Annotated in this window: 37 protein-coding genes and 4 pseudogenes; 19 read left to right on the top strand and 22 right to left on the bottom strand. The window is 59.8% G+C overall.

Annotated elements, in window-relative coordinates:
• The 6 genes and pseudogenes from CQW31_RS26655 to CQW31_RS31395 all read right to left on the bottom strand — a co-directional run.
• A pseudogene (locus CQW31_RS26655) lies at positions 1-314 on the bottom strand (transposase); the annotation flags it as partial.
• Positions 315-623: 309 nt separating this feature from the next.
• On the bottom strand, positions 624-3401 hold the full coding sequence (locus CQW31_RS26650; protein ID WP_256587441.1) for a hypothetical protein: 2778 nt from the start codon (positions 3399-3401) through the stop codon (positions 624-626).
• 48 nt (positions 3402-3449) lie between these two features.
• Positions 3450-4145, bottom strand: coding sequence for an SIR2 family protein (locus CQW31_RS31820; RefSeq protein WP_249341980.1), 696 nt, complete (start codon positions 4143-4145; stop codon positions 3450-3452).
• A 431-nt stretch (positions 4146-4576) separates the two neighbouring features.
• The gene (locus tag CQW31_RS26645) at positions 4577-5722 is read right to left on the bottom strand and encodes a hypothetical protein (protein WP_256587440.1); all 1146 of its coding nucleotides are present in this window, start codon (positions 5720-5722) and stop codon (positions 4577-4579) included.
• 312 nt (positions 5723-6034) lie between these two features.
• Complete coding sequence (prpR, locus tag CQW31_RS26640) at positions 6035-7987, bottom strand: propionate catabolism operon regulatory protein PrpR (RefSeq protein ID WP_054884452.1); 1953 nt, start codon at positions 7985-7987, stop codon at positions 6035-6037.
• A gap of 12 nt (positions 7988-7999) precedes the next feature.
• Positions 8000-8239, bottom strand: coding sequence for a hypothetical protein (locus CQW31_RS31395; RefSeq protein ID WP_178075591.1), 240 nt, complete (start codon positions 8237-8239; stop codon positions 8000-8002).
• Here CQW31_RS31395 and CQW31_RS26635 point away from each other — a divergent pair.
• From CQW31_RS26635 to CQW31_RS26605, 7 genes are all read left to right on the top strand, one after another.
• Complete coding sequence (locus tag CQW31_RS26635; protein WP_054884453.1) at positions 8190-9248, top strand: phosphotransferase family protein; 1059 nt, start codon at positions 8190-8192, stop codon at positions 9246-9248. The two genes, CQW31_RS31395 and CQW31_RS26635, sit on opposite strands and share 50 nt — an antisense overlap.
• Positions 9245-9601, top strand: coding sequence for a DUF6285 domain-containing protein (locus CQW31_RS26630; RefSeq protein ID WP_099815801.1), 357 nt, complete (start codon positions 9245-9247; stop codon positions 9599-9601). The genes CQW31_RS26635 and CQW31_RS26630 overlap by 4 nt, the downstream gene beginning before the upstream one ends.
• Positions 9602-9652: 51 nt before the next feature.
• A complete protein-coding gene (locus CQW31_RS26625; protein WP_054884455.1) occupies positions 9653-10825 on the top strand; it encodes an acyl-CoA dehydrogenase family protein in 1173 nt (390 codons plus the stop codon).
• Positions 10825-11592, top strand: a complete 768-nt coding sequence (locus CQW31_RS26620) for an SDR family NAD(P)-dependent oxidoreductase (RefSeq protein ID WP_099815800.1) — start codon at positions 10825-10827, stop codon at positions 11590-11592. Before CQW31_RS26625 ends, CQW31_RS26620 begins: the two co-directional genes overlap by 1 nt.
• 83 nt (positions 11593-11675) lie before the next feature.
• On the top strand, positions 11676-13322 hold the full coding sequence (locus tag CQW31_RS26615) for an acyl-CoA synthetase (RefSeq protein ID WP_054884457.1): 1647 nt from the start codon (positions 11676-11678) through the stop codon (positions 13320-13322).
• A 56-nt stretch (positions 13323-13378) separates the two neighbouring features.
• Positions 13379-13702 carry a DUF485 domain-containing protein gene (locus tag CQW31_RS26610; protein ID WP_054884458.1) on the top strand — a complete coding sequence of 108 codons (324 nt, stop codon included), beginning with the start codon at positions 13379-13381 and terminating at the stop codon, positions 13700-13702.
• Positions 13699-15357 carry a cation acetate symporter gene (locus tag CQW31_RS26605; RefSeq protein WP_054884459.1) on the top strand — a complete coding sequence of 553 codons (1659 nt, stop codon included), beginning with the start codon at positions 13699-13701 and terminating at the stop codon, positions 15355-15357. Before CQW31_RS26610 ends, CQW31_RS26605 begins: the two co-directional genes overlap by 4 nt.
• Before the next feature lie 265 nt (positions 15358-15622).
• Here the strand turns inward: CQW31_RS26605 and CQW31_RS26595 are convergent.
• A pseudogene (locus CQW31_RS26595) lies at positions 15623-16459 on the bottom strand (NAD(P)-binding domain-containing protein); the annotation flags it as partial.
• On the opposite strand from CQW31_RS26595, the gene CQW31_RS32275 reads away from it, so the two are divergent.
• Positions 16450-16644, top strand: a complete 195-nt coding sequence (locus tag CQW31_RS32275) for a hypothetical protein (RefSeq protein ID WP_349306168.1) — start codon at positions 16450-16452, stop codon at positions 16642-16644. The pseudogene CQW31_RS26595 and the gene CQW31_RS32275 overlap by 10 nt on opposite strands.
• A 135-nt stretch (positions 16645-16779) precedes the next feature.
• Here CQW31_RS32275 and CQW31_RS26585 read toward each other — a convergent pair whose 3' ends face one another.
• The 7 genes from CQW31_RS26585 to CQW31_RS26555 form a co-directional block, all read right to left on the bottom strand.
• Positions 16780-18033: an aspartate aminotransferase family protein gene (locus CQW31_RS26585; protein ID WP_054884462.1), complete on the bottom strand. Its 1254-nt coding sequence runs from the start codon at positions 18031-18033 to the stop codon at positions 16780-16782.
• Positions 18034-18079: 46 nt separating this feature from the next.
• On the bottom strand, positions 18080-19504 hold the full coding sequence (locus CQW31_RS26580) for a gamma-aminobutyraldehyde dehydrogenase (protein ID WP_099815799.1): 1425 nt from the start codon (positions 19502-19504) through the stop codon (positions 18080-18082).
• Positions 19505-19583: 79 nt separating this feature from the next.
• The gene (locus CQW31_RS26575) at positions 19584-20915 is read right to left on the bottom strand and encodes an APC family permease (RefSeq protein ID WP_054884464.1); all 1332 of its coding nucleotides are present in this window, start codon (positions 20913-20915) and stop codon (positions 19584-19586) included.
• Between the two features lie 12 nt (positions 20916-20927).
• Positions 20928-22085, bottom strand: coding sequence for an iron-containing alcohol dehydrogenase (locus tag CQW31_RS26570; RefSeq protein WP_099815798.1), 1158 nt, complete (start codon positions 22083-22085; stop codon positions 20928-20930).
• 219 nt (positions 22086-22304) lie between these two features.
• A complete protein-coding gene (locus tag CQW31_RS26565) occupies positions 22305-23180 on the bottom strand; it encodes an alpha/beta fold hydrolase (RefSeq protein WP_099815797.1) in 876 nt (291 codons plus the stop codon).
• A complete protein-coding gene (locus tag CQW31_RS26560) occupies positions 23177-24703 on the bottom strand; it encodes an NAD(P)/FAD-dependent oxidoreductase (RefSeq protein ID WP_054884467.1) in 1527 nt (508 codons plus the stop codon). The genes CQW31_RS26565 and CQW31_RS26560 overlap by 4 nt, the downstream gene beginning before the upstream one ends.
• Before the next feature lie 274 nt (positions 24704-24977).
• Positions 24978-25559: a TetR/AcrR family transcriptional regulator gene (locus CQW31_RS26555; RefSeq protein ID WP_054884468.1), complete on the bottom strand. Its 582-nt coding sequence runs from the start codon at positions 25557-25559 to the stop codon at positions 24978-24980.
• A gap of 249 nt (positions 25560-25808) precedes the next feature.
• Between CQW31_RS26555 and CQW31_RS26550 the strand changes: the two genes are divergently transcribed.
• The 7 genes from CQW31_RS26550 to CQW31_RS26520 all read left to right on the top strand — a co-directional run bounded on the left by CQW31_RS26550 (position 25809) and on the right by CQW31_RS26520 (position 35783).
• Positions 25809-26696: a phytanoyl-CoA dioxygenase family protein gene (locus tag CQW31_RS26550; RefSeq protein ID WP_099815796.1), complete on the top strand. Its 888-nt coding sequence runs from the start codon at positions 25809-25811 to the stop codon at positions 26694-26696.
• Between the two features lie 20 nt (positions 26697-26716).
• On the top strand, positions 26717-28084 hold the full coding sequence (locus tag CQW31_RS26545) for an FAD-binding oxidoreductase (protein ID WP_099815795.1): 1368 nt from the start codon (positions 26717-26719) through the stop codon (positions 28082-28084).
• 89 nt (positions 28085-28173) lie between these two features.
• A complete protein-coding gene (locus tag CQW31_RS26540; RefSeq protein ID WP_099815804.1) occupies positions 28174-28821 on the top strand; it encodes a hypothetical protein in 648 nt (215 codons plus the stop codon).
• Between the two features lie 473 nt (positions 28822-29294).
• Positions 29295-30716, top strand: coding sequence for a DUF1329 domain-containing protein (locus CQW31_RS26535; RefSeq protein ID WP_099815794.1), 1422 nt, complete (start codon positions 29295-29297; stop codon positions 30714-30716).
• Between the two features lie 24 nt (positions 30717-30740).
• Positions 30741-32387: a DUF1302 domain-containing protein gene (locus CQW31_RS26530; RefSeq protein WP_349306169.1), complete on the top strand. Its 1647-nt coding sequence runs from the start codon at positions 30741-30743 to the stop codon at positions 32385-32387.
• Between the two features lie 8 nt (positions 32388-32395).
• Positions 32396-34810 (top strand): RND family transporter, encoded by a 2415-nt coding sequence (locus CQW31_RS26525; RefSeq protein WP_099815793.1) that lies wholly within the window; start codon positions 32396-32398, stop codon positions 34808-34810.
• 10 nt (positions 34811-34820) lie between these two features.
• The gene (locus CQW31_RS26520) at positions 34821-35783 is read left to right on the top strand and encodes a YCF48-related protein (protein ID WP_054884473.1); all 963 of its coding nucleotides are present in this window, start codon (positions 34821-34823) and stop codon (positions 35781-35783) included.
• Positions 35784-35795: 12 nt separating this feature from the next.
• On the opposite strand, the gene CQW31_RS31205 is transcribed toward CQW31_RS26520, so the two are convergent.
• The gene (locus CQW31_RS31205) at positions 35796-35972 is read right to left on the bottom strand and encodes a hypothetical protein (RefSeq protein WP_158238186.1); all 177 of its coding nucleotides are present in this window, start codon (positions 35970-35972) and stop codon (positions 35796-35798) included.
• Positions 35973-36050: 78 nt separating this feature from the next.
• Between CQW31_RS31205 and CQW31_RS26515 the strand changes: the two genes are divergently transcribed.
• The gene (locus CQW31_RS26515) at positions 36051-37304 is read left to right on the top strand and encodes a CdaR family transcriptional regulator (protein WP_212632546.1); all 1254 of its coding nucleotides are present in this window, start codon (positions 36051-36053) and stop codon (positions 37302-37304) included.
• 56 nt (positions 37305-37360) lie between these two features.
• Here the strand turns inward: CQW31_RS26515 and CQW31_RS26510 are convergent, their stop codons facing one another.
• On the bottom strand, positions 37361-37837 hold the full coding sequence (locus CQW31_RS26510; protein WP_099815791.1) for a TetR/AcrR family transcriptional regulator: 477 nt from the start codon (positions 37835-37837) through the stop codon (positions 37361-37363).
• A 119-nt stretch (positions 37838-37956) separates the two neighbouring features.
• Between CQW31_RS26510 and CQW31_RS26505 the strand changes: the two are divergent.
• Positions 37957-38118 (top strand): annotated as a pseudogene (locus CQW31_RS26505) (SDR family oxidoreductase); the annotation flags it as partial.
• Between the two features lie 261 nt (positions 38119-38379).
• On the opposite strand, the gene CQW31_RS26500 reads toward CQW31_RS26505, so the two are convergent.
• From CQW31_RS26500 to CQW31_RS26485, 4 genes are all read right to left on the bottom strand, one after another.
• Entirely contained in the window at positions 38380-39039 is a 660-nt protein-coding gene (locus CQW31_RS26500) for a hypothetical protein (RefSeq protein ID WP_099815790.1), read from the bottom strand.
• Entirely contained in the window at positions 39039-39791 is a 753-nt protein-coding gene (locus CQW31_RS26495) for a hypothetical protein (protein ID WP_099815789.1), read from the bottom strand. The genes CQW31_RS26500 and CQW31_RS26495 overlap by 1 nt, the downstream gene beginning before the upstream one ends.
• Before the next feature lie 67 nt (positions 39792-39858).
• Entirely contained in the window at positions 39859-40314 is a 456-nt protein-coding gene (locus tag CQW31_RS26490; protein WP_099815788.1) for a hypothetical protein, read from the bottom strand.
• Positions 40315-40753: 439 nt separating this feature from the next.
• On the bottom strand, positions 40754-40948 hold the full coding sequence (locus CQW31_RS26485) for a hypothetical protein (RefSeq protein ID WP_099815787.1): 195 nt from the start codon (positions 40946-40948) through the stop codon (positions 40754-40756).
• Between the two features lie 301 nt (positions 40949-41249).
• On the opposite strand from CQW31_RS26485, the gene CQW31_RS26480 reads away from it, so the two are divergent.
• On the top strand, positions 41250-41954 hold the full coding sequence (locus CQW31_RS26480; protein ID WP_099815786.1) for a hypothetical protein: 705 nt from the start codon (positions 41250-41252) through the stop codon (positions 41952-41954).
• A complete protein-coding gene (locus CQW31_RS26475; RefSeq protein WP_099815785.1) occupies positions 41945-42913 on the top strand; it encodes a hypothetical protein in 969 nt (322 codons plus the stop codon). Before CQW31_RS26480 ends, CQW31_RS26475 begins: the two co-directional genes overlap by 10 nt.
• Positions 42914-43855: 942 nt before the next feature.
• Here the strand turns inward: CQW31_RS26475 and CQW31_RS26460 are convergent.
• Positions 43856-44395 (bottom strand): hypothetical protein, encoded by a 540-nt coding sequence (locus CQW31_RS26460; protein WP_143524258.1) that lies wholly within the window; start codon positions 44393-44395, stop codon positions 43856-43858.
• A 1265-nt stretch (positions 44396-45660) separates the two neighbouring features.
• Positions 45661-46223 (bottom strand): annotated as a pseudogene (locus CQW31_RS26455) (IS5 family transposase); the annotation flags it as partial.

Raw genomic sequence — 46223 nt, 5'->3', positions numbered from 1 at the left:
TGAAGTCGGGAGCCAACCGGCCCGTTAGCCACATCAGCTCGACATTGCGCTCTGCCTCGCGCTCAAGCCGGCGGCTGGACTGAATCCGGTTGAGGTAGCCATAGATGTAGATTTTCAGCAGGACTGCAGGATGGTAGGCCGGACGACCCGTTGCAGCCGGATCGACACCCTCGAAGCCGAGTGCTCCGAGGTCGAGTTTCATCGACGAAAACGTCGACCACCCGAACTGGATTTTCTTCGGTGATGTAATCGTCCAGGCACTCCGGCAGCAGCGTGACTTGCGTCCGGGCTTCACCTTCAATGAACCGTTTCATGATCGTCCCCGCCACGATCTCGACGATCAGAAGGTTAGACAATCACGTGCGTTTTCACACAGCCTGGACCCATAGCGGTCGTTCAAGATGGGCAGCTTACGGCCACAAGTGGTTGAGCAACTACGCTTCACACCTCACTAGCCAAAGGGATTGCCCGACCATAAAGTGTTGAAGGAATGGAAAGCTGACTACGGGATCAATGCAGTAGAGTCCTGATTGGCGCAGAAGTGCAGATCGGTTGAAACTGGAGCCTAACCCCCAGGGTCGAAAGCCCCCTTGCTTCCGACCCATGGTTATTTATCTGGTTTCTCAGCTTGCCTCTACAAGTTCAACTAGGCGCAAATAGCGTGTGTCCGATTGAAGGCTGGGCGCACTCTCAACTACCAATGCAAGTATGTTTGGTAATTCGTAAGGAGGTCGGGTCAGCACGGATGGAGTAACTGTGTCCATCAGGTCGAGCGTAACTTCAGGGTGAAGAACGGAAATCGGTTTTTCATTACCGATATCCTGGGTAAATCGGTAAAACGGATGGTCACTTATCTCCACCGGCACCAAAAATTTCTTAACCGCCTCATACACCTTTGGAAAATATTCGCCCGTGTCATCGAGTAGGCCGATCCATGCTTTTATCGAAGCGGAGGTCCTATATCGGCGTTCCCTTGGCCAATCCATATTAATGAAAGGAATCACGTGCTCCACCCAACCGTTTTCATTCTGCTTCCCAACTAGCCCCAACCAGAAAATGAACTGATTTCGCTCATCATCGGACATATCCCGAATCACCGAGCGCATCTCGCTTCGTGTAAGCCCGCTTGGGCTATCCGGATGAAATATCCTCATCAACCCCAACCATTGAGTGGCTACCTGAGAAAGATCGCGCTCCCAAGACAAACCGTTAATCCAAGGAATTAAATTAAGCAATAGCGGCTTAATGACCTCTGCCAACGCAGGTGCGGGCATATCTTCATGAAGAAATCCATTCCAAGCAGGCTCTGAGAATGGATGATCGAAGGACAACATCGGGACAAGTTTATGCTTAGTCCAAACCGGATCGACAAACATAAGCCAATTCAATTCACGCGCCACGATAGAAACAGCGTGATCTGCGCCTTCTCCCTGGACAGAAAAGAGCCTTTCAACACGAGATTTTATGTTGACTGGAATTAACGAATTCGCGCCCTGCCGACTACCTGGAACTGCATGAAGAAGAGCGGCTGCGCACATGCCAACGGGACCATTGATCGCATAGTTGTAAGTTCGACGTGATCGCTCGACAACCTTTCCACCGCGGCGAACTTCACCCACCCCGCTCTCGGTAGCACCAGCATCACCACTAAAAATTCCGTCAACAACATTATCATACACAGCCCAAGCGAGGGCACTATCAAAATCCAAGGCAGCCCTAATATTTTGCTCTAGCCATCTTGTCAATACGTATCGCAGCTCTACAACGGCCACGTTCGGAAGGCGCGCCAGCCTATTTATAAATAACCGCTTCATTCTGGGGGGAATATCCGCTGGTATATCGCTGATCATGGAGTTCCAAAACGCAGTTGGGTATTCGCCTCTCTTACCTTCAAGTGTTAATGCAGAAAGCGCCTTCCTAGGATTAGTCTTCACCAACCCTGCAAAAGGTCGCTTATCAGTAAAGCTGTCGAAGTCTCGCTGATGGTCTTCTTTAGCCTTGGAGATCACTTCGTTAACGGGAGCACTCATAAGTTTGTCGGGAGTTTCGTCAGTACCCACCCAACCTACCCTCGAACCATGTATGGTTACTGTAGAGGTTGCCCACCCGTCGCTCCACTCAGGAATCCCGCCAATGATTTCCTTAAGCCGCTGACTTAGGTCGCAATCCAAATTGCAGCCCTGAATTTCGAGATATCGAGCATACTTGGCCGCAATCCTATCTCTGGTCTCATGAAACTCTTCATCAGACCAGTGAGGTTGCTGGTCAGGACCGGCGATAATCCGCTCCGCAATTCTTCTCTGGTCATCATTTGAAAACTGTGCCCACCGATCAGTAAGCAAAAAAAGCAATTCCCGAACCACGTCAGTGTCCCACAATGCCTCCTGACTCAAGCCTAAAACCGTCTGCGCCACATGATCCGCATCAAAGACATCAACCTTACTAAATGCGTATAACTTTAACTTCCTAAAGAAAAATTGATCATCCATAGACCAGATAGTTGCGTGCGCTCTTGCAATCTCTGGCCATATGGAAGCCATTCTATCAAAAAGCTGAACGAACCAAATCATAGGCTCAGCTGTACTTGTGACCCGCTCGCGCCCACCTATATCACGCCCTGGATAACAGGTGGGTGTATCGAAAAATTTAACATCGACATCTTCCAGCAAACTGGAGACAACAGTCAACTGCTGTTCCAAAATCCCAAATACCTGGCTTAACTGACTATCTGGAACCTGTAGCTCTTCATTATGTCGATCAAGGAACGCGACCTCAAACCGTCCTAAGTCGTCATAATCTATTTCCTCCCAAGATGCTGATGGAGGCATTGACTTCCCTAAGCCAGACGGGAGGCTAATCTGCAATTTCGGCGTAGCGAACCTTCGAAACTCTCGTAGAGCATTAGGAGTCCAACCTTCTGCGTCAATCAACTTTTTAAAGTCAAACCACTCACCATTCCATCGATGATTGCGAGGATCTTGATGATGCTCAACAATTAGCCGCCATAAATGACGAGCACGTTCGGTGAGGTGTTTGGAATGCCTCAGATGCCACTGAATTTGGTGAAGCAACCTAGGATGCAGTCCATTCTGGCGAACTGCCCACCAAGCCAAAACAGGACTATTGATAGACTTGCAAATCCAAGATATAAGGTGACCAAGCCTTTTTGGCGTACTCTCTAAGCCCTCTACCTGCCGCCCGCCTAAACGATGGGAGTCGTGTGGGTTATCATCCTCCTCTCGCCACACAAGAATATTGTCATTATTGACCCCTTGCCTGCGCTCATTTTCAGAGATGTCTATCAGATCATCATCAATCCCATAATGGATAACAGGATCAAATATTTCTCTTTCACTCCCATAACCGCTACTCTTCTCGGCTGATCGGACATTAGCATCCATCACGCATATCCACTCTGGATGTGGTACAGGCTCAGCCTCTGAAAACGCTCACGCACCCTGTACAGTGCGAAGCACATGAGCAACTTGACCTCGCTCATGTGGCATCAACTCCTTTGGGTCCCTCTGACTCATAGCAATCGTGGATAAACGCCACTTGCGCGGATCATCGGACCTCTCAGCCCAAGCCTCCATGCTTCTCCACAAGTCTGAATGATCGGCATAAGCGATACCAGTAACACCCCGATCACGCCATTTGACTTCGACGTCTTCAACTGCCCCCCGGTCAAAGGCATAGAGCTTGGATCGATCATATTGGCCATCATGATTCAGCCCCTGAAGCAGATACTTTATCGGCGGATCTTCGGCCTTGTAACCAACCAGAACAACCGTATAACGTTCAAGGAGATGCCTAATGAAGTTTGTCGCCCACCCCTCGGAAAGATAGGCTCGCCCGAAATCGGCGCTACTTAAAATATAAGGGTGACTTTCTGTGGCTGTATCCACTAGCCTTCCGTGTAGATAGGTAATACCTTCTATATTCAAACCAAAATTCAGATTTGGGAAAGCAGGAGGAACATGCAACTTAAGTTGTCCAGCGCTCCCTGGCAACTCAAACAACCTATCAAAATTTGTCGTTACAATCTGTGGCATTCCACCCTGGCTAGAAGAAATGCGTTTTATAAGGTTGTGTTCCCGCCCAAAATTATGACCTTCCAAAGAAACACTTAACCGCTCTGTGACCAAGGCATTAACCTAATCCTTGCCATACTCTAAATGAAGAAGGTTAAAAATCTGGTCCAGTGGCACGTTCGAATCGGACTCACTAATCAACCACGGTAGAAACGAAGTCATAATTTCCGAATCGTCAGGCGGGCCGAAGAAATCGATGACGTATTGAGTCAACCCGATAAATGTGGGCATTCCAGACGGAATTGATACTCCTGCACCACACAGAAACACCACGCGACCGGCATCGCAACGTTCTAGTAAAACATCTGGTATTGAGGGACCACTGGCGTAAAATCTCATAAGTCAACACACCACTGAAATATATAGCGCCTCTTAGGAAGGGCTGCTAGGGATCGTTAGCGGTCATTCATGACCGCCGCTCCCGCCCCAGAAATTCCTTTCGTGGAGTCTGTCGGACGGGCATAAGCTAAAATTTTGACTCTGCTTCAGAGCGAATTAGTTCGAGTCAAACCGAGACTCAACCCGTTCGGAAGATTTTCAATCGCAATAAGTGCGAGATTGTCAGTAATGATCCTATCGTCATTTAGCAGAACAAACGAAGGCACCCAAAGAGTTGCTTCTTTGTCGAACTCATAGACCATTTGCCGGCTTACCTTTCCTTGAGCTTTGAGCCGCGAAATTAATCGGGCTGCTTGAGCCCCCGCACCAGCTAAAGCATCCATGGCCTCATGAAGTTTTTTCTTATCTTTCCCCCTAAACAAAAATGAAACCTGACAACCATTCTGATATGAATGGAAATCGAGTATAGGATTCCGTCTGTCGGCCATTCGACTGAGTAATTTCCGGAGCCACGCATGAATTTCAGCGTAGGAAGCTTTACCCGCCTCAGAAGCAACCGCAGTCACAAAGGGGTTCCAAACAATGAGTACGTACGGGAGCCCAATCCTAATCAGGTCTATGAATGAGTCGGCTGCATTGTGGGACAGTTCAGAGCGCTCGACTATGATAGGTGAGTCAATCGTCACCTCATCCACCCAATCTTCAGCCACCTCTTTTGCATCCGTCGCAATTTCGATCCACACATCATCAGGCAAACTCGGAAGCTCCAAAGGTGACGGAGCGGGCGTACTTATATCCACACCCAGGTCAAGAAAGTTCAAAACCTCGCCACCTGCATAGTATCCAATGACTGCGACGACAAATTTTCTGCCTTCCCTGCTTTCGAATAGTGCGCTTTCTAGCAGTTGCCCCTTTGGCCGCCCAGGATCATGGTTCTCAAGAAGAGTAAAAGGTTCGCTGTTTATTCTAGAAACTAGTCTTACTGGATCGACAGCAACTATTATCTGACCATTTTCATCGCACTCATCCGTCCAAATAACGGCGCGGACAATTTTTCCGAATTTCCCTCCTTGGTATCGCTGCTCAGCCTCTGCTGTCCACTTGAGTGCAGCAGGTGTTTCTCGGAAAAAATCAGACATGGATTTCTCGCTTCCTGATGTAATGCACAAAACGGCAATATAGGCTATTTCATCATCAATCACCTCTTCGCGGTCTCCGCTGGGCGTCTGCTTTGGGTCGAAAGCGGTCAGTCGCGTCCAGACCGGCTGAACATGCACATCGCGAAAACGCACCTCCGGGCGCCGTACTGTCCTAATCCGACTGCTCCGACTGCTCCGACTGCATCAGCATGGTCCTGAGGCGACTGAGCAAGAATGCCGGACGATACAGTACACCGCGCATAGTCGTCGGATCTGATAGAGGGCAAGCGCTCGCAGAATGAGTATCTCCAGGTAACTAAACAGGTTGAGCGCCCCCCACAACAAAATCGCTAGCAACCCGGCGATGTACGTCGAGCCAGTCAGTTGGCGGATGATTAGACGGTATCGGGCCTTGAGACTGTCCAACCAGACGTCATGGATTGAACATGGGATTGGGGCTTTCATTCAATTGGCAGATCGCAAGCGCCGCCACAAGGTTGTGCGGCTGATGCCGAGACGGCGGGCGGCTTCGTCGAGGTTGCCGTGGCAGCTTTCCAACGTTTCCTTTACATGGCGCAGTTGCGCGACCTTGCCGATGGTGTGCAGGTCCGTTTCGCCTGACGACTTTTTCCGGGCGGGTGAAGGGGGAGGGCCTTCGCACAGTTCAGGTAGCACGCGTGCCAGGTACTGCTCGTTCACGCGGTATTCCTCAAGCAGTTCGCGTGCCGAGAGCATCGCGCGCTCGATCACATTCTCCAGTTCCCGGACATTGCCCGGCCAGGCATAGCGTTCAAGGTACGGCAGCAGCGCGGCGGGGATGTCTGCAGCTCCCGGTGGTTGCCCCTGAACGAGCAGGCGCTGGCTGATGCCCCGGCAGATCAGGGCAATGTCCTCAGGGCGCTCTCGCAGCGGGGTGGTCTGCAGACGCAGGATGTTGAGCCGGTAATACAGGTCGGTACGGAAATCGCCGTCGTCCATGGCGCTGCGCAGGTCCTGGTGGGTGGCGGCAATGATGCGCACGTCGATGGCAATCGGTTCGGTGCTGCCCAGGCGCAGGACTTCGCGCTCTTGCAGCACGCGCAGCAGGCGTGTTTGAAGCGACACCGGCATGTCGCCGATCTCGTCGAGAAACAGCGTGCCGCGGTGCGCCGCTTCGAACAGGCCTGGCTTGCCACCTTTGCGCGAGCCGCTGAAGGCGCCTTCCTCGTAGCCGAACAATTCACTTTCCAGCAGCGACTCGGGAAACGCCGCGCAGTTGATGGCGACGAAGGGGCCTTGCCGGCGCGGGCTTTCGTTGTGGATGCCTTGGGCCAGCAACTCCTTGCCAGTGCCGCTTTCGCCGGTGATCAAGATGGTCGAATGGCTGGCGGCGAAGCGCTTGGCCAGTTGCAGCATGTCGCGGTTGGCTTTGCTGTTGCCATCGAGCTGTTCGAGCCGGTAGCGCGCGTTGAAGGCGCCGGGGCGGCGGGTGGAGCGGATGCGTTGGTCTGCGCGCTGCACGGCGGTGATGTCCTGGCAGGTGAGCACCAGGCCGGTGCGCTCGCCGTTCTCCAGGATGGGCAACAGGTTGCTGACCACGGCGTGCGAACCCAGCCGGATCACTCGGTTTTCCTCGCCGACGCCTTCCTGCAGCGCTTGCTGCAGGTCCAGTTCCGGGCACAGCTGTTGCAACGGCCGGCCCAGTGCGGCGCTGGCCGGCAACTCAAGTAGTTGGGCAAGGGCCGGGTTGAGCGATTGCACCACGCCCTGGTTGTCGACCGCCGCCACGCCGGCGGGAATATGTTGCAGCACGGCATTCAGATGCCGCCGCTTGGCGATCTCGATGCGCTGGCTGTCGAGAATGCCCAGGGCTTCTTCCAGCGCCTTGCGCGCGGTGTCCTCGCTCAGCGATAAAACGCCATGCAGCCCTGCCTGCTCTGCCAGTTCCACCACCGTCGACGAGCCGATGATGCTGCGACAGCCCAGCCGGACCGCCTGATCGACGGCCTGGCGAGCCTCTTCAAGGGAGGTGTAGGCGGCCTGGTGGACCTGGACGGTGAAAAGCGCGGCCATGGCTTGCAAGTCGTGGTTGATGTGGTTGTAGCTGAGCACGGCCACCTGGGAGGAGCGCTCGCGGGCCTGCCCCAGCGCCCGCAGCAGGTCGCCGCTGCCAACTCGCATCGCCAGCACCGGGCGCGCGAGGTGTTTACGCAGGTAGGCGGCGGTGGCGCCGGCGCAGACGAACACATCCACCTTGCCAGCCTGTTCCAGTTCGCGGGCGGTCTGCAGTGCCTCGGCCACCGAGGTGTCGAGGACTTTGATGTGGGTGTCGGGGTAATCCGCCGTGAGCCCGCCCACCACGTGGGCGAGCCGGCTGAGTTGCTGGGGGCGCTGCAAGTGGCTGATCAGCACGACAACCTGGGAGGCGAGAGCGTCCATGGGCAGACCTGTTCATGGTTGAAATGTTTCGATACTGAATGAATAGGTTGCAAATATGCAATGAGATACATGCCCTTTGCCCCTCAAGAAGTTGTCGAAACCCAGGCTGCATGCGGCCTGCAGATGATCATTGAAGAGTTGGCCCACGCCTTGCTCCTGGAGTTCTGCCACCCCAGAAACCAAAGGCAGGGCCCACAGACCCATGAGCAGTTCATCAACGATTTCCCAGGCCAGCGATACGTTCGCGGCCATGACTGACGATCACCGCCTGGCCGAGTTCATCCGGGAGCAGGCCTCGGCAATGCGGGTGGTCATCCAGGCGCGCAAGCGCCTGAGCGGCGGCGCCATCCAGGAGAACTGGCTGCTGGACCTGCTGATCGAAGGCGGCCCGTGGGCTGGCGACCGGCGTTGGGTGCTGCGCAGCGATGCGCTTTCCGCGCTACCCGCCAGCCTCGACCGCGCGCAGGAGTTCGCCGTGTTGCAGGTGGCGCATCAGGCAGGCGTGAAAGTGCCGCGGCCGCTTTGGCTATGTCGCGATACCCAGGTCAACGGGCGGGTGTTCTTCCTGATGGAGTATGTGCCGGGTGTTGCTGCCGGTCGGCGGCTCAGTTCAGCGGCGGGAGCCTTGGGCCAGGCCCGGCTCGCGGAGCAGCTCGGCGCCAACCTGGCGCGCCTGCATCAGATCCGTCCGCCGAGCGCGGCGCTGGCCTTCCTGCCCCTGCCCAAACGCTCGCCGGCCCTGGCTTGCGTCGATGCCTACCGTCGTTACCTCGACACCCTGGACGATGCCTATCCGGTATTGGAGTGGGGCCTGCGCTGGTGCGAGTTGCATGCACCACGCGAAAGCCGTCTGTGCCTGCTGCATCGCGACTACCGTACGGGCAACTACCTGGCCAGCGAGCAGGGACTGGAGGCGGTGCTGGACTGGGAGTTCACTGGCTGGGGCGACCCGTGCGAGGACCTGGGCTGGTTCACCGCCCGCTGCTGGCGTTTCACGCGCCCTGACCTGGAGGCCGGCGGCATCGGCCTGCTGGGGGACTTCCTGCGTGGCTACCACCAGGTATCGCCACTGTGGATCGAGCCCCAACAACTGCACTACTGGCAGGTCATGGCGACGCTGCGCTGGGCGGTGATCGCATTGCAGCAGGGGCAGCGCCACCTGTCAGGCGAAGAGCCTTCCCTTGAGCTGGCACTGACCGCGCGCATGCTGCCGGAGCTTGAACTCGACATCCTGAACATGACCGGAGCCGATGCGCCATGACTCAAACGCACGCCCATGAACTACTCGAAATCGCCCGTCAGACCTTGCTGGAGCAGGTGTTGCCTGTGCTGCCAGGCGAGCTGCGCTACCCGGCCTTGATGATCGCCAATGCCATGGCCATAGCGGCCCGGGAAAGCCGCCTGGGTGCCCATGCCGAGGACCAGGAACAGGCGCGTCTGGCCGCCTTGGTCGACGAGGCGGCCGCGGCCTTGCCCGACCTGCGCCGTCAGCTCGCCTGCGCCATTCGCCAGGGCAGCCATGATGCCGTGCAACCCCGTTACACGCTGGTCGAGACATTGCGCCAGGTCACCCTCGCCCGATTGGCGATCAGCAACCCCAAGGCCTTGCCCTGAACGGCATTGACCACCCATTCCTCCGATAGACAAGAACACACAAGGACAGCCATGAACTTCACCCTCCCGGACGAACTGCTCGCCCTGCAGGCCAAGACCCGAGACTTCATCGCCGAACAGGTCATCCCGTTCGAGAACGACCCTCGTCAAGACAGCCATGGCCCCAGCGATGCCCTGCGCCAGGATTTGGTGGCCCGCGCCCGCGCCGCCGGCTTGCTGACGCCCCACGCCAGCCGCAAAATGGGCGGCCTGGAACTGAGCCACGTGGCCAAGGCGATCGTCTTCGAAGAGGCCGGCTACTCGCCGCTGGGCCCGGTGGCGCTGAACATACATGCCCCGGACGAAGGCAACATCCACCTGATGGACGTGGTCGCCACCGAGGCGCAGAAAAACCGCTGGTTGCGCCCGCTGGTCCAGGGCCATGCCCGTTCCTGCTTCGCCATGACGGAGCCCGCGCCCGGCTCCGGCTCGGACCCCTCAATGCTGCGCACCACCGCCACCCGCGATGGCGACGACTACCTGATCAATGGCCGCAAGTGGCTGATTACCGGGGCCGAAGGCGCCGACTTCGGCATCATCATGGCGCGCATGGAGGATGGCACGGCGACCATGTTCCTGACCGACATGAAGCGCGACGGCATCATCCATGAACGTCAGCTGGACTCGCTGGACAGCTGTTTTACCGGTGGTCACGGGCAGCTGCGTTTCGACAACCTGCGTATCCCGGCGAGCGATGTCCTCGGCGAGATCGGCAAGGGCTTCCGTTATGCCCAGGTGCGCCTGGCGCCCGCACGCTTGACTCATTGCATGCGCTGGCTCGGTGCCGCGCGCCGCGCCCACGACATCGCCTGCGACTATGCGCGCACCCGTGACGCCTTCGGCAAGCCGCTGGGCGAGCACCAGGGCGTGGGCTTCATGCTCGCCGACAACATGATGGACCTGCACGTGGTGCGACTGGCGGTCTGGCACTGCGCCTGGGTGCTCGACCAGGGCCGGCGCGCCAATGTCGATTCGAGCATGGCCAAGGTGATCAGCGCCGAGGCGCTTTGGCGGGTGGTCGATCGTTGCGTCCAGGTATTGGGTGGCCGCGGGGTGACCGGGGACACCGTGGTGGAGCGGATCTTCCGCGACATTCGCCCGTTCCGCATCTATGACGGCCCGAGCGAAGTGCACCGCATGAGCCTGGCGAAGAAGCTGCTCGACCAGCGCCTGGAGGTCCACTGATGCAGCCGAACCTTGTCCGACTGTTCGCCCTTGACGGGCGTCGCGCCCTGGTGACCGGGGCCTCCAGCGGCCTGGGCCGTCACTTCGCCATGACCCTGGCCGTCGCAGGCGCCGAGGTGGTGGTGACCGCCAGACGCCAGGCGCCGCTGCAAGCGTTGGTGGAGGCCATCGAGGTGGCTGGAGGGCGGGCGCGGGCCTTTGCCCTCGATGTGACCAGCCGTGAGGACATCTGCCGGGTGCTCGATGCCGCCGGCCCGCTGGATGTCCTGGTCAACAATGCGGGGGTGAGCGACAGCCAGCCTTTGCTGGCCTGCGATGATCAAACCTGGGACCACGTGCTCGACACCAACCTGAAGGGCGCCTGGGCCGTGGCCCAGGAAAGCGCCCGGCGCATGGTGGTGGCGGGGAAGGGGGGCAGCTTGATTAATGTCACCTCGATCCTCGCCTGCCGTGTGGCCGGTGCCGTCGGCCCTTACCTGGCGGCCAAGGCCGGCTTGGCCCACCTGACCCGCGCCATGGCGCTGGAGTTGGCGCGCCATGGCATCCGGGTGAATGCCCTAGCGCCCGGCTACGTGATGACTGATTTGAACGAGGCCTTCCTGGCCAGCGAGTCCGGTGAAAAGTTGCGTTCGCGTATCCCCAGCCGACGCTTCAGCGTGCCGTCGGACCTGGACGGCGCCTTGCTGCTGCTCGCCAGCGATGCTGGGCGGGCGATGAGCGGCGCTGAGATCGTGGTCGATGGCGGCCATCTGTGCAGCAGCCTATAACGCGCCCTGGCGCAATAACAACAAGAACAGGAGGTAGGTATGTGCGTGCAAAACCTGAGCAAAGTGTCGATGAGGTGTCTGCCATGATGGTTCCAACCCTCGAACACGAGCTTGCTCCCAACGAAGCCAACCATGTCCCGCTGTCGCCGTTGTCGTTCCTCAAGCGTGCCGCGCAGGTGTACCCGCAACGCGATGCGGTGGTCTATGGCGCAAGGCGCTACAGCTACCGTCAGTTGCATGAGCGCAGCCGCGCCCTGGCCAGTGCCTTGGAGCGGGTCGGTGTTCAGCCGGGCGAGCGGGTGGCGATATTGGCGCCGAACATCCCGGAAATGCTCGAGGCCCACTATGGCGTTCCCGGTGCCGGGGCGGTGCTGGTGTGCATCAACATCCGCCTGGAGGCGCGCAGCATTGCCTTCATCCTGCGTCACTGCGCGGCCAAGGTATTGATCTGCGATCGTGAGTTCGGTGCCGTGGCCAACCAGGCGCTGGCCATGCTCGATGCGCCGCCTTTGCTGGTGGGCATCGACGATGATCAGGCCGAGCGCGCCGACCTGGCCCACGACCTGGACTACGAAGCGTTCCTTGCCCAGGGCGACCCCGCGCGGCCCTTGAGTGCGCCACAGAACGAATGGCAGTCGATCGCCATCAACTACACCTCCGGCACCACGGGGGACCCCAAGGGCGTGGTGCTGCATCACCGAGGCGCCTACCTCAACGCCTGCGCCGGGGCGCTGATCTTCCAGTTGGGGCCGCGCAGCGTCTACCTGTGGACCTTGCCGATGTTCCACTGCAACGGCTGGAGCCATACCTGGGCGGTGACGTTGTCCGGTGGCACCCACGTGTGTCTGCGCAAGGTCCAGCCTGATGCGATCAACGCCGCAATCGCCGAGCATGCCGTGACTCACCTGAGCGCCGCCCCGGTGGTGATGTCGATGCTGATCCACGCCGCGCATGCCAGTGCCCCTCCGGTGCCGGTATCGGTGATCACTGGCGGTGCCGCCCCGCCCAGTGCCGTCATCGCGGCTATGGAGGCGCGTGGCTTCAATATCACCCATGCCTATGGCATGACCGAAAGCTACGGCCCCAGCACATTGTGCCTGTGGCAGCCGGGGGTCGACGAGTTGCCGCTTGAGGCCCGGGCGCAGTTCATGAGCCGCCAGGGTGTCGCTCACCCGATGCTTGAGGAGGCCACGGTGCTGGATACTGATACCGGCCATCCGGTTCCAGCCGATGGCCTTACTCTCGGCGAGCTGGTGGTGCGCGGTAACACCGTGATGAAAGGCTACTTGCACAACCGTGAGGCCACCCGGACGGCATTGGCCAATGGCTGGCTGCACACGGGCGACCTGGCCGTGCTGCACCCGGATGGCTACGTGGAAATCAAGGACCGGGCCAAGGACATCATCATTTCCGGCGGCGAGAACATCAGCTCGCTGGAGATTGAGGAAGTGCTCTACCAGCACCCCGAGGTGGTCGAGGCTGCGGTGGTGGCACGCCCGGATTCGCGCTGGGGCGAGACACCCCATGCGTTTGTTACCCTGCGCGCTGATGGGCTGGCCACCGGGGACGATCTGGTCCACTGGTGCCGTGAGCGTCTGGCGCACTTCAAGGCGCCGCGATATGTGTCGCTGGTGGACCTGCCCAAGACCGCCACTGGAAAAATACAGAAGTTCGTCCTGCGTGAGTGGGCCCGGCAACAGGAAGCGCAGACCGCCAACGCCGAGCCTTGACTGAGCGGCAACACCTGCACACCCCATAACAACAAGTACATTGATCGAGGTGTCCCATGTCCAGCCTGTTATATGCGCGGGTTCGCGCCAGTGCCCGGTTTCAGCAACTGGTGGCGCGCAGAAACCGTTTCACCCTGAGCCTGTTCGTACTGATCCTGGCCACGTTCTATGGCTACATCGGGTTGGTTTCGTTCTGGCCCGAACTGATAGCCAGGCGCCTGACCCAAGGATCGAACATGACCGTCGGCGTCGCCGCCGGCGCCTGCCTGTTCGTGTTCTTCTGTGCATTGTCGGCGTTCTACGTGTACCGGGCCAATGGCGAGTTCGATCGCCTGACCCAGGCGTTACTCCGCGGGTTGGAAGAGGAGCAGGGCGCATGAAAAAAATATTGCCTCTGGCCCTGCTGCTGCACTCTGGCCTGCTGCTGGCTTCGCCCGCGCTCGACGCGGGCCCGCGTCAGCCGTTCAACCTGCATGCCATCGGCATGTTCATGGTGTTCGTGCTGTTCACCTTGTGCATCACCTGGTGGGCGGCGCGTCGTACCCGCTCGACGGCAGACTTCTACAGCGCAGGTGGTGGCATCCAGGGCTGGCAGAACGGCCTGGCGCTGGCCGGTGACTACATGTCCGCCTCGACATTGCTGGGGATTACCGCGCTCATCTACACCTCCGGCATGGATGGCTACATCTACCTCATCGCCTTCTTCGCCGGCTGGCCGGTGTTGCTGCTGCTGATGACCGAACGGCTGCGCAACCTGGGCCGCTTCACCTTCGCCGACATTACCTCCTACCGCCTCGACCAAGGCAAGGTGCGCACCATGGCCGCCATCGGCTCGCTGACAGTGGTGTGTTTCTACCTGGTAGCGCAGATGGTCGGGGCCGGGCAGTTGATCAGGTTGCTGTTCGGCCTGGACTACCACATTGCCCTGGTGATCGTTGGCGCGCTGATGATGCTGTATGTAACCTTCGGCGGCATGGTGGCGACCACCTGGGTGCAGATCATCAAGGCATTCCTGCTACTGGTAGGCGGTTCGCTGGTGCTGTTCCTGGCGCTGCGCGAGTTCGACTTCAGCTATGACACGCTGGTCACCCAGGCCATGGGCACCCATGCCCTGGGCGAGCGCCTGCTGGCGCCCGGCAGTCTGCTGGCCGACCCATTGACCGCGCTGTCGCTGAGCCTGGGGCTGGTATTCGGCACCGCCGGGCTGCCGCATATCCTGATGCGCTTCTTCACCGTCAGCGATGCCCGTGAGGCGCGCAAGTCGGTGCTCTACGCCACCGGGTTCATCGGCTATTTCTTCAACGTCATTTTCCTGCTGGGCCTGGCGTCGATCGTGATCGTCAGCCAGCAGCCGCAGTTCTTCGAAGGCGGGCAGGTGGGTGGCAAGCTGCTGGGCGGGGGCAACATGGTGGTCATGCACCTGGCCCAGGCGGTTGGCGGCAACCTGCTGCTGGGCTTTTTGTCTGCCGTGACCTTTGCCACCATCCTGGCCGTGGTGTCAGGCCTGGCGCTTGCGGGTGCTTCGGCCATCGCCCATGACCTCTATGCGCGGGTGATCATGAAGGGCGCGGCCAGCGAGTCGCAGGAGTTGCGGGTGACCAAGCTGGCCACCCTCGGGCTTGGGTTGGTGGCGATAGCTCTGGGCATCGTGTTCGAAAACATCAACGTGGCCTTCATGGTCGCGCTGGCGTTCGGCATCGCCGCGTCGGCCAACTTCCCGGTGCTGTTCCTGTCGATGTTCTGGTCGGGGCTGACCACGCGCGGCGCGTTGGCTGGTGGCTACGTGGGGTTGGTCAGCGCCATGGGCTTCGTGGTGTTTTCCAAGCTGGTGTGGGTGGATGTGTTGCACTTTGCCGAGCCGTTGTTCCCCTATACCCAGCCTGCGCTGTTCTCCATGCCGCTGGCGTTTGCCGTGGCGTATGGCGTTTCCCGGCTGGACCGGACTGCGCGAGCCAAGGCGGAAAGGGCGGCGTTCGCCGACCAGTTCGTTAGGGGCCAGACCGGCCTTGGCGCCAGCGGTGCGGTCGATCATTGATCACCTGCGGCCGCTGGGGGATGCGTGCCAGCGGCCGGGTTCTTTCCTTAGTAACCCCTGAAGATCTCCCCGATGCTGCTGATCGCATGCCCCATGTGCTGCGCCGCCGCTCGGTTGACGAGAGAAGGCCTGGGAGCAAGCAGGGCACTCAGGAAAACGGCCAGCGTCAACACGGCCAGTAGAAAGCCAAATCGGCGCATATGATCCTCCAGCGATTTTATTGTAGTTGTCGTCAGGTTCGATTCGAAAGGCCTGTATAACGCGGTTATTGCCCGGACGCTTTGTCGTGGGCGAATGACTGGGTGATGGCTGCGATGTCCTGGTCGCCATAGCCCATTGATGCCGCGCGCTGCGCGACCTGGCACACCGCGTCGAACACTGGCGTCCAGGCCCCTTGTGCATGCAGGGATTGGGCAATGTGCGCGAAGGCATCTACATGTACATCGAGCCTCGCCTGGTCGCTTGCGAAATCCTGCGCTTTGAGCCGGCGTGCCGCTTCCTCGAGTGCGTCGGCGACGAAAAAGCGTGACGTGTCGAGCAGGAGCCTGGCTGTCTTCGAAACCGGCGGGCCAAACCGCTCGCTCGCACCCACGGCCTCGAAGAACGCAACCATTGCGGCAAACGCATGGGCGTGGAGCACGGTCGCGAAGGCCAATGCTTCGCCCCAGGGAAGGAACACCGTATGGCCGGCGAGCCCTTCAACCAGCGACCGGTGCTGCTCGAAGGCCTCACGATCGCCGGTATGAATACTGTGGCTTTCGCGATGGCCGACGTTGCGCGGGTAGGCCACGATCATCCCTTTGACGTAGTGGCCGCCCGCCCGATTGACGAGGCCCTGAAGCGCCGGTCCCTCGTCCTGGGCGTTGGTGGTGTAATCGACGATCGTACGGTTGGCCAGTGCATGCATCACACCTGGCATCCCGAGCACCTCGTGGGTCGCGTGGTTGTCCAGGAGCACGAAGATCGTGGCCGGGCTTGCAACCAGCGCGGCTTCAACGCTGTCGCACAGGTGAGCGCCAGCGGCGACGAGCGACGCAGCCTTGCCGAGTGATCGATTCTAGATCGCCACGCGTTTGCCTTGCAGTAGGGCAGTTGCCTGAACTGCTCGACGGCGGCGTCGACCAGGCGCTTTTCACTGAAGCCCAAGGCAACCCTCCACAGGCCCGACATCGCCTCGATGTAGGCGTTGTCTTGCTCATCGAAGACCCGCACGCCGTCGCCGCCGGCGATCACGAGGGGGCCGATTTCCTGGTGCTGCGCCAGGTTGGTGTTGGGGTGAATGAATGAAGCCAAGTCATTCTGGATGGTTGAAGTGACGTTGCTCATTGGCGTGATTTCCTGCCACGGACGGGTTGTCGACTGCATGCGATGAGCCTGCATGCGGCGCTGTATCGATACAGGCCGCACCGCAGGCCCGTGCAGTTACTGGCTAAACGCTGCCGCGACCGCTTCGCCGAAGGCTTTCAGGCCTTCTTCGAGCTGGTCGGTCGGGGTATTCACCGGTGGCATCAGCTTGATGATTTCGCCGTTCGGGCCGCAGCGGTCGACCAGCACACCCGCCTGCAGCACACGCTGCTGGGCATCCTTGGCGAATGCGACTTTGCCGCGGCCGAAGTCGATGCCGGCGATCATGCCGCGACAGCGCGCGGAGCCGACGCCAGGAATTTCCGCGAAACCGGCGACCGCGCGCTCCATGGCCGCGCAGTTGGATGCCAGCAGCTTCAGGAACGACTCGTCGCGCCAATAGCCGAGCGCGATCTGGGCCGTCAGGAACGCCAGTTGGTTGCCGCGGAAGGTGCCGATGTGATCGCCCGGTTGCCACACATCCAGCCCGGCGCGAATCAACACGATCGCCATCGGCAGGCCGAAGCCGCCGATCGATTTGGCGCAGGTGATCAGGTCCGGCACCACCCCGGAGCGCTCGAAGCCGAAGAAGTCGCCGGTGCGCCCGCAGCCGGCCTGGATTTCGTCGCAGATGAGCAACACGCCGTGATCGCTGGTCCACTTGCGCAAGCGTTGCAGCCATTCGTTGGAAGCCGGGTAGACGCCGGCCTGGATCTGCACGGACTCGACGATCACCGCCGCCGGCAGCTCCGAGCCGCTGCCCTGGTCGCTGGCCAGGCGCTCGAGGAAGCCAATGCTGTCGAATTCGCCGTAGGGGCTGTCTTCGTAAGGCACGAACACCACGTCGGTGGAAAGCCCAGGGCCACGGCGAGTGCGGTTGCCGGTGACGGCCAGGGCGCCGGCGGTCATGCCGTGGTAAGCCCCGTAGAACGAGACGATCCTGGTACGCCCCGTCGCCTTGCGCGCCAGCTTCAACGCCGCCTCGACGGCGTCGGCACCGGTCGGGCCGGTGAACTGCACCTTATAGTCCCAGCCGCGTGGCTTGAACAGGTCGCGCTCTATCGCCTCGAGGAACTGGCGTTTGGTGGTGGTGTGCAGGTCGAGGGCGTGGGTCACGCCGTTGGACGAGAGGTACGCGATCAAGGCATCGCGCATGCGCGGGTCGTTGTGGCCATAGTTCAGGGCGCCGGCGCCGGCGAAGAAGTCCAGGTACTCGCGGCCGTCTTCGCCGCGGATCTTGCTGCCTTGGGCGGTATCGAACACCAGTGGCAGGTCACGGCAGTACATCCGTACATTGGACTCGAGCCTTTCGAACGTCTCGATGTTGTTCATGCAAACCTCTTGAAAAAATGATCCGGGCTATCGGGGTCGTGGGCGGTCAATGCTTGAACATCACGTGGCGAACCACGGTGTAGTCTTCCAGGCCATACATGGACAGGTCCTTGCCGTAGCCGGACAGCTTCACACCGCCATGGGGCATTTCGCTCACCAGCATGAAGTGGGTGTTGACCCAGGTGCAGCCGTATTGCAGGCGAGCGGCCAGGCGATGGGCGCGCCCCACATCGGCGGTCCACACCGACGAGGCCAGGCCGTAGTCCGACTCATTGGCCCATGCCAGTGCCTGGGCTTCGTCTTCGAATGGCGTAACCGTCACCACCGGGCCGAAGATTTCGCGGCACACCACCTCGTCCTCCTGCGTGGCGCCTGCCAGGACCGTCGGCTCGAAGAAGAACCCCTCACTCGCAGCGCGCTTGCCGCCGGTGACCACCTCGATGTGAGGGAGCTCCTTGGCACGGTTCACGAAGCCCTCCACGCGCTCCAGGTGCTCTTGGGTGATCAGCGGGCCCATCTCGGTCGCCGGGTCATCCTGTAGCCCGCACTTGATGCTGGATACGGCTTCACCGAGCTTGCGCACGAATTCCGGGTACACCGCCTTCTGCACATAGAGGCGGCACGCGGCGGTGCAGTCCTGGCCGGCGTTGTAGAAGCCGAAGGCGCGGATGCCTTCGACGGCGGCGTCGATGTCGGCATCATCGAAGATCAACACCGGTGCCTTGCCACCGAGCTCCATGTGCATGCGTTTGACGCTGTCGGCGGTGCCTTCGATGATGCGGCTGCCGGTGCGCACGGAGCCGGTCAGCGACACCATGCGCACCTGGGCGTGGCTGGTCAGCGGTTCACCCACCGAGGCGCCGCGGCCATGGATGATGTTGACCACGCCGGCGGGGAAGATGTCGGCGAGCAGCTCACCCAGTTTCAAGGTGCTCATCGGCGTGTGTTCCGACGGCTTGAGCACGACGGTGTTGCCGCCGGCCAAGGCCGGGCCCAGTTTCCAGGCCGCCATCAACAGGGGGTAGTTCCACGGCGCGATGGAGGCGACCACGCCCACCGGGTCGCGGCGGATCATCGAAGTGTGGCCCGGGATGTACTCGCCCGCCGCCGAGCCCTGCAGGCAGCGCACGGCGCCGGCAAAGAAGCGGAACACGTCGGACACGGCTGGCAGTTCGTCCTGCAGCACGGCGGTAAACGGCTTGCCGCAGTTGTCCGCCTCCAGGCGGGCGAACACCGGCGCCTGGGCGTCGATGCGGTCAGCGAGCCTTAGCAGCAGTGCCGCGCGGTCCTTGGGCGGCGTTTGCGACCAGGCGTCGAAGGCTGCATCGGCGCTTTGCACCGCAGCATGGACCTGGGCGCGACTGGCTTCGGTGGTCTGTACCAGGACGCTGCCAAGGGACGGGTTGTACACGTCGAGGTTTTCGCCTTCGCCGGCCACCAGGGCACCGTTGATCAGGAGTTTGGTTTGCATGTCGATTCTCGCCATTGAACGGCAAGGCCAGGGCCTTGCCTTGTGGTTGCCGTCAGGGGATTCGCTTGGAAGGTGGCCGCTACGCCAGTGCGTCAGGCACCGGGTTGCGGAAGAAGCTGGTCCGGCAGGCGAGGTAAACCGCGCCCAGGGCGAGCCAGCTACAGCCCATGATCAGTGCGTCTTTATCCAGGCTGGCCAGCATCCAGCCGGCCGTGACCAGGCCGATGACCGGGAAGAGCACGCCGCGCAGCAGGCCAGCCCCGTCCTTGATGTGTGCATCGAAGGTGAGCCGCAGCGCGCAGAGGTTGACGGCGGTGAAGGCCAGAAAGGCGCCGAAATTGACCAGGGACGTCGCGGTGGCGATCGTCAGGCCAAAACCCGCGGTGCCGAAAATGCCACACAGCAGGATGTTGAAGGTCGGCGTCCGGTAGCGAGGGTGCAATGCACCGAACAGCTTGCGCGGCAGTTGGTTGTCCCGGCCGAGGGCGTACAGCAACCGGCCCACACTGGCCTGGAACGACATGCCCGCGGCGAAGTGGGCGATGATGATCCCCGTCAGGACCACGGCGAAGAACAGGTCACCACCGATCATGCGGGCAATCTCGAAGGCAGCGCCGTCCACCAGCTCGAACGTGGGGGAGGGGTGCGCCAGGTACATGAAGTACGAGGAGCCGACATAGACCGAACCGCCGATCAGCGCGACCATCAGGATCGCGCGGGGCAGCGTGCGGCCCGGGTCACGGGTTTCCTCGCTGAGCGTGGACAGTGCGTCGAAGCCCAGGAACGAGTACGCAGCAATGGCGGCGCCGGCCATGCTGGTGGCGAAGGACACATCCTGATTGAAGAACGGCTTGGCCGAAAGCAGCCCACCAGGGCCATTGGCAGCCACGATGTAATGCACGCACAGGCCGATGAATACCACGATGATCGCCAGTTGCGCGCCCATCAACAGCAGGTTGAAGCGGTTGGCCACCTGGATGCCCAGCACATTCAGCAGCGATGTAGAGACGATGAAACCGGTAATCCACACCCACTGCGGCACATCTGGAAAGGCCATGTTGAGATAGCTGGCGCCCAGCAGCCAGATCAGCATCGGAATGAAGAAGTAATCGAGCAGGGCGGCCCAGCCCACCATGAAGCCGAGGTTGGCGCTGAGCATCTTGCGGGTATAGGTGTAGGCCGACCCGGCCACCGGGAACACCCTGACCAGCCGGCCATAGCTCAACGCCGTGAACACCACGCCGGTCGCTGCGATCAGGTAGGCCATCGCCGTGGTGTTGCCACTGGCCTGCGAGATCACGCCATAGGTGCCGAAGACGATCAACGGGGCGAGGAAGGCCAGGCCGAACAGCAGGACCGAAAACGGGCCCAGGGTGCGCTTCAGCGAAGCGCTGGGGGTTGATTCGCTCATGACTGGCAGCCCTCACGCTACGAAGTGGTAAGCAGTGGCGACGATTTCACGGTAGGTTTCCACGGTCATCTCCTTTGCATTGCTGCCATCGGAGAAGTTCTTCTTCGACTTTTCAGCGATGGCCAGGAAGTCTTCCTCGCGCACGCCTTTCACCTCGGCGAAGCGGGGGATGCCCAGGTCCTTGCTCATCTGGAACAGGTAGCCGACGGCGGCCTCGGCGGCCTCGGCCGGCGAGAGGTTGGGGTCGATGCCCAGTGCGTAGGCGACCTGCGCATGGCGAATGATGTCGGCATCGCGGTTATGGCCGAACACGAAGGGCAGGAAGATAGCGTTGCCCACGCCGTGCGGCGTGTCGTACATGCCACCGATGGCTTCGGAAATGCAGTGCACGCTACCTACGTCCGCATTACCGAAGGCCATACCGGCGATCAGGCTGGCCACCAGCATCTGCTCGCGGGCGTGCAGGTTGCCGGGTTCCAGCACGGCGGGCTTGAGGTGTTGGCTGATCAGGCGGATGGCATGCAGCGCCAGGCCGTCGCTGATGGGGTTCGACACGCGGCAGGTGTAGGCTTCGATGGCGTGGGTCAGGGCATCCATGCCGGTTGCGGCGGCAATCGACGCGGGCAGCGTGTCGAGGATATGAGAGTCAAGCAAGGCCAGGACTGGCCCGAGTCGGTAATCATGCACGCTCATCTTGTAATGACGGGCGGTGTCGGTGATCACCGAGAAGCAGGTTACTTCGCTGCCGGTGCCAGCCGTGGTCGGAATGGCAACGATAGGCGGGATGGCATGGGTGAGCGTGAACGACCCTTCGTAGTCCTCGATCCGACCCTCATGGCTGAGCAGCACGCTGATGGCCTTGGCTGCATCCATGGCACTGCCACCGCCGATGGCTAGCAAGCCATCGATACCTTTGCCGCGGTATCGCTGCGCGATCTGATTGACGTCATCGCTGCGCGGATTGGCCTTGATGTCCGACACTTCCTCGAAGGCGATGCCTGCCTTCTCCAGGCTGGCGTAGACGCTGTCCAGCAGGCCCGCCGCCTTGACCCCAGGATCGGTCACGATGAGCACGCGGGCCAGGCCAAGTGAGTGCAGGTGTTCACCGGTGCGCTCGCGCAGACCAGGTTCCATCACGACTTTGCTGGGGAGTAAAAACTTCAAGTCCATACGTACCTCTTGCTCAATTGTTGTCATTGTTGAAAGGGCAGTAGAGGAGCACTTGCGCCAGGCCGTGGATAACAGCTCGAGCGGGTGATGTGTGGCCTGGCATTTCGCGCAAGCCAGCATTTTGTTGTTCTGGGTTTTGCTTGAAGCTGTGGTCAAAGGCCTCCTTCGGGGAGAAAAAGAGGGGCGGCCAAGCTGCACGCCCCTGAAAGGGTGATCGCGCTACAGCATGTGTCCTGCCAGCAGGGACAGCAGCGTGCCGGACAGGCAAGGCGGGAAGTCGTGCCCCATCCCGGGCAGCAGCACCAGGCTGGAACCACGGATAGCTGCGGCCGTGGCGTACCCGCCGCTGGTCGCGACCATGAGATCTTCATCGCCATGGATGACCAGGGTGCGGCAACGAATCCGTTGCAGTTCCTGGGTGCGGTCGCCGGAATTGATGATCGCGCCGATCTGCCTGGCCGTGCCGATGTTGCTGGCCTCGCCACCGCCTCGCTCCCAGGCCAACAGGGCATAGTCACGGAAGGCGGGCTCATTCCACTCCAGGGTCGAGCCGATCAGGCGCATGATGGCCAGGTAGTCGCGAACGCTTTCCTGCTCGCTGCGCGGCGGGCGGCGCAGCAGCTGCCGAATGGATTTCAACGCCGGCTGGCCGACGCGCAGCGATCCGGTGGTCGAGAAGATCGAGGTGAGCGTCCTGATACGCTCGGGGTAACGGGCAGCGAGGGTCTGGGCGATCATGCCGCCCATCGACATGCCCACCACGTGCGCCGTTGTCAGGTTCAGGCCGTTCATGAGCCCGATCACGTCGCTGGCCATGTCACCCAGGTCATAGCCGGGGGTGCGCTTGCGCAAGAACTGCTGCATGGCCGTGGGAGGTACTACGTCGGTGAAGAACGACCGGCCCGAGTCGCGGTTGTCCAGCGTGATGACCCGAAACCCCCGCTCGACCAGGCCGGCGATGATCGGTTGCGGCCAGTAGGTCAATTGCAGCCCCAGTCCGACGATGAGCAGGACCGCCGGGGCGTCTTCATGGCCGTGGGTGCGATAGCAGAGCTTGCGCTCCCCCGGCAGCTCGCAGAAGCGATCGGCGCTCATTGACGACTACCTTGTTGCTGCAGCACGACGCCTGCGTGCAAGGGCGCGTTGGGTACCGTGGTGAACGCGAGGCACTTGTCGGCCACGTTGCCTCGGCGCAGCAGCTTGACGTCGCGGAAGTAGTCCATCGACATCACCCAGGGCTCACGGGGCCCTTGGCGCGGCATGCTGTCCAGCGCGCGCTGCACGTATCCGGCGCCGAAGTCCAGCAAGGGTCGGGTTTCGATACCGGCAGGCGCCTTGGGCTCGCAGACGTTGTGGCCCTGTTTGTCCATGAAGCCCAGCAGGCGACAGAAATGGTCGCACAGCAGGCACACTTTCAAGGTCCAGGATGAGTTGGTGTAGCCCACGGCAAAGGCGAAATTGGGCACGCCGGAGAGCATCATGCCTTTGTAGGCGAGGGTTTCGCTGAGTACCACCGGTCTGCCGTCCTTGTGCAGGGTGATGCCACCGAACAGCTGTACGTTCAGCCCCGTGGCGGTGACGATGATGTCGGCCTTCAGTGTCTTGCCCGATTTGAGCAATACCCCGGACTCGGTGAACCGCTCGATGTGATCGGTGACGATGTCGGCCTTGCCTGCGCTGATGGCTTTGAACAGATCGCCTTCGGGCACCGAGCACAAGCGCTGGTCCCACGGGTTGTAGGGCGGGTTGAAATGCACGTCGACCGGATAGTCCTTGGGCAATTCCTTGCGGGTCAGCCACAGGAGCAGTTTTTTCGAAAGCTTGGGGAAGCGCTGGCAGAAGCCCCAGAAGGCCAGGGTGATCTTGGCGTTCTTGTAGCGTGTCAGGGAATAGGCGGTTTGCGCGGGCAGGACCTTGCGCAGGAACGCTGCAACACCATCGTTGGCGGGCTGGTTGATGATATAGGACGGCGTGCGCTGCAGCATGGAGATGCTGGCGACCTTGTCGGCCATGGCCGGAATCAGAGTTACCGCGGTTGCGCCACTGCCGATGACGACGACACGCTTGCCTGTGTAGTCGAGGTCTTCCGGCCAGTGTTGCGGGTGGATGATCTGGCCCTTGAACTGCTCGCTGCCTTCGAACCGGGGGCTGAAACCCTGATCATAGCGATAGTAACCGCCTGCACTGAACAGCCAGCGGCATTCGACCGTGCGGATCTGCGCCGTGTGGCCATCCTCGACACGCACCGCCCACAAGCCCTTGTCGCTTTGCCAGTTGGCCGAGATGACTTTCTGCTGGTACTGGATGAAGGGAGCCAGCTGGTGCTCGTCGATGGCTTCGCCCAGGTACTCAAGAATATCCGCGGCGTCCGCCAGGGACTTGGCCTTGGTCCAGGGCTTGAAGTCGAAACCGAAGGTGTAGAGGTCCGAGTCGGAGCGGATGCCGGGATATCGGAACAGGTCCCAGGTACCCCCCATGCGCTCGCGGGACTCGAGAATGGCAAAGGTCTTGTTCGGTTGATTGCGTCGCAGGTAGGCCGCCGCGCCGATGCCAGACACACCGGCTCCCATGATCAGAACATCGAGCGGCTCAACCGGAAGAGCAGTGTGAGAGGACATGTCGCCTCCTATTGTTGTGTTATAGAGACTGATCTTTTGACTTGATCATTTGACTCAGAATAAGGTCGCAGGAAGGGTGGAACAAGGTGCAAAATGCACCACGTCACTGCTATTTCAGGATGATTTGCACCTGTTGCTTCGCCGATCAACGATCAGACAGGGTCAGTCTGGTAGATATCGTCATCGGTACGTTCGAAGGAGGCGCTGCGGCTTTCAGGGCCGGAGGGGGAGTGGAACGCCGTGCAGCGACGCAGCACGGCGAATCCTGTGAGGCTCAGTAACTGGCCACCAGCAACTTGACTGCCTGGCAGGCGGTCTCGGTCTCGGCCTCCAGGCGTGCACGGTCGCCGTGGGCGGACCAGGCGAGCATCAGGCCGTCGAACAGATTGATCAGCAAGCGGCTGATAGTGGTCAGTGCTGCCTGGTCCAGCGCGCCGTCGGTGACCTTGGTGATGGCCTGTTGGGCCGCTTCGAGGGAAACGGCATAGATCTTGGTTGCCATCTCCGGGTTGTTGCGCAGGTTCCAGCAAAACAGTTCGAACTGCGTGGTGGCCATTTCCGGGTGGGCGGTGAACCAGTTGACCAGTTGGCGCAGCATTTCCCCGACCGATTCCGCCGCCGTGGCGCCTGTCGGCACGTGTTGCAACGATTGTTGCGGCATGTTGATCAAGGACTCGTAGACCGCATAGAACAGCTCGTCCTTGGTGTGGAAGACATAGTGCAACGATGCCAGCGGCGAATCCGCTGCCGCAGCGATTCGCCGGGTTGTGGCGTTGGCCACCCCATGTTCCGCGATCACCTTCACGGTGGCCTCGATAAAGTCCTGCCTGCGCTCTTCAGCACCAATCCGAGCCATTGAGCGTTCTCCCTTTTCGGTATTGCCGCCGGCCCCTTGGCCCGGCGTTGACGGTGACGAATGCTAGCGCAAGGTCAAGCCTCAATCCATGAGTCGCTGCAATCCCATCCGTATGGGCACGGTAGGGTACGGGAAATTCAAATCAAACGACTTGATCAAGTGACCATGTTCGGTAATGATGAGTTCACCTCGCAGGTCGCCCGGCCTCGGTGGACAGAACAATGACAAAACCAGACAGGTAGAAAGCAGATGGATACACGAGCGCTCTCCACAGTCAGCAGCGACGCCTCGATCGAGCAGGTGGTGGACATCATCCGGCGTGACGGTGGCGTCATCATTGCCGACTTTGTTTCACCGGCAACGCTGAAATCCCTCACCGAAGAGCTGGACAACTACCTGAAGGTCACGCCTTGTGGTGTCGATCCTTACTTCGCTGGCACCCAGACCCGTCGTGTGGCGCGCATCATCGGGCGCAGCGACACCGCCGTGGAGGTGGCATTGCACCCGCTGTTCCTCGGCGCGGCCAGGCAGATCCTGCAAACCCCTACCCACGTCTGGGTGGGCAGCGACCGTATCGAGATGGCACCTGATATTCAACTGAGCATCACCCAGGCGATCCAGATTGGCCCGGGCCAAGGCCTCCAGCCCCTGCACCGTGACGATGCCACTTCGCTCTGGCGGCACCCACAGTATGGGCGTGAGGCCAGGCTGCAAATGATGCTGGCCATTTCAGACTTCACCGAAGAGAACGGTGCGACGCGCGTCATCCCTGGTAGCCATCAGTGGGATGACGAGCGAATGCCGACCCAGGAAGAGACCGTCGCTGCGCAAATGAAGGCTGGCTCCGCGCTGCTCTGGATCGGCTCGGTGTATCACGGCGGCGGCGCCAACACGACGGATGCCCCTCGTACTGGCCTGACGATGGCCTACGACTTGGCCTTCCTGCGCCTTGAAGAGAATCACTTCCTGTCCATTCCCGTCGAACGTGTTCGCCAGCTCCCAGGTGAAATGCAACGCCTGCTGGGCTGGAGTGCCAGTTCCACGTTGCTCGGCTGGGTGGAAATCGATGGCCAGATGCGCGATCCGCAAGAGCTCCTGGGCATGCCGGCTTTCTCCGAACCGGGTAAAGGCTTCTGACCATTCTGGGAGTGACGGGAATGAACGCGTTGAACAAGGTGGCCGATGGCGACGCAGCACCGTTGAAGTTTCGGAGTCTGGGGGGATGGGTGGAGCGACCGGCTGATCTGCAGCCGACCCTCCAAGGTCACGCGCAGGCCGATGTGATCGTGATCGGCGCCGGCTTTGCCGGGCTGTCGACCGCGCTGGAACTCAAGGCGCTCGGGGCGGATGTGATGGTGCTGGAACAGGAGTTCGCCGGTTTCGGTGCCAGTGGCCGCAATGCCGGCTACCTGCTGGGCAGCATGGGTATCGAGTACGACATGTTCGTCAAGCGCGTGGGTGTGGAGCAGGCGACGCAGTTCGTCAGGCTCTATGACGAAGCGGTGCCCTACGTGGAAGGTCGATTCAAGACCTTGGGTATCGACTGTGATTACAACCCTTCGGGTGTGCTGCGGGCAGGTGTTCATTCCAGCCAGGAGAAGCGCTTGCGGGAAAACATGGCGCTGGGGCAGAAGCTGGGAGCGACGAGCCGCTTTGTCGACGGTGCCGAGATGCGTGCGCGGGGCATCCCCCCTGCGTTTCTGTTCGCCTCCGAGCAGTGTGGTGGCACCTTGAACCCAGGGAAGTACATCGGCGGCCTGCGGCGCGCGGCCATCGAGGCGCGGGTGAAGCTCTACGAACGCACGCCGTTGCTGAGCTTCAGCGAAGGGCCGGTCATTACCTGCAAGACGGCACATGGCAGTGCAACCGCCCCGGTGATGGTGCTGGCAACCAACGCCTATACCCCGCAGCTGGGGGTATTGCGCAACAAGGTCGCAGCGATTCGGGTATCGGCAATCGAAACCCAACCGCTGTCGACGCAGCAGTTGGCTGCCCTCGGCTGGCAAGGGCGGGAAGGGATCATCACGCCGCACTACACCATGGAGAGCCATCGGCTGACGGCACACGGCACAATGGTGTTGACGGTCAAGAAGCTAGGTTATGCCTACGGTTCGAAGACGCCCAATATCCCGGACCACGACGCCTACACCGCATTGGCACAGGTACTGCGCGAGCGCTATCCGATGTTGCAAGGCCTGGGCGTCAAGCACTGCTGGAGTGGTTACGTCAGTGGTGCCTACGACTTCCTGCCGGTGATCGGTGCCATGGGCGCGAAACAGAACATTCACTACACCACCGGCTGCTCGGGCCATGGGTTGGGCACTCAATCGTTGATCGGGAAGCTGTTTGCCGAGCAAATCAGTGGCCACGCGCCTGAGTTACTGGCGGCGCTGCAACACAAGACGCCGTCCATGCTGCCTGAACCCCTGCAATGGTGCGCCATACACTCGGCCTTTGCGGCGGCCAAGTTGCTGGATGACTGGACCGATAGAAAAGTGCGTAAAGACAAAGCCAACAAGGGCTGATTGCAGTGGATGCGCTTGTTCTATGCCCGTCATTGTAGAGCGACGGCGCGCCCCTTTTGACAGAGGCTGTTATCGTGGAACTCATAGATTTGTTCGCGTTGATCTCATGTGTGCTGCTGGTGATGAGTGGCGTGGGTTATGGTGTTGCATTCATCAGGCGTAAGAATTATCTGTTGGGCGTGGAGTTCTTGATTGTAGGTATATCCGCAACTAACTTCACGACCTTCATCGCCACGGGATGGCAAGCCAATTATAATGTGGCCATTTTTCTGGATGCGTTTTCCCGCGGGGTCGGCGTGCCGGTTATTGCAACGCTCGGGTTGATGGCGGTGACGCACAATTACAAGCCATCGCCGGCGAAGGACCTGCTCTTGTTCATGGCCGCTTTTGCCGCGACGGCCATTTATTACCTGTCGACAGGTTTCAAAGAGTGGTTGCCCTATTTCTATATGTTGATGTGGTCGCTCTACACGCTGTTCCTGGTCTACTTTATCTGGCGACTGGTACGTGCCGGCGAGTCTGGGCATGCGCTGGCAACCCTTCTGGGAGGCGCGGCGGGGCTGACGATCGCGCTGCGGTATGACTTTTTCCCGATCCCGGGGGATGATACCAAGATGATCTTCATGACCTGCGCCTTCCTGACCTGGTCCTACTCGATCGTGCAGTTGTTTTATGCCTATGGGGCACTTCAGTGCTCAAGGAAAGTGCCCTCGAATGCCATGCTCCATCTCCGTTAAGGTGCGGGCTAGTTAACGAGGTGTTCACGGACTGACGGAATGAGCGGCTTGATATTTTCTGTTACTCCATGGCGGGCGAAAGCCTGCTTCTTTACCGCCCCAAGGGGCGGTTTTTTATGGGTTAATCATATGCGTTAGTTATGCTGCTCGATAAGCGAACAGCAGGTAGATTTCCGTGCGGCACTGAGTAAATCTTTTAGGCGGCGCACTATAAAAAGCATCTTTTAGTAACACATGTTTCCTTACTTCCCAATAAAGTGCAGGCGCCTGGCATGCATTGATCGATGCATAAATTCAACGCACTGATTCCTATAGCGTAATCCGCCAATAACACATTCTGGCATGTGGCTTGCGTACTGATCACACGACATGGTCAATTGATCATGTCGTGTGATCAGGATGTAGCAGGCGCCGATTTTTTCCACTTGAAACGTCGAGCAGTCGCTCCAAGCCCTTTGTTTGAGGATCCTCCAATGAAAGAAGTCAAAGCACGGTCGGAACGTGTCTTATCCACCCGCCGTATGTTCAGGCAGCTGCTGGTTACCCTTGCGGCCTCGACCACGATCTGTTCGGTACAGGCTGCACCCCAGGGGGCAGAGGCGCTGGGTTCGAAGTTGACGCCGCTGGGGGGCGAGAGCGCCGCCAGTTCTAACGGGGATATACCGGCCTGGTCCGCCCCAGGGCCACAGGGGGCGGGCTGGAGCTACGGCCAGGTGCGAGGGGAGCATTGGAAGTTCAAGGGCGACAAGCCTCTGTACAGCATCGACTCGAGCAATGTGGCGCAACACGCGAGCCAGCTTTCACCGGCCCAGCTGGAACTGTTCAAGAAGGTTCCGGGCTATCGCATGGATGTCTTCCCCACCCGCCGTACCTGCGACGCGCCGAACTTCGTGGCTGAGAACACCAGGCAGAACGTGGACTTCGCCAAGCTCGATGCTTCCGGTGTCGCCCTTGAAGAAGCCCATGTTCCGGGTATCCCGTTCCCGATGCCCACTACCGGTGCAGAGGTGATGTGGAACATGAAGATGCGCTATCGCGGCGTTGGCGTAGAAATCCCTCGGAGCATTTCAGGCATTTCTCCCCGCAAGGGCGGGGAGTGGTTGCGCCAGTCGACCGACACCTTCTTCCTGACACCCTGGGGCAAGAAGGGCAGCGCGCTTTTCTCCTCCTACGGCCGCCTGGAAAACGCGACTTTCTTCAACTACCTGGAGCCCGCGGCGCTGGCCGGTCAATCCGCCGTGCAAACGGCTGTGGCCGGCGAGCAGGCCACGACCTTTTACTACTTCCCCGGCCAGCGTCGCGTGCGCCGTATGCCGTCGTATTCCTACGACGCGCCACAGATCGGCCTCGACAACCAGTACACCGTGGACGAGGCGAACGTCTTCTTCGGCACCATGGACCGTTTCGACTGGAAGCTGCTCGGCAAGCAGGAACTGCTGGTGCCTTACAACGATTTCGGTGCCTACGACACCGCCGCCAAGGTGGAGGCGTTCGCCGGCAACGACTCGATCGCACCGCAGTCGCGTCGCTATGAGCTGCATCGCGTCTGGGTTGTCGAGGCCAATGTCCGTCAAGGCATGCGCCACCAGGCGCCCAAGCGCATGTTCTACATCGACGAGGACAGCTGGAACCCGCTGCTGGCCGTCGACTTCGACAAGCAAGGGCAGATCTGGAAGGTGCGTGAAGGGTTCTCGATTCCCGTGTACGAGACCGGCGCTTGCGACGTGCAGGCCCAGGTCCAGTACAACCTGGCCGAGGGTCGTTACCTCTTCGACATGACCTCGATCGGGGCCGGCAAGAACGATATTCGCTGGCTCACCGAAGACAGTGGCAACCCTCGCCTGAAACGCGACTTCTTCACCTCCGACAACCTGCGAGCCATCAGCGAGCGCTAAACCGACGCCAGATCGAGAGCCAACATGAAAAAAATAATGACGAAAGCGTCAGGCCTTGCCATCGTGTGCGCAACCCCGCTGGCAATGGGGTTCACCTTTGAAACCGAAACCCTGACCGGCTCCTTCGATTCCACGATCACCGCAGGCATGGGCTTGCGGACGGAGTCGCGGGGCTGCAACCTGATCAACCAGGGGCCGACCGGGCACAACGTGCCCTCCGGCTGCCTGGCGCAGAGCTCCGGCGTGGCGGACCAGGGCGACCTGAACTACGACCGCGGCGACCTGTTCACCAACTACCTCAAGGGCACCCATGAGCTGTTGCTCAAGATGCCTGAGGACGTCACCTTCATGGCGCGTGGCACCTGGATCCGCGATTTCGCGGCCACCGATACCACCGGCACGCTGTCGTTCAACACCCCAGAGAGCGTCGGCAGCAACGGGCTGAGTGACGACGCCCGCGACGAGCTTGCCTTCAAGGCCCGCCTGCTGGATCTGTGGGTGAGCAAAGGGTTCGACCTAGGCGGGCAGCGGGTCCGCGCGCGCCTGGGCAACCAGGTGATCAACTGGGGCGAGAGCCTGTTCGTGGCCGGTGGCATCAACAACACCAACGCCTACGACTACCAGGCCTTGGCGCGCCCCGGTGTGCAACTCAAGGAGGCCGTGCTGCCGGCACCGATGCTCAGTGTCGCGTCGGGCCTTGGCTCGGGTGTCAACGTCGAGGCCTACTATCAGTTCCGCTGGAACAAGAGCGAGTTGCCGCCAGTGGGCAGCTATTGGTCAAACACCAACGCATTGGGCGAGGGCAGGGGAGACTACGGGTTCTCCGAAAAGGACGCCCGCGACAGCGGCCAGTGGGGCCTTTCGCTGCGCTGGCAGCCGGAAGACAGCGATATCAACTATGGCTTCTACGTGATGCGTTATCACGACAAGTTGCCGTCGTTGCGCATCGCCATTCTTGACCCGAACACGTTCGCGGCGGCACCCACCTGGGAGTACCAGGAAAACCGGATGATGTATGGCGTCAGCGCCAACATGCCGATCGGTGACTGGGCAGTGGGTACGGAGCTTTCTTACCGGCCGAAGGACTCGGTCATGCTCAACCCTGTCGTCGACCTGTGTTCCGGCAATGGGGGCAAATGCTGGAAAGACGAAAAGAAATTCCAGTGGCACCTCACCGGCCTTTACAGCTTCACGCCGTCCAACTCCCCGACGCTGCTCGATTTCACCGGGGCCAGCACGGGCACCCTGCTCTCGGAACTGGTGGTCATCAGGTACCCCGGGCTGCATGACGAGGTCAATGGCGAACCACTCGCCCCAGGGCTCAATGCCTGGCAACTGGATCCTGCGACAGCGCCCAAGTCCCGTGGCGACAAGACCTCGTCGGGTATCAACCTGGACTTCAGCCTGACCTATGACGGCACGTTGCTGCCGGGCTGGCAGGTCACGCCCGGCGTCTTCTACTCGCGCTCGCTTGGAGGGCGAACGCCGAACCTGAGCGCCACCTTCACCGAAGACGCGAGCAGCATGAACCTGTACCTGAATTTCGTACGAAACCCGGCCAGTTGGCAGATTTCCCTCAACTACGCAAAGTTCATGGGCGGGGAAACCCCCTACGACCAGCTTTATCGTGACCGCGATTATGTCGGTATCGCGATCTCCCGCACCTTGTGAGGCCTGCCGTGAACGGTTCTGTAAAGCTATCTGAAGCCCCGGCACGTGGCCTGTTGTCACGCGTCGAGGGGGTGTTGTTCGGGCATCGTCGTCTGGTGCTGGCGAGCCTGGCCGTGTTCACGCTGATCATGGGCTGGTTCGCCGTGCAACTGCGCATGGATGCTGGCTTCGAAAAGCAATTGCCGGTAGGCCACGAATACATCAGGACATTCGAGGCCTACCGCAACGACCTGCTGGGCGCGAACCGGCTGACCATCGTGGTCAAGGCCCGACAGGGCGATATATGGAGCGCTCCTGGCCTGAAGCGGCTGTATGACGTCACCCAGGCAGTGACCTTCCTTCCTGGCGTGTCGCGCAGCAGTGTGCGGTCCCTGTGGACGCCCAATGCCTTCGTCAACGAAATCACCGAAGAAGGGTTTCGCGCTGATCCGCTGGTACCGGGTACGGTTTCTCCCGATCACCTGGATGACCAGATCATCGCGACGATCGCCAACTCCACTGCCCAGGGTGGTTTCATCGGCACGCTGGTTTCCCGTGATCAGAGCAGCGCGATGATCACGGTGGAACTCAACGAGTACGACACCAATGGCGCCCACCTGGACTACGTGGCGTTCAACCACAGGCTGGAAAAAGAGATCCGCCAGCCATTCGAGGATGGCGAATTCGCAGTCCAGATCATCGGTTTCGCCAAGCAGATCGGCGACATCGCTGACGGTGCTTCAGCCGTACTGGAGTTCTGTTTGCTGGCGTTGCTCCTGACCGCGGGGGCGGTGTACTGGTATTGCCACTCCCTGCGTTTCACGCTGCTGGCGCTGGCCTGTTCGCTGGCCTCGCTGGTGTGGCAGTTCGGCAGCCTGCGCCTGTTGGGCTACGGGCTCGACCCGTTGGCGGTGCTGGTGCCCTTCCTGGTGTTCGCCATCGGGGTTTCCCATGGCGTGCAGCAAATCAACTTCATCGTGCGCGAGATCGCCATTGGCAAGAGCGCCGAAGAGGCTGCACGCTCTAGCTTCACGGGGTTGCTGATTCCCGGGACACTGGCGCTGGTGACCGCGCTGGTTTCCTTCGTGACGCTGCTGCTGATCCCCATCCCGATGGTGCGTGAGCTGGCGATCACGGCCTCGCTTGGCGTGGCCTACAAGATCATCACCAACCTGGTGATGTTGCCGTTGATGGCGTCGTTGCTCAGTGTCGGTGACAACTACGCTGCCGCCCAGGAAGCCTCCCGACAGCGCCGGACCCGCTGGCTGCGTGGCTTGGCCCGGCTCGCCGAGCCGCGCAGGGCGCAATGGGTGCTTGGCGTTGCCTTGGTGGTATTCCTGGTGGCGATCTGGCAAAGCCATGACCGTGTCGTTGGCACACTGCAGGCGGGCGCGCCGGAGCTGCGCGAGGACTCCCGCTTCAATCGCGATGCGGTCTCTATCGCTGGCAACTACGACATTGGCCTGGACTGGCTCAGCGTGGTGTTCGAGGTCAACACGGTCCCCTCTGGCGAAGACAGCCAGGCGGCCTGCGAGGATGTCGCCCTGGGCCAGTACCAGGATCGCTTCGTGTGGGCCATGCAGGGGGTGCCCGGTGTCCTCTCCGTCGCGTCCTTCTCCAGCAACATGCGCCAGTTCAACGAGGGCTACAACGAAGGCAATCCGAAGATGGCGGCGGTACCCATCGACCCTATGAACTACGCTGCGCTGGCCACCGAGGTGGCGCGCACGCCCGGGCTGATGCGCACCGACTGCAGCATGTCGGCGGTGCACCTGTACCTGGCCGATCACAAAGCCACGACCCTCACCCGAGTGGTGGACGCCGCCAAGGCGTTCCGCAGCGAGTACCCGATGCCAGGCATTTCGGTGCGCCTCGCTTCGGGCAATGCCGGGGTGTTGGCCGCCATCAATGAGGAGGTGGAAAAAAGCGAAACTCCCATGTTGCTTTACGTCTATGCCGCCATCGCATTGCTGGTGTTCGTGGTGTACCGAGACCTGCGGGCAGTCCTGGTGTGTTGCCTGCCGCTGACCATCGGCACCTTCGTTGGCTACTGGTTCATGAAGGAGCTGCAGATCGGCCTGACCATCGCCACCTTGCCGGTGATGGTGCTGGCGGTGGGCATTGGCGTCGATTACGCCTTCTACATCTACAACCGCCTGCAGCTGCACCTGGCCCATGGGCAGTCGATCACCAAGGCGGTGGAATACGCGCTGCTCGAAGTGGGTGTCGCCACTATTTTCACCGCCATCACCCTGGCCGTGGGCGTGGCCACCTGGGCCTTCTCGGAACTCAAGTTCCAGGCCGACATGGGCAAGCTGCTGGCCTTCATGTTCATCGTCAACATGGTAATGGCCATGACCGTGCTGCCGGCCTTCGCTGTCTGGCTGGAGCGGGTATTCCCACGTAAGCGCCCTGTGCGCATGATCGGCGCGCTGGTGCATTGAGGAGAGAAGCATGAAGTTCAGGGTTTCATTCACCGCAGCCTTGCTCGCAGCAGCTGTGCCGCTGATGTCTCTTCAGGCCGCGCCGTTGCAGGCCGTACCGGCCGTACAGGCGAGCAATGCCAGGCAGGCCACCATGCTGGCCGCCGGCTGGGCAGGGGCGCGCATGGTGGCCGTGGGCGACCACGGTGTCGTGCTGTTGTCCGACGATCAGGGCATGCAGTGGCGCCAGGCGAGGTCGGTACCGCTGTCCACACCGTTGACGGGCGTGTCTTTCGTGGATGCCAAGCGCGGGTGGGCGGTTGGCCACTGGGGCGCGATCCTGGCCAGCACCGATGGCGGGGAGTCCTGGCAGGTCCAGCGCCTGGCCAGCGAAGAAGACCGGCCACTGTTCGCGGTGCACTTCTTCAATGCCCGGCAGGGTGTGGCGGTAGGCCTCTGGTCGTTGGTGCTGACTACCGAGGATGGCGGCCAGACGTGGGCCGAGCAGCCGGTGCAGGCCCCTCCGGGGGCCAAGCGGGCCGACCTCAACCTGATGGGACTGTTTGCCGACAGCCGCGGTACGCTGTACGCCACGGCTGAGCATGGGCAGGTTCTGCATTCCGAGGACCAGGGGAAAAACTGGCGTTACCTGGATACTGGCTACGAAGGCACCCTGTGGTCAGGCGCGGTGCTGGCTGATGGACGTCTGCTGCTGGGTGGCCAGCGCGGCACCCTGTTGCAGGGTTCAGTGGACGGCAAGGGCTTTCGCCGAGTGCCAACGCAAAGCAAGGGCTCTGTCACTTGCGTTGCGGTAGCCGGCTCTCGTGTGCTGGCAGTCGGGCTGGACGGGCTGAGCGTGCAGAGCAGCGATGGCGGGCATAGCTTTCAGGAAACGCAGACCGCTGATGGCCTTTCACTGACGGCGGCGTTGTTCAACGCCGAAGGCGTACCTGTATTGTTTTCACGCCGAGGGGTAATGCCCTACCAGCAATGAAGGGTTGGCCACTCACTCAGAGGCCAGGCATCGCAAACCGATGCCTGGCCTGTTTCCTTGCCGGGAAAGCGTGCGCACCAGCTCGAGCGGCACGATCAACGGGCAGGCTTGGCGTGGCGCCAAACCCGAAAAAGGGACATGGAGCATCACGGTGCCTCCTTGTATTTTTTGTTCAGGCAGTGGGTTCATGCTAGGTTTCCACTGGCCCTGCGCCTAGGTACGAACTGCACCATTTTCCAGCCGTTCTTTGAGTGATCTGCACAGCCCATGACCAGCACGCCATCACCCTGGCCACGCCCCTCGGAAACCGTTCGCGAGCTCATGCGCAAAGGCGCCGAGCTCGCTCAGGCGCTGCCAGCCGAGTGGGTCGAGCGCCTGAACCAGGCACTGTTCTCTTCGCCCGAAGATGCCAGGTTGCTGGAGGACCCGGTCATCCTCGCGGCGTGCCGGCGCGCCAACCGGGCAGAGTTGCTGCACTGGGCGAATGCCAACCTGCAGCGCCCTGGGGAGCCGGTAGAGCCTTATGTGTCCGCTGACATGGTGGACACGGCCAGGGAGCTTGCACGCAGGGGGTTGTCCGAACTGCTGATGAATGTTGCACGGTCGATACAGAACGCAGCCTGGGACCTGTGGATGAAGATGGCCTTCAGCCTGACGCAGGATCCCGTGGTGCTCGAGGAATTCCTGGAGGTCTCGTCGCGGTCGATCTCGGAATTCATCGACAGCAACATGCGTGTGGTGACGCAGATCATCCTCGAAGAAAAAAGCGTCCAGGCCCATGACGACCCTGTCGATAAACGCAGCCTGGTCAGCCGGCTGCTCGATGGCAGGGATGTGGATGCGGAGCAGTTCGGCAGGCGACTGGGCTACAGCCTGGCTCAGAGGCACCGTGCCTGCCTCGTCTGGAGCGAAACCCCGGACGCCGAGATTCGCCCCTTGGAGAATATGGCGCGCGCCCTGGCGCAGCTCACGGGCACGGGAGCGCCGCTGATCGTGTTCGCGGGCCCTGCGACCCTGTGGGGCTGGAGCAATGCGGCAAAGCCGCTGGACCTGAACCTGCTGCAGGACGTCGCCCGGCAATTTCCGAAGATACGCGCGGCAATCGGTTCGGCGGGCGCGGGGATGAATGGCTTCCGGCGCTCGCACCTGGAGGCCTTGACCACCCAGCGGTTGATGGGCCGTTTGGCGGGCTCACCCGCGGTGGCCACGATCGATCAGGTGAGGATGGTGTCGCTGATGACCCAGGATGCCCGCGCGGCCAGGCAGTTCGTCTCGAACACGCTGGGGCGCTTGGCGATCGAACCAACGGTTCTTCAGCATTCGTTACACGCCTTCCTGGCCAATGGCTGCAACATCACCCAGACCGCCGAGGTGCTGGGTACCCATCGCAATACCTTGCTGCGCCGGCTGGAGCGCGCCCAGGACCTGCTGCCTATCGCGCTTGCCGACCATCGCATCCAGGTCGCCGCTGCCCTTGAGCTGGTGATCTGGAGCACGCCACTCGATGGCGACGAGCAATAGTCCTCATTCCCTTCCGTTGACGCCATAGCGCTTCACGGCTGTTGCCCTGCGCGCGCTCAGCGGGGCGCCCGCCTTGCAATGCCCTGCAGAAACGCATGCTCCAGCACCGTTGCACTCTCTCTTGGCGCGCGCCCTCGTTGGCGGGCGTCGACCATGCCATGCAAGAACGATACGAACATCTCGGTCAGCAACGCCGCGCTGACATCCGCTCGAAACACGCCCTGTCGCTGGCCGCTGAAAAACAACGCATCGAGCCTTTCCACATAGAACCGCAGGTCGTGCTGCTCGCTCATGTGCACAGGGTAGCGGGAGGCCAGGAACGCGACCAGTTCAGCCTGGGCCAGGTGCGCGTGAATCAGCTGACGCAACGCGGCCAGGGGCTCTTTGGCGACCAGCGTGCCGCTGTTGTCGAGGATCTGCATGAGCGTGTCTTTGGCGTGCTGTTCGAGCTGGCTATCGAGGTTGTCTCTGGTACCGCAGTAACGGTGCAGGGTTGCCCGGCTGATGCCTGCCAACACCGCCAGCTCGCCCATGGATGCTCTGGGGCGCAAGGCGACAGCGGCATAGAGGATATTCACCAGCTTGGCGGGAAGCGATGAAAGCGGCAAGTCTGAAGTATCCATTAAGAGTCTTTTATGATTTTTATGAGACACAACAGCAAGGGTTGCTCGACTACCTGGCTTCGCAGGTACCGTTGGGGCGAGTCGGTGAGCCCATCGAGATCGCCAACGCGGCGGTGTTCTTGGCAAGCGATGATTCGAGCTTTGTGAATGGTGCGGAGCTGTTTGTAGACGGGGGACAAGCCCAGATCTGACAGCATAGAAGGACATGTAAAGTAGGTGCGCCAGGCGCACCTCTTACATGAGGCAGACAGCTTTATCCGCTCGGGGTGCCGAACCTACTGGAGCTCTACAACATCGATCCGAGGAGCTGCGCTTAGGCGCACAAAACCCTGCATGGAAAGGCCTGCATCCTATCGGGTGGCCGATGAGCTTAAGCGACACATTAACTCCGACTTCTGTGGAGCTTCCTGGCGGGCTCGACGACGTCATCTCGCTGATGCGCTGCCCGGCGCTCATAATCGGCGAGGCAACACTCGGTATTGGCCAGAACCATCTCCAACTCCGACATACTGCACTGCACAAGTTCCGACCAGTGCTTGAGTGGCATCAGCACCTAAAAGCAAGGACTTGAGTGGATTGATGATGTTGATTTTCACGTCTTCAGGGCAGTTAATGTCCGTCAAACGCACGCTGTAGCACCATTCATTGTCGTACTCCGCGTGCACCCACCTAAACAGTTGGCCGCTCTCAAGATTCAGGTCGTATCCGCTATCCAGATCGCAAGGAAAGCCCATCTGAGTATCGGCGAAATCGATCGGCCATCCCCATTGGCCGATGTGCACTAAGGGCTCTCGATTATCAAGTGCCTCTATACCTTCACCCGCGAGACTGATCTGAACGATGATGTGGCTGCTTGTCGACCGCTTAGGTTTGGACGCAATAGGCAGCGAAATGCCTATGCCCGTGTATACCCAGCCTTCTTCATCCGTCGTTCGGGAGGTGATCCAGGCACCGCTCGGCTTGAAGTATTTGGCGAGCTCCGGCGTCAACAAAGCTCTACTGATTTCCTGCTTGACCAGATCAGCCAGGGTTTCACACTCACCAGCAAGCCTCGACATGAATTTCACCGCATCGGTAATTGACGCTCCAATGCTGATGGGGGATGACGACATCACAGAGAACTCCATAGGAAATGATTAGGCTTGGTGTTGGTCACAGCAGGCAAAGCTGGCGCCTTCGAGTCGAACCCGCTCAGCGGATTCCAGAACACGTGCGTCTGTATAGGAAGCAGGACTGGCGATAGTTGCTGAAATCCCTGGAAACGCTTGATGTCCAACTGGCCAAGGAAGATGGTGACTTGGGTTCGCCATTTGCTCAATCCAGGGTAGGTCTTGCAGTCCAGCTTATTGAGGATCTGAAGCACGTTCAGCCACGAACGCAGGATCAGCCGACCATTCCAAATGTCCTTCTGCGCCAGGGCGTTGAGGCCAACACTCAATTCGGGCCCAATGAACAGGTGGTAAGCGACTTCGCGCTCAGCGTCAGTCAAATACTCATTCCACTGCCGATGGAGCTGATCGGTACCCAAGGGCGCACGCCATTTGAACTCCACGACAATGATTCGTCGCTCCCCGGTCGACCATCCCATCTCAACAAGCAAATCAGGCTCGACCGCTCGTTTCGGCCAAAAGTCCATTCGCAGAAAGCTGACTTCACCAGTGGGGAGGGGCAGGTCTTCACCAATTTCACCTTCGAGTAGTGCACGCCAGAATGCGCCACTCGCTTCTGGAGGCAGGAAATCCAAAGGGCCGGCAATCAGCGCCGTGATTTCATCTTCTTCGCAAACGCGTTTCTCGCCTTCTTCTCGGTGTCCAAGATAACGCTTGTAGAGCTGGCTTTTGTTTCGCCTGAATGCGTGCAGCATGTCGTTGCCGTCTTGTGCAGGAGGGAAGGGTAATCGGCATTCATCGAGACCGGGCCGATGGCTCAAATTATTTCTCTGGTGCCGGCGCACCTTGCCCGGTACCGATTTTGTGTACAACAAACACTGCCACTGCGTAGACGATCCAGTAGACCGCTGCAACGGCTAGGCTGGATAAAAACAGTAATGCCGTGCAGACGATCAGCATGATGATGTAGAGATTGAGCAGGGAGGAGCTACTCACTTTCCGAATGTGATTCAGTCCAACGGCAATCCCCACCATGTAAAGGGTGGTGACGAGGCTCCAGATACGGAATGTCACGGACAGGGCTCTATCCCCTCTGCCGTGGTCTTGCTCGAAGAAGATTGGCCCAAGCAGCCAAAAGACACCGATTGAAAGCGCTATTGTTCCTAAAAAACCCCAGCCGAAATATGTCACTGAAAAGCCGTACTGCCCCTGGCAAAGGCGGCTTTGAAGGAATGGCTTGGTGAGCAGTGCAAGAACGATAGGTATGAGGAATGACATGTGTACGATCCGTCGTAGTAGGTGCGATTTCCTGGGCTCACGAGGTGCAGGCCGAGGAGCTGCAAGGCGGAATGTAGCACAATGCCACCACCTGTCACTCACCTGTGCGTAATCAAGAAGGATCGCCAACGGAAGCTGCTGGCGCCGACCAATAAAGGGTGGGGCATTGGCCACGCCGTCAGAGTTCGACAGTGATGAATAGACGAGGGCGCTTAACCGCATGACGACGATGCCTGCGACGCCGCGCATGCGCCCTAGATCAGTGGCCTGATAGAGGATGATTGGGAGGCTGCTGGCACCGACAACTGTGATAAAGGTGAGGCCGCCAAAGCACTGGGAGTGCCTTTGAGAGGGCGAGGGCACCGAAGGTTCGGGCGTATCGCTCTTCAGGAGCTACTGATAGCCACCTTACGCCTCCGCTCGCCATCGATGAAATGGATTAAAACGTGGCGTTCATCGCCCAAGACAGATTTTCCAGGATCGCTGATTGGGTGTTCTCTGGAAGGCTGGGCCAATACTTGAAGGCGAAGAAATACGCGAGGCCGGCAATCACGTAAATCGTAAGTGCGAAGGCAGGTACGACATAGCGAATGCTGTAGATGAGATCAGCAGTCTTTTTCAGAATGTCGGTCATGGGAAGGGGGCGGAACTAGATCGATTGAAGGGCGAGTATGCGGCTTGGCGCTTGGGAATCTCTTCGCCAAGCCATGTTGGGCCGCTGTGTTACACGACCAATATTTTAGCAAGCTAAGCAACTACAGTGCCAGAGACATTCTGTCGCACATCGGCATCCTGAATGATCTCGCGCAGCATCTTTAGCTTTGATGTGCGTGAAGAGACACCGTAGGAACGACTCGCTACAATTCGGATATCTCATGATGGCCTAAAGCAATTACTGCAGGCGGGTCGGGCACTAGCAAATCTACGGGGGAAACATGGATCTGGTTGTTCCGCGAAACCGGTCACTCGAAGACCTGTTGTCGAATGCATCAAGCGCTGATTTGGACGTATTGGCTGACCTCATTACCGATAACGGTAAGGGCAGGGTAGCTCTTGACAGCAAGGTCAAGGCCGCCATTCTCAGTCACAAGGCGCAGGGTAAGCTGCAATCGATTTCTGATGTGCTTGAGGCCGAAATCCGTTCGTTTGGCAGCAACAGCATCGCCACGTTCTTCCGGTCGAGTGGAGTGGCATACATGGAGCTCGCGACGGATGTGGCGAAAAAGCTGGATGGAAAACCCGGCTCATCTCATGACATATATGCCGTTGAAGAAATGATTATCGGCCTGGCAGTCAAGAAATACATCGGGGACGTGGCGGCGGTGGACTACCGGGATATCGCAAAGCTTTCGGCGTACATCGCTCAGATCGTGAAAGGCCTGATTTCCGCCGCGGGCGCAATTGGCGGCATTGCGGCTACCGGTGGAGCTGCAGGCGTGGCTGGGGCCGTGGGTGGTCGCCTGCTTTCGCTGGCAGCCCCTCCATTGGCGCTTGGCGCTGCTGGGGCTGCGATCTACCAAGCCACGTCACCTGCATTTCGCATCACCACTCCTGCAGTGCTTCAGGTGGCCAAAATTCGCCGGGCACGATATGAAGCAGATTTCGCAACCTATTCGGAGAAACTACGCGCATGTCTGTGATAAATGAAGAGCTGCTGCGCTCCCTTCCAAACCTTCCGGATATCCTAGCCAAGCTCAAAAGCGGGGAGTATGAGTTATTTGGCGGTGTGGTTCGCCATGCCAAAGGGACTGAGAGAGGCGGGCAGATCGTTGGGCACCTTCTCTTCCCAGGAGATAGCCAACAAACCCAAGCGCAACTCCAACAGCTCCAGGACACCCTCTCGAATGGGTTGGGTTCGCTTCAAACCGGGATGGATCACCTGCAGCAGAGCATGAGCGTGCTGCAAGGCTTGCAGACAGCTAATCTGGTTATGACCGGCCTGAACCTCGCGGTGACCACAGCAGGGTTTGTGATCGTATGTCAAAAGCTGAACAAGATCAGCTCACAGATCCAGGCTCAATCTCAGACTATTGCTGAGACATGGAACTTGGTCAGCGAGGCTCACGAGCGTGGCCAGCTAACGGATGAAGCGCAGTTTCGATCGTTGCTGCTTTCCGCCCGGCAGTTCTGTGAAGAGGGAGACGTCCAGCAGCTCAAAGCGCTCATCCCTGCTTTCCACAAGGAGTATCAATTTACGAAGCTCATTCTTGAGCGGCACGCCGCTATACCTGCAAGCACCGTTCAGCGCCTGAGTGACATCAAGTTGCTGCAAGATCGCCTGGTCAACCTTGGCCTTGCGTTGTCACACGTTCAGGCTAAATCAGGCGCGGTGAAATACGCTCATGAGTCGTTAGCCCAGCTAGAGGCGGATATCCGGACGTTGAATATTAACCGCATTGAGGGTTTGACCAGCGACCGCGCCGCCGCGTCCGCGATCTCCCAAAAGCAATTCGCCGATGTGACAGACTTCTTGCAGCACGGGAAGCAGATGATGCCCGCGCTGGCCTACCAGGCCGAGGTCATTACCCTGGAAACCAAGCACCCGGGCCTACTGCAGAAGGCATCCACCTCGCGAGAGATCATGTTCCTAGCTGCCTGAGTCGTATCAGCCTCAGAGCATGGTTAGCAGCGCCATCGAGTCGAAGGCGATGGTGTTCGTTAGAACACCATCTGCTTGCCTGGTTGCTTCAGCTGATGCCGAGCAGGTACTTGCAATAGTCTCAAGCGGCGCCAGAAAAGATCGCACCAACGGTCAGCGTGATGAGTGCAGCAGCCCTGCGACCTAAGCGGCTCATGAGCATTGCGGGTTCCCACCCTTCAAGGCTGGCAGTGGAGTCGGTCACCTTGGGTGAGTACAGCAACGCTAGTAACAGTGGGACGCACCCGATTCCGAGGGCTGTGATGAAGGGAAGTGGGATCAACGCCTGAGGGTAGGTCTTCATGGCTGCATAGCTACCTACCGCCAACACTATGCCGATCAGAAGAGGGCCCCAAATCATCTTCAACGAAAAGGCTAATCGGTCATAGCGCGCGGTGGCCAAGCTTTGAGCTGCGGTGGTCTCATCCAGCTTGAGGAGGAGGTCATCGCATCGTTGCACCGGCCAACACAGAGCGCGGCGCCGAATGAGTTCGAGTGGAACAACACGCCGTGGGATGTGTTGGTCGCTATCTCCGCCAGGATGCATCGTCATCCGCTGCCAACTTGGTATCTCCAAAAGTCTGCTGCCAACCAGGCTAATTCCAGAGCCCACCAGAAAATCCTGGCAAGTTGACGGGAGGATCCAGCGGCTTGCGGTAGGGCGGGGACGCCAAAGGAGTACAAATGTTCCCTCTGCGCATAGCCAGGTTATACGGCTGTGCAGAGGCGCTCCCGCCCTGGAGGATGCCTGATAACAACAAGCATGTTTGCTGAGCCAAACCCATGCCAGCTTCATACTTCAGCGCTAGAGAACCTTCTCATGACGCAAGCGGAGCGCGCCGGAACGAGGATGGAAAGCCCGAAGGGCCAAGACCCTGATTTCACCGCGAGGCCCACCCAAAACTATATCGTACTGGCGTATTTGCGAAGCCACTCTGATGCCGGGAGATGCTTACCGATGCCAATATCCGGCCACGTATTGGCATCCTGTAGGGGCTCAGCGATACTGACCGCACTGAGCGGACTTTGCTGTAGTCGCCTCAAAATGCTAGTCGTGAACCTGCCGAAAAGATCGACCATGGTGTTGCCCGCGTACCCGCCAGTACCATCCATCAAAGGCAGCAGCAGACTCTGAGGGGTAATATCTGAATTCTGACTGCGTCTGAACTGGGCGTAACGACGGAAATAGGCCGCGAACTGAGGATGCAAAGGAAAGCGCAGGCGAGGGTAGTGAGGGCTTTCAAACCATGCCGGTGAGGTCTGTTTTTTGCCTGTCGTTCGGGAACCCGCGCCGTCGGCTTTGAAGCTCGAAAACGTGAGTCTCAGTACCGATGATGACCCCAGCGCGCGCAGCGGGACGTCAGAGTAGATGGCCACAGCTGCGACGAGGAGCCACGGCTGCAACTGCTTATCGTGCTCGGCCAGGGATACTGCCGTCGACATCAGATCTGCCAGCTGGGCCAGCGTAAAATTCGTCCGTGTTTTCCTCCGGCGAGCCTCGAAGTCTGTCGGTTTTAGACCATCGAACGGATTCTGTGTCGTTGTAGTCAGAACGGTACCTAGATAGTCGAAAAAAATCCCTCCCACCGTGCATGAATACCTGTCGGTGCTGATCGGTTCCGAGTGCGAAATCTGATCTTGACTCTGGTATGGAGGCTGACGACGGGATGGAATCGGTTGGGACGGAATCGCCTGCGAGCTGCTTTCTGACTATCGGGCGCCAATTGTCATTAATTGGCTTAACCGCGAACACTGCTTTGCCCAGTAGGTAACGTGTCCCACCAGTCTTAGAGATCCACGACATGGGTAGGCGCATGACGAAGTGCATGAACTCCCTGGCATCCGTTTCTTGCCATTCCGGGATCGACTTGTGACGAATTGACCAGCTCCAATGCATCATCGTCTCGAGCACTGGGCATACCATCTTGTAGTGCCTTGGAGTGAATTGCGGCCGTTGGCACTGCTTGGTCAGGAAGTCGATCCCGAAGCGCCACGTTTGAAATGCCTTCAGTTCGGGGTCTAGGGTATCGAGCCGCGTTCGGACGTCGTTATTGATTGGGCGCTCCAGGCCTTGATGGTCACCCAGCAGCACAAAAGGCGGGAACAAAGGGTATGGCACGAAGGAATCCATCGGTTTCGCTGATTTATCCGCTGCCTTCGCTGGTGAATCGTGCGGTGCGCTGGACGCCGGCTGAGGCTGTCGCGAAATGAGGCGACTAGCCCTAAGCGTTGTTTCACAAGGGCTCTAGCCGATGCCCTGCCAATTTAAGCGACTTTTCTTGGGATAGTCGCTAGATTAAACATTATTTTTGTGGATTGTCGCCTTATTAAGCATCAACAACAACGAATACCATTTTGTCGAGGATATCTCCCATACGAAGGTAGTTCGGCTGTCATGAAATTAGTCCAAAGTTAGATCAGTAGATTTATTGGCCCTATCTCCGCCCCCGATGGGCGGTCTACCCAGTTGTGGTCGCTAACCCCGGAGGCCGTGGCATGCGCCTACCTAGACAGGCAAAGACGGCGTAGCCGGACACTCGCGCTGCGGCCAAAACAGAATTCTCCGGTCTCCGCACATAACAAACCGCAATCTCCATCCCTCCTTGCTGGGCAATCTGGCTCGGTGGAAGCCTTTTTGCGCAGAGTGTTGTGTTGGTGGCTGCATCTGTTGTACCCACCAATAAGTGATCCGTTTCGTCCAGATTTCTCTAGGCTCTGTACGAAAAGAGATGTCGCAAACACCGCATGGAGCAAGCCAGTGAGACCATGGCGGCATAACTTTTCGCGAGCTTGTCGAAGCGAGTCACGATCCGACGGTTCTCTTTCAGCCAGCCGAACATGCGCTCGATGATGTTGCGCTGTCGGTATTTGGGCCGGTCAAACAGTCTTGGTAAGCCAGGCTTGGGCTTGCGCTTCATCGAGCGCAGCGGGATGACGGGTTGCATTCGATATTGGTCGCAGTAGCGGCGTAGCGCTTCTGCGTCGTAGCCCTTGTCGGCAAGCAGCCATTTGCAGCGCTTGCGCGGGCGGCCACGTTGGCTCGATGGAATGCTGACCTCGTCCAACAGTGGTTGTGCGTAGCTGATGTCACTGGCTTGACCGCCAGAGAGGAGAAAACGCAGCGGTGTTCCGTTGGCGTCGCATAGCATGTGGATTTTGGTTGTCAGGCCACCGCGACTGCGGCCTAGAGCATGATCGGCAGGCTCGTCAGGCCCCCTTTTTTCCCGGCGCCAGATGAGGCTCGGGTTGCGCGTACTGCGGTTGAGTCGAT

The sequence above is a fragment of the Pseudomonas sp. 382 genome (genome assembly GCF_002759075.1).
In the GTDB taxonomy this organism is placed as follows: Bacteria; Pseudomonadota; Gammaproteobacteria; order Pseudomonadales; family Pseudomonadaceae; genus Aquipseudomonas; species Aquipseudomonas vlassakiae.
This window is presented reverse-complemented; position numbering and strand designations above follow the sequence as displayed.

What these genes read in the sequence shown, in the direction of transcription:
- CQW31_RS26650 (WP_256587441.1), bottom strand. Translation starts at nt 3,401, where the DNA reads ATGGATGCTAATGTCCGATCAGCCGAGAAGAGTAGCGGTTATGGGAGT.
- prpR (WP_054884452.1), bottom strand. Translation starts at nt 7,987, where the DNA reads ATGGACGCTCTCGCCTCCCAGGTTGTCGTGCTGATCAGCCACTTGCAG.
- CQW31_RS26635 (WP_054884453.1), top strand. Translation starts at nt 8,190, where the DNA reads ATGAGCAGTTCATCAACGATTTCCCAGGCCAGCGATACGTTCGCGGCC.
- CQW31_RS31395 (WP_178075591.1), bottom strand. Translation starts at nt 8,239, where the DNA reads ATGGCCGCGAACGTATCGCTGGCCTGGGAAATCGTTGATGAACTGCTC.
- CQW31_RS26630 (WP_099815801.1), top strand. Translation starts at nt 9,245, where the DNA reads ATGACTCAAACGCACGCCCATGAACTACTCGAAATCGCCCGTCAGACC.
- CQW31_RS26625 (WP_054884455.1), top strand. Translation starts at nt 9,653, where the DNA reads ATGAACTTCACCCTCCCGGACGAACTGCTCGCCCTGCAGGCCAAGACC.
- CQW31_RS26620 (WP_099815800.1), top strand. Translation starts at nt 10,825, where the DNA reads ATGCAGCCGAACCTTGTCCGACTGTTCGCCCTTGACGGGCGTCGCGCC.
- CQW31_RS26615 (WP_054884457.1), top strand. Translation starts at nt 11,676, where the DNA reads ATGATGGTTCCAACCCTCGAACACGAGCTTGCTCCCAACGAAGCCAAC.
- CQW31_RS26610 (WP_054884458.1), top strand. Translation starts at nt 13,379, where the DNA reads ATGTCCAGCCTGTTATATGCGCGGGTTCGCGCCAGTGCCCGGTTTCAG.
- CQW31_RS26605 (WP_054884459.1), top strand. Translation starts at nt 13,699, where the DNA reads ATGAAAAAAATATTGCCTCTGGCCCTGCTGCTGCACTCTGGCCTGCTG.
- CQW31_RS26585 (WP_054884462.1), bottom strand. Translation starts at nt 18,033, where the DNA reads ATGAACAACATCGAGACGTTCGAAAGGCTCGAGTCCAATGTACGGATG.
- CQW31_RS26580 (WP_099815799.1), bottom strand. Translation starts at nt 19,504, where the DNA reads ATGCAAACCAAACTCCTGATCAACGGTGCCCTGGTGGCCGGCGAAGGC.
- CQW31_RS26575 (WP_054884464.1), bottom strand. Translation starts at nt 20,915, where the DNA reads ATGAGCGAATCAACCCCCAGCGCTTCGCTGAAGCGCACCCTGGGCCCG.
- CQW31_RS26570 (WP_099815798.1), bottom strand. Translation starts at nt 22,085, where the DNA reads ATGGACTTGAAGTTTTTACTCCCCAGCAAAGTCGTGATGGAACCTGGT.
- CQW31_RS26565 (WP_099815797.1), bottom strand. Translation starts at nt 23,180, where the DNA reads ATGAGCGCCGATCGCTTCTGCGAGCTGCCGGGGGAGCGCAAGCTCTGC.
- CQW31_RS26560 (WP_054884467.1), bottom strand. Translation starts at nt 24,703, where the DNA reads ATGTCCTCTCACACTGCTCTTCCGGTTGAGCCGCTCGATGTTCTGATC.
- CQW31_RS26555 (WP_054884468.1), bottom strand. Translation starts at nt 25,559, where the DNA reads ATGGCTCGGATTGGTGCTGAAGAGCGCAGGCAGGACTTTATCGAGGCC.
- CQW31_RS26550 (WP_099815796.1), top strand. Translation starts at nt 25,809, where the DNA reads ATGGATACACGAGCGCTCTCCACAGTCAGCAGCGACGCCTCGATCGAG.
- CQW31_RS26545 (WP_099815795.1), top strand. Translation starts at nt 26,717, where the DNA reads ATGAACGCGTTGAACAAGGTGGCCGATGGCGACGCAGCACCGTTGAAG.
- CQW31_RS26535 (WP_099815794.1), top strand. Translation starts at nt 29,295, where the DNA reads ATGAAAGAAGTCAAAGCACGGTCGGAACGTGTCTTATCCACCCGCCGT.
- CQW31_RS26530 (WP_349306169.1), top strand. Translation starts at nt 30,741, where the DNA reads ATGAAAAAAATAATGACGAAAGCGTCAGGCCTTGCCATCGTGTGCGCA.
- CQW31_RS26520 (WP_054884473.1), top strand. Translation starts at nt 34,821, where the DNA reads ATGAAGTTCAGGGTTTCATTCACCGCAGCCTTGCTCGCAGCAGCTGTG.
- CQW31_RS31205 (WP_158238186.1), bottom strand. Translation starts at nt 35,972, where the DNA reads ATGAACCCACTGCCTGAACAAAAAATACAAGGAGGCACCGTGATGCTC.
- CQW31_RS26515 (WP_212632546.1), top strand. Translation starts at nt 36,051, where the DNA reads ATGACCAGCACGCCATCACCCTGGCCACGCCCCTCGGAAACCGTTCGC.
- CQW31_RS26510 (WP_099815791.1), bottom strand. Translation starts at nt 37,837, where the DNA reads ATGGGCGAGCTGGCGGTGTTGGCAGGCATCAGCCGGGCAACCCTGCAC.
- CQW31_RS26500 (WP_099815790.1), bottom strand. Translation starts at nt 39,039, where the DNA reads ATGTCGTCATCCCCCATCAGCATTGGAGCGTCAATTACCGATGCGGTG.
- CQW31_RS26495 (WP_099815789.1), bottom strand. Translation starts at nt 39,791, where the DNA reads ATGCTGCACGCATTCAGGCGAAACAAAAGCCAGCTCTACAAGCGTTAT.
- CQW31_RS26490 (WP_099815788.1), bottom strand. Translation starts at nt 40,314, where the DNA reads ATGTCATTCCTCATACCTATCGTTCTTGCACTGCTCACCAAGCCATTC.
- CQW31_RS26485 (WP_099815787.1), bottom strand. Translation starts at nt 40,948, where the DNA reads ATGACCGACATTCTGAAAAAGACTGCTGATCTCATCTACAGCATTCGC.
- CQW31_RS26480 (WP_099815786.1), top strand. Translation starts at nt 41,250, where the DNA reads ATGGATCTGGTTGTTCCGCGAAACCGGTCACTCGAAGACCTGTTGTCG.
- CQW31_RS26475 (WP_099815785.1), top strand. Translation starts at nt 41,945, where the DNA reads ATGTCTGTGATAAATGAAGAGCTGCTGCGCTCCCTTCCAAACCTTCCG.
- CQW31_RS26460 (WP_143524258.1), bottom strand. Translation starts at nt 44,395, where the DNA reads ATGTCGACGGCAGTATCCCTGGCCGAGCACGATAAGCAGTTGCAGCCG.